Genomic DNA, 55,126 nt, shown 5'->3' on the forward strand with positions numbered 1-55,126 from the left:
CGCGTCCTTCACATGGAGATAGCCGAGGATGCGACGTCCCGCGTCCACGACCGGGAAGCGGGAGTACCCCGACTCCACCGACAGCTGCTCCAGCTGCTCCGGCGTCGTCCCGTCCTTCGCGTACACGACCTGCTCGATCGGCATCACCACATCCCGCACCGGCCGGCGTCCGAGCTCCAGCGCGTCCCGCAGCCGTTCCGCCGAGCGGTCGTCGAGCAGGCCCGCCTCGCCCGAGTCCTGCACGAGGCTCGCCAGCTCGTCGTCCGAGAACGTGGCGGACACCTCGTTCCTCGTCTCGACCCTGAGCAGCTTGAGCAGCCCGTTCGCGAGGGCGTTCACGGTGAAGATCACCGGGCGCAGCGCCCGTGCCAGCGCGACCAGCGGAGGCCCGAACAGCAGCGCGCTGCGCACGGGCTCCGACAGTGCGATGTTCTTCGGCACCATTTCGCCGAGCAGCATGTGCAGATACGTCGCGAGCGCCAGCGCGATCACGAACGAGATCGGGTGGACGGCGCCGTGCGGCACGCCCACCGCGTCGAAGACCGGTTCCAGCAGATGGGCGATGGCCGGCTCGGCGACGATGCCGAGTACCAGGGTGCACAGCGTGATGCCCAGCTGGGCCGCCGCCATCAGCGCCGAGACGTGCTCCAGACCCCACAGCACGCTGCGCGCCCGCCGGTTCCCGGCCTGCGCCTCCGGCTCGATCTGGCTGCGCCGCACCGAGATCAGCGCGAACTCGGCACCGACGAAGAAGGCGTTGAGCACCAGGGTCAGCAGACCGATGAAGAGCTGGATCGCGATCATCGTCCGGCCTCCTCGGCCACATCGCCTTCGGCGGCGTCGAGCGGTGCGTGCATCAGCACGCGCGCGGCGCGGCGCCCGGTGGCGTCGACCACGTCCATCTGCCATCCCCCGAGATCGATCCGGTCGCCCTTGGCGGGGATGCGGCCCAGTTCGGTGGCGATGAGACCGGCGAGGGTCTCGTAGGGGCCGTCGGGGACCCGCAGCCCTATGGTCTCCAGCTGGTCGGTACGGGCGGCGCCGTCCGCGGACCACAGCCTGCGGCCGTCCGCGTCCTCACCGGCCCGCGCCAGGTCGGGCGTCTCGTGCGGGTCGTGCTCGTCGCGCACCTCGCCGACGACCTCCTCGACGATGTCCTCCATCGTCACCACGCCTGCCGTGCCGCCGTACTCGTCGATGACGACGGCCATCGTGGACTTGCCCGTCAACTGGTCCAGCAGCCGGTCCACGGTCAGCGTCTCGGGCACCAGCACCGGCTCACGCAGCAGGTCCGAGATCGAGTGACGGGCCCGGAGCTCCGCCGGGACCGTCAGGATGTCCTTGATGTGCGCGATGCCGACGACGGTGTCCAGGCTGCCCCGGTAGACGGGGAAGCGGGACAGGCCGGTCGCGCGCGTGGCGTTGGCGACGTCCTCGGCGGTGGCGGACGCGTCGAGAGCCATGACCTGCACGCGCGGCGTCATGACGTTCTCCGCGGTCAGCTCCGCCAGGTTCAGCGAGCGCACGAACAGCTCGGCGGTGTCCGCCTCCAGCGCGCCCGCCTTGGCGGAGTGCCGGGCCAGGGCCACGAGTTCCTTGGGGCTGCGTGCGGACGCGAGCTCCTCCGTCGGCTCCATGCCGAGGCGGGTCACGATGCGGTTGGCGGTGTTGTTGAGGTGGGCGATCAGCGGCCGGAACGCGGCGGTGAAGATCCGCTGCGGTGTGGCCACCACCTTCGCGACGGCCAGCGGAGAGGAGATCGCCCAGTTCTTGGGGACCAGCTCGCCGACGACCATCAGCACCACCGTGGACAACGCGGTGCCGATGACCAGCGCCGCGGACGACGCGACGGATTGCGACACGCCGAGCGCCTCGACCGGACCGCGGATGAGCGTGGCGACGGACGGCTCGGCGAGCATGCCGACGACCAGGTTCGTGACGGTGATGCCGAGCTGGGCGCCGGAGAGCTGGAACGTGAGGCTCCGCACGGCCTTGAGGGCGCCTGCGGCGCCCCGTTCGCCGCGCTCGGCCGCCCGTTCGAGCTCGCTGCGCTCGACCGTCGTGAGGGAGAACTCCGCCGCGACGAAGGCGCCACAGGCGAGCGAGAGCAGCACGGCCACGGCGAGCAGAAGCACTTCGGTCATCGGGTCACCTCCGTCCCATGGTCGGACAGGGGAGGTGGAATGCGCGATGTCGGCTACTGGGAGGCTCGCCCATGGGCGGACGCTCACACCTTTCGTACGGGGAGTGGATGGTCCACTCATGGTAAAGGACCGGCAAAGCCGCCGGAGCGGCGGACGGCGCGACCGGCCGGACCGCGCGCCCCGGTGGACCGGGTGCCCACGGGCGCCGCGCTCAGACGAACGGCTTGACCCAGCGGCGCCAGTGGTCCTCGCGGTGGTAGCCGGCGGAGGCCCACGCCCGGTGGGCCCGCTCGTTCGCCTCCAGCACCATCGCGTCCCCGCGCCGCCCGCCCGCCGCGACGAACCGCTTCTCGGCCGCGTCCAGCAGGGCCGCCGCGATGCCGCGGCGCCGGTGCGAGGGAAGAACGGCGAGGCGGTACAGCGAGCAGCGCCAGCCGTCGTACCCGGCGATCACGGAGCCGACCAGCAGCCCGTCGGCCTCGGCCAGGATGAGGGCCTCGGGGTCGCGGGCGATGAGCCGGGTGACGCCGTCCACGTCGTCCGTGATGCTCGTGCCCTCCGCCGCCTCCTCCCAGAAGGCCAGCACGGACGCGGCGTCGTCGACGGAGGCGGTACGTATGCGCAGGTCGGTCATGCAGGGAGCCAAGCACGCCCGCCGCACCCCACGCCAGCGACTTCCGGCACCCGGGACGGGCCGCGGAAGCCGCTCCCGGGGGAGGCCTTGCCGTGCTAGCGCCCGCGCGCTAGCGTGAAGACGTGGCGAAGACTCAATTGAACGTACGCGTGGACGAGGCCACCGCGGAGGCCGCCCGCCAGCGGGCGCTCCAGCGCGGGATGAGCGTGAACCGCTACATCGAGGAGCTCGTCAGGCAGGACGCAGGCGAGGTGGGCCGCGCCTTCGTGGACGCTGCGGCCGATTTCATGAAGCAGTACGAGTCGGTCTTCGCCGAGGAGTTCGGCGAGAAGCGTTGAACCCGACGATCGATCTCGCCTGGCTGCTCATGGTCGCCGAGCACAAGACCCCCGGCGACCCCCAGGTCACCGACTGGGGCGCGCTCGTCGCCGCCGTCAGCCGTCACGACGCGGAGATATTCGGCACGCCCGTCTACGCCGATCCGCACGCCCGCGCCGCGGCCCTGCTCCAACTGCTGCTGCACGTGCCCGCGTTGGAGCACTCCAACGCGATGTTCGCCTCCGCCGTCGCCTACGGCTACCTCGTCGCCAGCGGACTCAAGGTGGTCACCTCGCCCGAGCAGGTGCGGGACCTGGCCCGCCTGGTCAAGGAGGGCGAGGCGGACGTACGCGCTGTCGCGGACGAACTGCGCCAGTGGAGCGAGTGACCGTTTCCCGGGGCCGGCCCGCGAATCTCGGCCCCCACCCCACGACGCTCTCGTCTAGGACGTGAACGGGCGGCGCGCCACCCCCAGAACGCAGGGTGAGGTCGGCAGCCGCAGCCGGCCGTCCGGCACGTTGAACCTGCGGTGCGTCCCGAGCTCGAAGCCCGCCGCCTCGATCGCGGCGAGCGTGTCCCTGGCCGTGTGGCAGCCGCCGAACAGACGGGGCCACACCGTGAGGTCCAGCGCGCGCTGCGTCCGCGCCAGGCCCGGGCTGCGGGCCAGGCCGTGCTCGAAGAACCGCAGCTCCCCGCCCGGCCGCAGCACCCGCCGGATCTCCGAGAGCGCCCGCGGCAGGTCTCGTACGGTGCACAGCACGAGGGAGGCCACCGCCGCGTCGAACGCCTCGCTCTTCACCGGCAGTGCCTCCGCCGCACCCGGCACGACGTCCACCGGGACTCCGGCGCGCAGTCCCGCCTCGACGGCCAACTTCCGCAGGGTGCGCTCCGGTTCGAGAGCGACGACCTCGGAGACGGCCGCCGGATAGTGGGCGAAGTTGAGACCGTTGCCCGCGCCGATCTCGATGACGCGGCCGGACAGGCCCGACAGGAGCTCTGCGCGGTAGGCGGCGATGCCGCCCTTCACATCCGCCGATACGCTCATGCGCGCGTAGAAACGGGCGAAGACCGGATGGTGGATGGCGTCCCGGGGCGCCTTCGTACTGCGCGGGGGCATCGCGGACCTCCTCGGACGGGGCGGACCGGTCAGGGCCATTCTCCCCCGATAAGGCTCCGCTCAGCCGTCGTTGCCCGCCACGAAGCAGAATTCGTTGCCCTCGGGGTCCCGCAGGACCTGGAAGCGGCCGTGGGCGTCGGGGACGACGGCGCCGACGCGCTCCGCGCCCAGCCGCACCGCCTCGTCGGCGGCGGCGTCCACATCGCCCGCGTACAGGTCCAGATGGAGCCGGTTCTTCGCCTTCTTGCCCTCGGGCACCAGCTGGAACGCCACGCGGGCGAACTCCGGCGGATCGACGTACGACCAGTCCTCGCTGCGGTCCACCGGCTCGCCGCCGAGGAGCGCCGCCCAGAACCGGACGAGGCGGGCGGGGTCGTGACAGTCGAAGACGATCTCGTCGATCCGTGCGCGCATGGACCTCAGCCTACGGCCGAGCCGAACGCCTCCGCGTCCCAGCCGCCGCCGAGTCGCGGGGCCAGCCACTGCCCGGCCCGCTCCCGGAACGCCGCGGGCGCGAGCGCCCCGGCGCCCTCCGGGACCGCCCCCAGCAGCGGAGCGCCCGCCGCCTCCGGCAGGTCAGCGAGGTTGCAGCGAGCCGCGAGGTCGGGCCGGCCGGGCCAGCTGCCGACCACCACGCCCAGCTGGTCGAGCCCACGGGCGCGCAGGGCTTCGGCGGTCAGCGCGGTCGTGTTGAGAGTGCCCAGGCCGGCGGGCACGACGACCAGCACGGGAGCGCCCAGCAGACCCGCCACGTCGGCGAGTGTCGCGCCCGCGTCGTCGAACCGTACGAGGAGGCCGCCCGCCCCCTCGATGAGCACGAGGTCGTGCTCCGCGGCGAGCTTCCCGGCCTCCTCGGCCACCGCGTCGGGCGTGACGGGGGCGAGCCCGGCCCGCCGGGCGGCCGTCGCGGGCGCCAAGGGCTCGGGGAACCGGCCCAGTTCGACGCCCGTGACCGGCCCGGCGAGCCGCCGGACCTCGTCGACGTCGCCCGCTTCGTGCGGCCCGACCCCGGTCTGCGCCGGCTTGACCACGGCGACCGACCGGCCCTCGGCCACGGCGAGCGCGGCGACGGCCGCCGTCACGACGGTCTTCCCGATCTCGGTTCCCGTCCCGGTCACGACGATCACTGGCATGGTGCTTCCCTGTCCTGTCTCGCTCGTCTCCTCCTGGCGCCGCATGCCCGCCGCGGCCCTGGCGTCAGCCCGCTGCCGCCGCCGCCCGGACCGCGCGGCACACCCGCGCCAGGTCCTCGTCACCCGTCACGTACGGCGGCATCGTGTACACGAGGTCCCGGAACGGGCGCAGCCACACGCCCTCCCGCACGGCGGCCGCCGTCGCCGAGGCCATGTCCACCGCGTGGTCCAGCTGTACGACACCGATACCGCCGAGCACCCGGACGTCCTTCACGCCCGGCAGGGCGGCGGCCTCGGCCAGACCGGCCCGCAGGCCGGTCTCCAGGCGCTCCACCTCCCGCTGCCAGTCCTGGCCGAGCAGCAGGTCGATCGACGCGCACGCCACCGCCGAGGCGAGCGGGTTGCCCATGAACGTCGGGCCGTGGGCGAGCACGGGGACCTCACCCCGCGAGATCCCGTCCGCCACCCGGGAGGTGCACAGCGTCGCAGCCAGCGACAGGTAGCCGCCGGTCAGCGCCTTGCCCAGGCACATCACGTCCGGGGCCACCCCGGCGTGACCGGCCGCGAACAGCGCGCCCGTGCGGCCGAAGCCGGTCGCGATCTCGTCGAAGACCAGCAGCACGCCGTGCTCGTCACACGCCTCGCGCAGCACCCGCAGGTACGCGGGGGAGTGGAAGCGCATGCCGCCCGCGCCCTGCACCACCGGCTCCACGATCACCGCGGCCAGCTCGTCCGCGTGCCGCCCGATCAGCTCGCGCAGCCCGTCCGCGTACACCTCGTCGTAGTCGGCCGGCGGGGCGGGCGCGAAGAGCTGCCGCGGCAGCACGCCCTGCCACAGGCCGTGCATGCCGCCCTCGGGGTCGCACACCGACATCGGCTGCCACGTGTCGCCGTGGTAGCCGCCGCGCCAGGTCAGCAGCCGCTGCTTGGCCGGGCGGCCCACCGAGCGCCAGTACTGCAGGCACATCTTCACCGCGACCTCGACCGACACCGAGCCCGAGTCGGACAGGAAGACATGCCGCAGGGGCTCCGGCGTGATCTCCACCAGCCGGGCCGCCAGACGTACGGCGGGCTCGTGTGTGAGCCCGCCGAACATCACATGGCTCATGCGGCCCAGCTGCGCCGTCGCCGCCTCGTTGAGGACGGGGTGGTTGTAGCCGTGCACGGCCGACCACCACGACGACATGCCGTCGATCAACTCGCGCTGCCCGTGGATCTCTTCGGCCAGCCTGAGCCGCACCCCGGCCGCGGACTCGACGACCAGCGGCTCCTCCCGGCCGGGCATCGGACCGTACGGGTGCCAGACGTGGGCGCGGTCCAGGGCACGCAGCTCGCCGGGCGTGAACTCACGCATTGGGCGCGAGGTCCGTCCCGGCGCCGCGGCGGCGCACGGCGACCAGGTCCGTACGGGCCGCGGGGGCCTCCGACGGAGCGGCCTCCGCCTCCGCCGCAGCGGACGCGTCGTGACAGCCGCCCGAGCCCTCGCCGTCGCCGCACACCGAACCGCAGCCGCCGACCGCCCCGCGGTGCTCGGGCAGGGTCGTCGTGTCGGTGCCCTCCACCTCGAAGCCGGCGTCGGCGATCATCTCCAGGTCGGCCTTGCCCGCCTGGCCCTCGCTGGTCAGGTAGTCGCCGAGGAAGATGGAGTTGGCCAGGTGCAGCGCGAGCGGCTGCAGCGTGCGCAGATGGACCTCGCGCCCGCCCGCGAGCCGCACCTCGACGTCGGGGCAGACGAAGCGCACCATCGCCAGGATGCGCAGGGCCCGCTGCGGGGTCAGGTTCCACTCCTTGGCGAGCGGGGTGCCCTCGAAGGGGATCAGGAAGTTCACCGGCACCGAGTCCGGGTCCAGCTCGCGCAGGGCGAAGACCACGTCCACCAGGTCCTCGTCGCTCTCGCCCATGCCGGCGATCAGGCCGGAGCACGCGGACAGGCCCGCGGCGTGCGCCTTGTTCACCGTGTCCACGCGGTCCGCGTAGGTGTGCGTGGTCGTGATGTCCCCGTACGTCCCCTCGGACGTGTTCAGGTTGTGGTTGTACGCGTCGGCGCCCGCCTCGCGGAGCCGTTCGGCCTGGCCGTCGGAGAGCAGACCGAGACACGCGCACACCTCGACGCCCTCGTTCTCCTCCTTGATCGCCTCGATCGTCTTCGACACCCGGTCGACGTCCCGGTCCGTCGGGCCGCGCCCGCTCGCCACCAGGCAGACCCGCTTGGCGCCGCCCGCGACGCCGGCGGCCGCGGCCCGGGACGCCTCGTCCGGCTTCAGCCAGGTGTACTTGAGGATCTCCGCCTTCGACCCGAGCCGCTGCGAGCAGTACGAGCAGTCCTCGGGGCACAGGCCGGACTTCAGGTTGACCAGATAGTTGAGCTTCACCCGCCGTCCGAACCACTGGCGGCGCACTTTGCCGGCCGCGGCCACCACATCGAGCAGATCGTCGTCGGAGGTCGCCAGTACGGCGAGCGCTTCTTCACGGGTCGGCAGCTCGCGCCGCAGCCCCTTCTCCACCAGCGTGTTCAGCAGGTCCATGGCGCTGATCCTTACCCACGGCAGCCGCCCGGGCCAAGGAGGAACCCCACAACAGCGGCGGATTGAGGTGTGTGCATGGCCACATCCGCACCCCGCCCGCACGCGGTTAAGGTCTGTGCGCTGCCTACAAAAGGACCGGACCCCTCATGCCGCAGGCCACTCAGGATCCTTTCGACTGGATCGACGACGAGGCGCGCCACCGCGAGCGCGCGGGACTCGTCCGCACGCTCCGGCCGCGCACCGCCGACTCGCCCCTGCTCGACCTGGCGAGCAACGACTACCTGGGACTGACCCGCCGGCCCGAGGTCACCGCCGGGGCCGCCGACGCCGCCCGACGCTGGGGCGCGGGCGCCACCGGCTCCCGCCTGGTCACCGGCACCACCGCGCTCCACGCCGAGCTGGAACGCGAACTCGCCGCGTTCTGCGGTTTCGAGGCTGCCCTCGTCCTGTCCTCCGGCTACGCGGCCAACCTCGCCGCCGTCACCGCCCTCGGCGGACGCGACGCCCTCGTCGTGTCCGACGCGGGCAACCACGCCTCCATCGTCGACGGCTGCCGGCTCGCACGCGCCGAGACCGCGGTCGTCCCGCACGCCGACCCCGACGCCGTACGCAAGACCCTCGGCGCCCACCCGGACCGCCGCGCCCTCGTCGTCAGCGACTCGGTGTTCTCCGTCGACGGCGACGCCGCGCCGCTGCCCGCCCTCGCGGCAGCCTGTCGCGAACACGGCGCGGCCCTGCTCGTCGACGACGCCCACGGCCTCGGCGTCCTCGGCGACGGCGGCCGGGGCGCGCTCGACGCCGCCGGACTGGCCGGCGCGACCGGAGTCGTCGCCACCCTCACCCTCTCCAAGTCCCTCGGCAGCCAGGGCGGCGCGGTCCTGGGCCCGGCGCGGGTGATCGAGCACCTGGTCAACACGGCCAGGACCTTCATCTTCGACACCGGACTCGCACCGGCCGCGGCGGGCGGCGCGCTCGCCGCCCTCGGGGTGCTGCGCCGCGAACCGGAGCTCGCCGGCCGGGCACGGGAGGTAGCGGCCGAGCTGCACCGGCGGCTCACGGACGCGGGACTGACCGCCGCGCGGCCGGACGCGGCCGTCGTGTCCGTGCAGGCGCCCTCCCCGGAGGCGGCGCTGCGCTGGGCGGCGGACTGCCGGACGGCAGGTCTGGTCGTGGGCTGCTTCCGGCCTCCGTCGGTGCCGGACGGCATCTCGCGCATCCGGCTCACCGCCCGCGCCGATCTGACCGCCCGGCAGGTCGACACGGCCGTCGCGACGATCATCGCCTGCGCGCCGCGGGGCTGAGAACAGCCGGTCCGGAGAGTGCGGTCCGTCCCCAAATACGGTCTCTCGTCGCAGACTTCACCGCTTTGAGCGACAGGTATGCACGTATCTTGGTGGATTGCCGCACCGGCCTGACGACAAGTGGCAGTCTGACGCCGAAGCGCAATCCGTGGCCGTCCTCGCGTGTCATCCGCTACGAGTCGGATCCCGGCCCGGTGGGAAAGGGACAGCGTCGCCATGGCAGACCATCAAGAAGCATCCGTCACTCTGCCCAGCGAACCGGCATCGGTCTCCGCCGCCCGGAGATATGTCACCGATGTCGTCTGCGGATGGGGTCTGCCGGACGGCACCGACGCCGTCGACACCCTGCGGCTGATCGTCTCCGAACTGGCGACCAACGCGGTGCAGCACACCTTCGGCCAGTCGCCCACCTTCACCGTCGACGTGCGCCTCGAACGGGACGAGCGACTGTGCATCGGCGTCACCGACAGCCACCCGCGCTGGCCGCGCCGGCTGCCCGCCGCCGTCCGTCAGGACAACGGCCGGGGGATGGTCATCATCCGCAGTCTCACCGCACAGTACGGCGGGCGGCTCTCCGTGACACCCACCGAGGAGGGCGGCAAGACCGTGTGGATCGCCCTGCCGTGGACCGTACCCGTGCAGGGCTGATCCGCGCCCGGGTTCACCACACCCTGGCCGCAGTGCCCTGTTGACCCGCCCGTCCGAACGAGCTCCGCAGGAGAGCCCGCAGCGACTGCGCCGCCGGCCCCGACTCCTCTCCCCGGTGCGCCACAGAGATCGTCCGGCGGAAGGCCGCCGGCTCCAACTGCCGTACCTGCAGCGGCGTGGCGGACATCGCCGCCACCATCTCCGGCACCACCGCCACCCCGATCCCCGCGGTCACCAGGGCGCACACCAGCGCGTAACCGGGCGACTCGCACACCACGGCGGGCGTCGCCCCCGCCTCGGCCAGCGCACCTTCCACTCCCTTGCGCGGCGGATGCGCCGGAGCGCTGCTGATCAGCGGCTGCCCGGCGAGTGCGCTCACCGGCAGCCGCCCCGATCCGCCCGCCAGGGCGTGCCCGGGAGCGGTGATGAGCACCAGCTCCTCGACCAGCAGCGTTTCCACGACCACCCCCGGCGGGGGCGGCGCCGGCTCGGCGGGCTCGTAGGCATGCGTCAGCGCGAGATCCATGGCGCCGCGCGCCACCGCCGTGACCCCGTCCGGAGGTTCGTACTCCGCGACGGTCAGTTCCACATCCGGATGGGCGCGCCGGAAGGCGCTCAGCACCGGGGGCAGCAGGTGGATGCCGACCGTGGTGAAGGTGGCCACCCGCAGCCGGCCGCCCGCGAGCCCCGACAGCCGGGCCAGCTCGTGCCGCGCCCGGTCCATCTCGTCCAGCACCCGGCGCGCCCGCTCCGCGAGCAGCTCACCCCCGGCCGTGAGCCGCGCCCCGCGGTGGTGGCGCACGAGCAGAGGCGCTCCGGCCTCGCGCTCCAGCTTGGCCAGCTGCTGGGAGAGCGCCGGGGCGGTGTAGCCGAGGCGGGCCGCGGCGCGGGTGATGGAACCGGCCTCCGCGACAGCGACCAGGGCGGCCAGCCGGGTCGGGTCGTACATCGCACCCCTTAAGCATTGCTTTTGGCTGACCCAGGATAATCCCCATACACGCTGAAGGTGCTGAGGCGGCAGGCTGAAGGGCATGGACGCCCAGCTGATCGCTTTCACCGGTGTCGCCGCGGGCATGGTCGCCATGCCGGGTGCCGACTTCACCGTGGTGGTGCGCAGTGCGCTCGCCTCGCGCCGCGCGGGCGTCGCCTGCGCGGTCGGTGTGGCGGGCGGGTTGCTGGTGCACACCGCGCTGGCCGTGGCGGGACTCGCCGCGGTGCTGGTGGCGGTGCCCGTGCTCTACCGGACGCTGCAGATCGCCGGCGGGATCTACGTGCTGTGGCTGGGCCTGCGCGCCGTGCGCTCCGCGCTGCGCCCGCTCGAAGGGCCCGCCGCCCCCGACGGCGCCACGCCCTCCCACGGCGTCGGGCGCGGCCTGCGGCAGGGCTTCCTCACCAACGTCCTCAACCCGAAGGCGCCGGTGCTGTTCCTGAGCCTGCTGCCGCAGTTCGTGCCCGACGGCGCGGCGGTGCTGCCGCGCACCCTGCTGCTCGCCGCGATCGTCGTCCTCCTGGCGCTGATCTGGTTCCCGGCGGTGGCCCTCCTGGTGGACCGGCTGGGCCGGTGGCTGCGCAGGCCGCGCACCACGCGTGCCGTGGAAGGAGTCACGGGCGGCGCGCTCACCGCGCTCGGCGCGACCCTGCTGGTCCAGCCGCTGGCACGCTGACCGGCACCGGTTAGTCGCACCGTGGTGGGTGCGGACGATTCTCGGGCGCGGGGCCGCCGCCGGGGAGCCGGAAAGGCGGGCAGCCGGAAGGCGGGCGTCAGCGCACCCGGCCGTACGAGACGCCCCTGGTCCAGATCTTGGCCAGCCGTACGACGTCGCCCGTCTTCGGTGAATGCCAGATCCGCCCTCTGCCGGCGTAGATGCCCACGTGGTAGACGTAGCCGCCGGAATGGAAGAAGACCAGGTCACCGCGTTTTCGCTGGGAGGCGGAGATATGGCGCGTACGGTTGTACTGCTGTTGAGCGGTGCGCGGCAGCTTCTTGCCGGCCTTCCTGTACGAGTACTGCGTCAGCCCGGAACAGTCGAAGCGGTGAGGGCCTACGGCGCCGAATCTGTACGGCGACCCCTTCTTCGATGCCGCGACCTCGAGTGCCTTGCTCGCGTAGCTGGTGATCGCGTGGGCCTCGGGGGCGGTGCCGGGAGCGAGGAGCGTGCCGCCGACGGCGGCGATGGTCAGTACCGATACGGCGCCCGCACGTGTGAGCAGGAACGGGACATGCATCTGCGCAGTCATGCGCAACCCTTCGTCAGCCGCCTGTGAAGGGTGACCTGTCGGGTTCGGACTGGCGAAGACGCCCGGCCGCCGAAGCGGCTTCACCCCAAGGGGCCTACCGGGATCACCGGTCACCCCGTGCTGCTCGGGTCCTCCACTCCTGCCGATGCACTTCTGTCGACCAGTCGTCCGGTGCGGCGGCAGGATTCAGCGTCCGCCCGGACCGCCCCGTCAAGGTGGCGGGGGCTTGTCGTCCCAGTGATCGTCACTCATGGATGTCCGATTTCCGAGTTGAAACGGCTTTTGTGAAGCCAATCACGACTGATCTGTTCGGGTGGACAGGGGTGTTGGCGGTCGCCTCGCCTGACGCGGAATCATGGTCGTACCAGCGCGGAAGCCGTTCGACTCCGCCAAATCGGTGGTGCGCGTGGCGCAACTCCTGCGGCACGGAACAACGTCGCCGAAGCTCCACCGAACGGGGTACGAAAACCGCGGCCCCGTTGGCGGAAAGCAGCGGATCGACCGTCAACTCGTCGAAGCCGGAGGCATGGTCACCCGGTTCGCCCTGCGTTCCCCGTCGAGAATCCGCAGCGCCTCGGCGAGCGTGTCCGCGTAGACCTCGTTCTCACCGCGCAGGTGCATCAGCGTCAGGGCGTCCTTCAGGGCGGTCGCCCGCCCGACCAGCGCCTGCGCGGCGCGCAGCGCGCCGTAGGTGTGGGTGACCCGCGCCGGGTTGATCCGCCCCAGCAGATCGACCACTTCGAGATACCTGTCGATCAACTCCGCCTCCGCGCGGGTCAGCCCGGGGAGCGGTGGCAGCTCCGGGAGCAGCATGCTTCGCTCACCTCGCGCCGGCCGGCGAGGCCTTGCGGCTCCCGATGACGTGGTCCACCAGGCCGTATGCCTTCGCCGCCTCGGCGTCGAAGATCCTGTCCCGCTCCAGATCGGCCGCGATGTGCTCGGCGCCCTGTCCGGTGTGGCGCACGAGCATGGCCGCCAGCTGCTCCCGCAGGCGCAGCAACTCGGCGGCGTGGATCTCAAGATCGGACGGCTGGCCACGCAACGGCTCCTCCACGGCGGGCTGCTGGACCACGACACGTGCGCCGGGCAGCGCCGACCGCTTGCCCGGGGTGCCCGCGGCGAGCAGCACGGCGGCTGTCGAAGCGGCCTGGCCCAGGCAGGTGGTGGCGATGTCGCAGGTGATGATCTGCAGGGTGTCGTAGATCGCGGTCATGGCGCTGATGGAGCCGCCGGGGGAGTTGATGTACAGGCAGATGTCCTGATCGGGGGCCGCGTACTCGAGGTGCAGCAGCTGGGCGACGACGTCGTTCGCGGCGGTGTCGTCGACGGCGGTACCGAGAAAGACGATTCGCTCGTCGAGCAGCTTCGAGTACGGGTCGAGGGTGCGGGTGCCCGAGCTGGTGCGCTCGGTGAACTCGGGCAGGACGTAGCGGGCGGCAGGACGGTTCATGGCATGCCTCTCGTCGGAGTCGGTCGAGCTGCGTTCTGTAAAAAATGTACAGGACGTACAGGCCGTTATGATGGGGAGCATGGCCTACGAGATTCCGGTGACGCAAGCCCGCGCAGAGCTCGCCGAACTGATCAACCGCGTCGTCTATGGCGGGGAGCGCGTCGTCGTGACCCGTCACGGGAAGCCGCTCGTGGCGCTGGTCTCCGCGGCTGACCTGGAGCGACTGGAGAGCGAACGGGAGGCGGCGGAGGAGCAGGTGATCCGCTCCGTCTCGTCGCTCGGCTCGTCGTCGTCCGCTGGCGGCGAACGCGGCCGGTTCGGCCTGGCGGCCGAGCACCACCGCCCGGGCGACGACCGCCGCGCCTGAGCACCCGGCGGCGGCTCCCCGTCGCGCTCGGTGGCACTCTGCGCCGCACCCTCCTTGCCGCCTGCATCCCGTCCGGGCTCAGCGGCGCCCGCTCCCGGTGGAGCCCGACCGGTGCCAGGCGACCCGCGCCGCACTGCGCAGGAAAGAGGCCGCGTGCCTCCCCGTCCGCTACAGCGGGGGGCACGCGGCCGGTTCCGAGGGCGGGGCGTCAGGCCGTCGGGGCCGGGGTGCGGCGGAGGCGGGGGGCGGCGACGACCGCGATCAGACCCAGGGCCGCCCACAGCGACAGTGTGAGCAGGGCCGATCCGATCCCCTGCCCGTCGAAGTACGCCACCGAGCGCAGCAGCCACGCCCCCGCGCCCGGTGGCAGCCACTGTCCGATCACGCCGGCCGGGTCCGGGAGCAGTTCGGGCGCGCTCGACGCACCCGAGAACGGGTTGCCGATCAGGATCATCAGCAGCGCGCCTCCACCGATGCCCGGCATCCCCAGCAGCGCCCCGAGCCCGGCGACGGACGCGCCGACGGCGAGGACCGTCAGGCCCAGCGCCCCCGCCTCGGCCCACCAGTTGCCGTCCAGTACGCCCAGCCGGCTGTGCGCGATCCCGGCCGCTGTCACGCCGACCAGCAGCGCCGCACCTGTCAGCGCGGCGGCGCCGCGCAGCCCGCGCACACCGAGCACGGTGACCAGCGCCCCGGCCGCGACCCCGGCCGGCGCGAGGGGCAGTGCGCTCGCCGCGAGGGCGCTGCCGCGCGGGTCGCCGGAGGGGAGCGGGACCACGTCCGCCACCTGGACCCGCGCGCCGTCCGGCGCGGCCGCGGTCACGGCCTCCTCGAGCATCTGCGCCACGACGGGGCTCCCCGCGGGCGCGATCAGCAGGATCAGGCCCTCGGGGGACGCGACGACCGCTCCGTATACGACCCGGTCCTCGACAGCGGCCCGGGCGGCCGTCTCGTCCTCGTACCGGTGCATCTCGAACGCGCCCGCGCGCTGCTCGAAGCCCCGCTCGATCCCGGTCGCCGCGGCGGCGGGGCCGGCGACACCGACGGGGACGTCGCGGGGTGCGGTACGGGCCGCGGGCCATGCGAAGGCCCACAGGGCCACGGCGACCATGACCGGGATCAGGGTCGTCACAGCGACCATGCGGCGTGTGGGTGTGGCACGCATGAGAGGCTCCCGTAAAGAGAAGGATCGTTCGTTTTGCTTTCACGCCACTGTCGCCCCGGGGTCGTTCCTTGGCAAGAAGGAACGTTCGTTTTAAGCTGGCCGCCATGGCACGCGTATCCCAGGAACACCTCGATGCCCGTCGGCGGCAGATCCTCGACGGCGCCGCCCGCTGCTTCGCCCGCAACGGCTTCCACGCGACGTCGATGCAGGACATCCTCCGCGAGGCGGGCCTCTCGGCAGGCGCGGTCTACCGCTACTTCCGCAGCAAGGAGGAGCTGATCGAGGCCATCGCCGACGAGGCGTTCGGCGGTATCCGAGCCGCCTTCGACGACGCCGCCCGCACGACCCCGCCGCCCACGCCCGATGTGCTCCTCGGGCGGGTTCTGCGCAGGCTGGTGATCGACGAGGCGCCCGGCGGCGACGCGACGGCTTTCGCCCGGCTCGTCGTCCAGGTGTGGACGGAGACCCTGCGCAACGAGACGCTGGCCGCCACGCTCACCGAGGGATACGGCGCCATGCGCCTGGCGTGGGCCGAGCTCGTGGTCGCCTACCGCGCGGCCGGCCTGATGGAGAAGGACGTGGACGCCGACCACGTCGCGCGCACGCTCATCGCGACCGCCCAGGGCTTCATCGCCCAGCAGGCGCTCTTCGGCGATGTGCGCGTCGAGGTGCTGGAGGAGGGGCTGCGCGCCCTGATGTCCATGCAGGATCCCCAGATCGGTCGACGGCCGGATCCCCGGATCAGTTAACGCGCCGGAAAAACTTGCGTCCTAACGTTCACCCCCTGGTCGTGAGATGCCCGTGCCCAGGTCGACACCGCGGTGGCCTGGGCACGGGTCCACACGCCCCCGGGCCGGACGACAGTGAGGTGGACGCGTGCAACTCTCCCCGCACGAGCAGGAACGACTTCTCATCCACGTGGCCGCCGACGTGGCCGAGAAGCGCAGGGCGCGCGGGGTGAAGCTGAACCATCCCGAATCCGTCGCCCTCATCACCTCACACATCCTCGAAGGAGCGCGTGACGGACGCACCGTCGGCGAACTCATGGCCTCGGGGCGCAAGGTGCTCACCCGTGCCGACGTCATGGAAGGCGTCCCCGAGATGATCCACGACGTCCAGGTCGAGGCCACCTTCCCGGACGGCGCCAAGCTCGTCACCGTCCACGACCCGATCGTCTGAGGGGCGGAGCCGATGATTCCCGGAGAGATCCTCTTCGCCGACGAGCCCGTCGTGCTCAACGAAGGCCGTGAGACCACCCGCCTCACCGTCGTCAACGCCGCCGACCGGCCCGTCCAGGTCGGCTCCCACTACCACTTCGCCGAGGCCAACCCGGGCCTGGTGTTCGACCGGGCGGCCGCCCGCGGCAAGCGGCTCGCGATCGCGGCCGGCACCGCCGTACGGTTCGAGCCGGGCATCCCCGTCGACGTCGAACTCGTCCCGCTGGCCGGTCGCCGCATCGTCGCCGGACTGCGCGGGGAGACCGGAGGTCACCTCGATGGCTGAGCTGGACCGCGCCGTGTACGCGGATCTCTTCGGGCCCACCACGGGCGACCGCATCCGCCTCGCCGACACCGATCTGCTGGTCGAGATCGAGGACGACCGCTCCGGCGGCCCCGGCCGGGCCGGCGACGAGGCCGTGTTCGGCGGCGGCAAGGTGATTCGGGAGTCGATGGGCCAGTCCCGTGCGACACGGGCCGACGGAGCCCCCGACACCGTCGTCACCGGCGCCGTCGTCATCGACCACTGGGGCGTCGTCAAGGCCGACATCGGCATCCGGGACGGGCGTATCACGGGCATCGGCAAGGCCGGCAACCCCGACACCATGGACGGCGTTCACCCCGACCTCGTCATCGGGCCCGAGACCGAGATCATCTCGGGCAACGGGAAGATCCTGACGGCCGGGGCGGTCGACGCCCACGTCCACTTCATCTCGCCGACCCTCGTCGACCAGGCGCTCGCCACCGGCGTGACGACCCTCGTCGGGGGCGGTACCGGACCGGCCGAGGGCACCAAGGCCACCACCATCACGCCCGGCTCCTGGCACCTTGCCCGGATGTTCGAGGCCCTGGACACGTACCCGGTCAACATCGGCCTGCTCGGCAAGGGCAACACGATGTCGCGCGAGGCCATGCACGCGCAGCTGCGCGGCGGAGCGCTCGGGTTCAAGATCCACGAGGACTGGGGCGCCACCCCTGCCGTCATCGACGCCTGCCTGACCGTGTGCGACGAGACCGGCGCCCAACTCGCCGTCCACACCGACACGTTGAACGAGGCCGGATTCGTCGGCGACACGCTCGCCGCCATCGCCGGCCGCACGATCCACGCGTACCACACCGAGGGCGCGGGCGGCGGCCACGCGCCCGACATCATCACCGTGGTGTCCGAGCCGCACGTGCTGCCGAGCTCCACCAACCCGACCAGGCCGCACACCGTCAACACCATCGAGGAACACCTCGACATGCTGATGGTCTGCCACCACCTCAACCCCGCCGTGCCCGAGGATCTCGCCTTCGCCGAGTCCCGCATCCGGCCCTCCACCATCGCGGCCGAGGACGTCCTGCACGACCTCGGCGCCATCTCGATCGTCTCCTCCGACTCGCAGGCCATGGGCCGCATCGGCGAGGTGGTCATGCGCACCTGGCAGACCGCGCACGTGATGAAGAAGCGGCGCGGCGCACTGCCCGGCGACGGACGCGCCGACAACCACCGTGTCCGTCGCTATGTCGCCAAATACACGATCAACCCGGCGGTCGCGCAGGGACTCGCCCACGAGATCGGCTCGGTCGAGACCGGGAAGCTGGCGGACCTGGTGCTGTGGGAGCCGGCGTTCTTCGGAGTGAAGCCCCAACTCGTCATCAAGGGCGGGCAGATCGCGTACGCGCAGATGGGCGACGCCAACGCCTCCATCCCCACACCGCAGCCGGTCATGCCGCGGCCGATGTTCGGCGCGCTGGGGCGCGCGGCGGCGCACGGGTCGTTCAACTTCGTGGCCCGGGCGGCGATCGAGGACGACCTTCCGGAACGGCTGGGGCTGGCGAAGACGTTCGTACCCATCACGAGTACGCGGCGGATCACGAAGGCGGACATGCGGGAGAACGACGCACTGCCGCGGGTCGAGGTCGACGCGGACACGTTCACGGTGACGATCGACGGCGAGCCGGTCGAGCCCGCCCCCGCCACGGAACTGCCCATGGCGCAGCGGTACTTCCTGTTCTGATGCGCCCACCGAAGACACCACAGGTGCCCACCGCTGCGCCCGCGCCGCTCCCGGCTCCGACGGCCGCGTTCCCGTGCGCCGGCGCCCGCCCCGCGGCGTGCCCGCGTCCCGGGGACGGCGGGCAGGACCGGCCCCCGACCGCTTCCGCGCCCCGGCCCGGCACCGGTGCCCCGTCGTGCGCCGGGTTCGACGGAAGCCCGGTGCGGGGCTCGCGCCCCGGGCGCGGGATGGCCCGTTACGCAGCCATGGCGGGTGGCGCATGAGCCGCGCCGCGCTGCTCGTGCTGGCCGACGGGCGGTTCCCCGCAGGAGGGCATGCGCACTCCGGCGGCGCCGAGCCGGCCGTTCGGGAAGGGCGGATCCGGGACGCCGCAGGACTCGCGGACTTCTGCCGCGGGCGTCTGCACACCACCGGCCTCACCTCCGCCGCGCTCGCCGCCGCTGCCGCCCTCGGGCACGACCCCGCCGAGCTCGACCGCGCCGCCGACGCGCGTACGCCCTCACCCGCCCTGCGGGGCGCCGCACGCAAGCTCGGGCGCCAGATGATGCGCGCCGCCCGCGCCGCCTGGCCGGGGCCCGAACTCGACGCGCTGGCCGCCGCGTTCCCCCGCGGGACGCACCAGCCCATCGTGCTCGGCACCGCCGCCCGCGCAGCCGGTCTCGGACCGTACGACGCCGCCCACTGCATCGTCTACGAGACCGTCAGCGGCCCGGCGACCGCCGCCGTACGGCTCCTCAGCCTCGACCCCTTCCAGGCCACGGCGGTCCTCGCCCGCCTCGCACCCGAGATGGACGAGGTCGCCGCCCGGGCCGCCGAGGCCGCCCACGAAGGAGTGGACGCCCTTCCCGCCGCGTCCGCCCCGCTGCTCGACATCACCGCCGAGCAGCACGCGACCTGGCCCGTACGCCTCTTCGCGTCCTAGACGCCCGCACCAAGGAGCCGCACCCCATGCATCTCGATCACAGCCATGACGAGGCCGGCGCATCCGCCGTCGGCGCCGACGCCGTGCGTCCCGACGGCACACGGCGGGCCCTGCGGATCGGGCTCGGCGGGCCGGTCGGCTCCGGCAAGACCGCCACCGTCGCCGCACTGTGCACCGCCCTGCGCGACCAGTTCTCCATCGCGGTCGTCACCAACGACATCTACACGCGCGAGGACGCCGAGTTCCTGCTGCGCAACGCCGTGCTGCCGCCCGAACGCATCCAGGCCGTCGAGACAGGAGCCTGCCCGCACACCGCGATCCGCGACGACATCTCCGCCAACCTCGAAGCGGTCGAGGACCTGGAGGACAGTGTCGGCCCGCTCGACCTGGTTCTCGTCGAGTCCGGCGGCGACAATCTCACCGCCACCTTCTCCAAAGGGCTCGTCGACGCCCAGATCTTCGTGATCGACGTCGCCGGGGGCGACGACATCCCGCGCAAGGGCGGCCCCGGCGTCACCACCGCCGACCTGCTCGTCGTCAACAAGACCGACCTCGCGCCGTACGTCGGCTCCGACCTCGCGCGCATGGCCCGCGACGCCGAGGAGCAGCGCGGCGAACTGCCCGTCGCGTTCACCTCGTTGCGCGAAGGCGACGGCGTCCGCCCGGTCGCCGACTGGGTGCGGGCGCGGCTGGCCGCCTGGACCGCCTGAGCGCGCCGGATGAGCATCGAGGCCAGAGCCCGCGTCGTCGCCGACCGTACCGGTCTGCCCGTCCTCGTCAGCGACGGGCCGCTCGCCCTGCGCCGTACCCGCGCCACCGGTCCCGGCAGCAAGGTCACCCTCGTCGGCGCGATGAGCGCGCCGCTCGGCGGGGACCGGCTCGCCATCGAGGCCGAGGTGCGCGAGGGAGCCCGCCTCACCGTGGACTCCGCCGCCGCGACCATCGCGCTGCCCGGACCCACCGGCGAGCACGCCCGCTACGACGTGACCCTGAAGGCGGGGGAGGACTCCGTACTGCACTGGCTGCCCGAGCAGCTCGTCGCGGCCAGGGGGAGCATCCTGCACCAGCGCACCCGCGTCGAACTCGCCCCCGGCGCACGGCTGGTGCTGCGCGAGGAGCAGATCCTCGGCCGCCACGGCGAGGAGCCGGGCACGCTCGTGACGCGCCTCACCGTCCACCGCTCCGGCCGCCTCCTGCTCGACACGGAGCTCGCCTGCGGTCCCGGCGCGCCCGGCGGCTGGGACGGCCCGGCCGTTCTCGCCGGCCACCGGGCCGTCGGCCAACTCCTCGTCGTGGACCCGGCATACGCCGACAAACCACGTGAACCGCTTTTGCTCGGACCGACCGCCGCACTCGCACAGCTGGCCGGACCCGCCGTCCTCGTCACGGCCGTTGCCGCCGACGCGCGTGCCCTGAGACGGCTGCTCGACGACGGTCTGGCCGAGGCCGCCCCGGATCTGCACCGCTGAGCGGAAACCGTTCACCGGTTATTGGTTCGGTAAAGAACACCTGTACGGACTGTCCCCGCTGCCCAGTTGGCGAAAGGATCCCCCGGAGCCTTACGACAACAGCAGCAGGGGGAGGTTTCCACGTGAGACGCACAGCAGTGCTCGGCTCGGCCGGCACTCTGATAGCGGGCACGCTCATGGCCGGTGCCATCGCGGCACCGGCGGCGAACGCCGACAACCGTGACCACGGTTGGTCCGAGGCCCGCGGCGCGCGGATCGCCGCGGAGCGGGCAGCGGAGCGAGGAATCGACTGGGCGGACTGTCCCGAGGACTGGGGGCTCGCCAAGCCCATCCAGTGCGGATGGGTGACCGTACCCCTCGACTACAGCCGGCCCGACGGCAGGCAGATCAGGCTGGCCGTCGACCGTATCGGCAACACCGGCGCCAAGGACGAGCGCCAGGGCGCACTCGTCTACAACCCGGGCGGCCCCGGCGGCTCGGGCATGCGCTTCCCGGTCCGCGTCACCGGCAAGAACCCGCTGTGGGCCAAGACCGCGAAGGCGTACGACTTCGTCGGCTTCGACCCGCGCGGCGTCGGCCACTCCACGCCCATCTCGTGCGTCGACCCACAGGAGTTCGTCAAGGCGCCCAAGCCCGACCCGGTGCCCGACAGCGAGGCCGACAAGCTCGCCCAGCGCAAGCTCGCCGCCGAGTACGCGGACGGCTGCGCCGAGCGCAGCGGCTGGATGCTGCCGCACATGACCACGCCGAACACCGCGCGCGACCTGGACGTCATCCGGGCCGCACTCGGTGAGAAGAAGCTCAACTACCTGGGCGTCTCCTACGGCACCTACCTCGGCGCGGTGTACGCGACCCTGTTCCCCGGCCACGTCCGCCGGATGGTCGTCGACAGCGTCGTCAACCCGTCCCGGGAGAAGATCTGGTACCAGGCCAACCTGGACCAGGACGTCGCCTTCCAGACGCGCTGGGACGACTGGAAGGCCTGGGTCGCGAAGAACGACGCCGCCTTCCACATCGGCGACACCCCCGAGAAGGTCGAGGCCCAGTGGGTGAAGCTGCGGGCCGCCGCGAAGGAGAACCCGATCGGCGGGGTCGTGGGCCCGGCCGAACTCATCGGCTTCTTCCAGAGCGCCCCGTACTACGACTCCGCCTGGGTGCCCGTCGCCCGCACGTGGAGCAAGTACCTCGCCGGTGACACCCAGGCCCTGGTCGACGCCGCCGCGCCCGACCTGTCGGACACCGCGGGCAACATCAGATCGGAGAACGGCAACGCGGTCTACACCGCCGTGGAGTGCGCGGACGCCAAGTGGCCCACCAGCTGGAAGAAGTGGGACCGCGACAACACCCGCCTCCACCGGGACCACCCCTTCATGACGTGGGCCAACGCCTGGATGAACCTGCCGTGCGCGACCTGGTCCGTCAAGCAGCAGAACCCGGTCGAGGTGCGCACCCGCAAGGGCCTGCCGCCCGTGCTCATCGTGCAGGCCACCCGTGACGCCGCGACCCCCTTCGAAGGCGCCGTCGAGCTGCACGAGCGGCTCAAGGGCTCGCGCCTGATCGTCGAGAAGGACGCCGGGTCCCACGGTGTGACCAGCCTGGTCAACCCGTGCGTCAACAACCGGGTCGACGCGTACCTGCTCAGCGGCGAGCTGGACAGCAGCGACGTGACGTGCGAGCCGCACGCCACGCCGAAGCCGTAAGGACACGGACGAACGGGAGGGGCGGCCGGACACCGGCCGCCCCTCCTGCCGTGCACGGCCCGGCCTAACACTTGCGCCGCGCCGGGAACCGTTTCAGCCGCGGCTGCTCCTGCTCCTGCTGCTCCGCCTTGACCTCGGCCGCGTACCGGTCCACGTACTCCTGGCCGGACAGTTCGAGGATGGCGTACATGATCTCGTCGGTGACCGCCCGGATCACCGCCTTCTCGTTCTCCATGCCCGCGTACCGCGAGAAGTCCAGCGGCTCGCCGAACCGGACCGTGACCCGCTTGATCTTCGGGAGCACCTGACCCGGAGGCTGGATCTCGAACGTGCCCACCATCGCGCACGGCACCACCGGCACACCGGCCTTGAGCGCCATGACCGCGACACCCACCTTGCCCTTGTAGAGCCTGCCGTCGTGCGAACGGGTGCCCTCCGGGTAGATGCCCAGCAACTCATCCTTGCTCAACACCCCGAGGCCCTCACGGATGGCCGCCTGCCCGGCCTCCTTGCCGGAGCGGTCCACCGGGATCTGGCCGGCGCTGCGGAAGAACGCGGCGGTCAGCCGGCCCTTGAGGCCCGGCCCGGTGAAGTACTCGGCCTTCGCCAGGAAGGTGATGCGCCGCTTGAGGATCGCCGGCATCAGGAAGTGGTCGGAGAACGACAGATGGTTCCCGGCGACGATCGCCGCACCTTCGGCGGGGATGTGCTCCAGTCCCTCGATCCTGGGGCGGAACAGCAGCCGCAGCAGCGGGCCCAGAAGGACGTACTTGAGCACGTAGTAGAACACGGTGGCTCTCTCCCATCTCGGCGCGTCCGCGGCGATCGATCGTAGCCCGACCAGGTCGGGAGGCTCACCGGCTCTGCGTCAGGGCTCATGGTGAACCTGACGCACAGGCATGTCGCGTACGGCCCCTTCCTGTCCGGTGTCTGCCGGCATGTCTGACGAAGGGTCGGGAACCTCTTCAGGGGAATGCTCTTCCACTTCCCCCGAATTGGCCAGGGACGTGGAGCAATGGCCCTCAGTCCTTTCTACGGGCGGGGAAACGAGGACGCCAGGGCGCCGAGCGTGGAGCCTCGGCGGTTCACACACGTCGAGCCGCGACGCCGAGGCGCCCGCTGCCTCACCGGCCGGGGTACAGGTTCCGGTGGACGGCCTTCGCCACGCCCTCGATCGTGTCCATGCCGTAGGCCCACCCCGCATCCGGGTGCTCGTCCCCGGGGACCCGGTTGTTCTCGGTGAGGACCACCAGGCCGTAGTCGTAGGCCCGCCCGGTGAGCGCGCTCATGCTGTTGACCTTCCAGTCCCCGCGGTCCCAGGGGTCCTTGAGGTTCTTGTCGGAACGCCGAAGCCATCCGTTCTTGACCTGGACGGCAGCGTCCGCGGGCGCCCCGGCGGGCGCTCCCCAGCGCTGATCCTCCTGCACATCGCGCATGAGTCCGAGGATGTAGGCGCGCTCTTCCTCGCCGAGGACCGCATCGTCCTCGCCGGTGAGCAGTTCGAGCAGGGTGGCCTGGTCCCGGGCGGTGACCTGCGTCAGGCCCATGAAACCGGCTTCGTCGATGATGGTGTTCGTCATTCCGGCGGCGTCCAGAAAATCCTGGATGTTGTCGGGGCCCACGAGGTCCCACAGCACATACGTCGATGCGTTGTCCGAGTGCACAATCATTTTCCTGGCGAGAACCTGCTCCTCTTCGGAAAGTTCCCCGCCCGTGGCGTGAAGCAGCGCTCCCAGGACGATCGGTTTGACAATGCTCGCCGAGTCGTAGTGTTCGTCGGCGCGGTACGTGCAGGAAGTGTGCGTGGTCCGGTCGTACAGCGCTATCGAGACCCGGCTCTCGCGACTGGCCAGGGATCGGGTTATATCCCGGGTCAGGGCCTGGGCGAGCCGGGGTTTCGCGGAAGCGCATCGGATGGGCTCGCCCTCGAGCCGTTGCACGGCGGTTCCCGCATTCCACGTGCCGCGCGAGGCTGCGGGAGCGTGGGCCGGTGGCGAGGCCGGAACGGAAGGAACAGCCGAAGCCGGACGGGGGGCGGGATTCTGGGAAGGGGCCGAAGCGGCTATGGCGAAGGCAAGGGCGGCTGCGAGGGAAATCGTTCCCGAAGTCACCTTCGACGTCGTCTCACTGAGCATCAGCCCGTTGCCCTTTCGGTTGTCGGTCCGCCTCCGCGAATGTGGCAAGCGTCGATACGGGGCCGTCCGGCGCCCGCGAATGCGACGCTACAAGCGGGTAATCCGCCTGGCCCGTTCTGTCGGCCGATAGGCCTAAGCGGGCAGGTGCCGGTCGGACGGCGGCGCGAGGCGCCTCGAGATCGACAACGTGCGGTCCGGGCTGCGCCGTGATGGCGGGAGCCGGAATGTCCCGGACGGGGGAGCACGGGAAGCGCGGCGCGTGAGGAGAGACTGAGGGCGTCCACGCCCCGCGAGCCGAGGAGAGCCGTGTCCGTCCCCCTCATCATCGACTGCGACCCCGGGCACGACGACGCCATCGCCCTCATGCTCGCCGCGGCCGACCCGGCGGTCGACCTGCTCGCCGTCACCACCGTCGCCGGCAACCAGACCGTCGAGAAGACCACGCTGAACGCCCGCAGGGTCTTCACCGTCGCCGGCATCACCGGCGTCCCCCTCGCGGCCGGCTGCGCCAGACCCCTGGTGCAGCCCCTGACGGTCGCGGACGACGTGCACGGCGCCTCCGGACTGGACGGCCCGCGGTTCCCCGCCCCGGCCGTGGACGTCGTTCCGGAGCACGCCGTGGAGCTGATGCACCGCGTCCTGACCGGGCATCCGGAACCGGTCACCCTCGTCCCCACCGGGCCCCTGACCAATGTGGCGCTGCTGCTCACCCGGTACCCGGACGTCGCCGCGCACATCCGCGAGATCGTGTTCATGGGCGGCTCCACCGAGCGCGGCAACCGGACACCCGCCGCCGAGTTCAACGTCCACGTGGACCCGGAGGCCGCCGACATCGTCCTCACCAGCGGCGTGCCGGTCACCATGTGCGGGCTGAACGTGACCCACCAGGCCCTGGCCACCCCCGCCGTACTGGCCCGCCTGGAGGCCCTGGACACCGAACTCGCGCGAACCTGCGTCGAGTTGCTGACCTATTTCGCGTCCACGTACCGGCGGCTGTGGGGCTTCCCCGCGCCGCCGGTGCACGACCCCGTGGCCGTGGCCCGCGTCATCGACCCCGCGACGGTGCGCTGTGTGGACGCGCATGTGGCCGTCGAGCTGTGCGGGCGGTACACGCGGGGAGCGACCGTGGTGGACCTGCACCGCTACACCGGCCGGCCCGTGAACGCGCAGGTGGCGGTCGGTCTGGACGCCGACAGGTTCTGGGACCGGGTGATCGCCGCGGTGGACGCTCTGGGGCGGCGCGCGACGTGAGGGAAGCCGCGGGGGAAGCGGCCGGGACGCCGGCATTTCAGCCGTGACGCCAGGCCAAACCTGGCCTCGGCGTGGCGTGCAGTCCCCCGGGTGAATATCGCACCGAGGGTCACTCTTCGGGCCCATGATGTCGCCCGGATGCCAGGCTCTCCAGTGGTGGCCGACCGCGAATGGGCTGACGGTGAATCACGTCGCCACTGCGATGAGACGAGCCGACGACGTGTCGGCCCTCGCAGTCGCGGCGAAAGGAAAGGCTCACCATGCGCTCTGCCCGCATCCTGCTCGCCTCGGCCGTTGCCACGGCGGCCCTTGCGATCTCCGGTCCGGCCTACGCCGTGATCACCGCCGACGACTGGGATGACTCCTCCTCCTCGAGCAGTGAGAAGAAGGACGACTACTCGTCGGACAGCGACAAGAAGGACGAGTACTCCGACAAGAAGGACGACTACTCGTCCGACAAGAAGGACGATTACTCGGACAAGAAGGACGACCACTCCGACAAGAAGTGGGACAAGAAGGACTACGACAAGAAGGACTACGACAAGAAGGACCACGACAAGCCGCACGGCGGTGTGCACACCGGTGGCGGTGCGCTGGCGCGTGTGGCTGCCGACGAGGACAAGGACGACTACTCGTCGGACAGCGACAAGAAGGACGAGTACTCCGACAAGAAGGACGACCACTCCGACAAGAAGTGGGACAAGAAGGACTACGACAAGAAGGACTACGACAAGAAGGACTACGACAAGAAGGACCACGACAAGCCGCACGGCGGTGTGCACACCGGTGGCGGTGCGCTGGCGCGTGTGGCTGCCGACGAGGACAAGGACGACTACTCGTCGGACAGCGACAAGAAGGACGAGTACTCCGACAAGAAGGACGATTACTCGGACAAGAAGGACGACCACTCCGAGAAGGACTACGACAAGAAGGACTACGACAAGAAGGACTACGACAAGAAGGACTACGACAAGAAGGACTACGACAAGAAGGACTACGACAAGAAGGACTACGACAAGCCGCACGGCGGTGTGCACACCGGTGGCGGTGCGCTGAACCGTATGAACGCGGACGACTGGAACAAGGACGACTCGGACAGCGACAAGAAGGACGAGTACTCCGACAAGAAGGACGACCACTCGGACAAGAAGGACGACTACTCGTCCGAGAAGAAGTGGGACAAGAAGGACTACGACAAGAAGGACTACGACAAGAAGGACTACGACAAGAAGGACCACGACAAGCCGCACGGCGGTGTGCACACCGGTGGCGGTGGCGCGGCCGTCTCCGGTAGCGGCCTTGCCGCCGGTTCGGTCCTGCTGCTCGGCGGCCTCGGTGCCGGTGCGTACATGCTGCGCCGCCGTGGCGCGAATGGCTCCGCCGCGGCCTGACGCCCCCGGGCCGTACCCGGCCCACGCCCGTCGCGGCCGCCGCCCCCAGGGACGGCGGCCGCGACGTCGCCGCTTCCGAGCCCGGTCGGCGGCCCGCGCCCCCATCGGCGCCCCGCCCGGCCCTCACCACGTCGTCAGGCAGTGAAAGGTAACGAACCCGCATGTCCGCGCAGCCTCCCCTCGTGCAGTCGCAGACCGCATCCGCCCCCCGCTCCCTCGGACGCGCCTTGCTCTGGCCTGCCGCGGCCGTCGCTCTGGGTTTCCTGCTGGTCTTCAACTCCTTCGGCACCTCCACGGACGCCAAGCCCCCTGCTCAGCCCGTGGTCTCGGCACCCGCCGTTGTCCAGTCACCGTCCGCCAAGGCCGAGGAAAAGGGCCTTGAGCTGCCACCCGCCGAACCGAAACGGCTGAAGATCGCGGAGATCGCCGTCGACGCCCCCTTCACGGGCCTGTCCCTCGAGGAGTCGGGCCAGTTGGAGGCGCCGCCGGCGAACAACAGCAATCTGGTCGGCTGGTACGAGGAGGGCGTGATGCCCGGCGAACGCGGCACGGCGATCGTCGCCGGCCATTTCGACACCAAGACGGGCCCCGCCGTCTTCATGCAGCTCAGCAAGCTCAAGCGGGGGAGCAAGATCGACATCAGCCGCGAGGACGGCTCGGTCGCCACCTTCGTCGTCGACTCCGTCGAGGCCTTCAGCAAGGAGGACTTCCCCAACAAGCGCGTGTACGCCGACACCCCTGACGCACAGGTGCGGCTGATCACCTGCGCGGGCGAGTACGACAAGAAGGCGCAGGACTACACCGAGAACCTGGTGGTCTTCGCGCACCTTGAGGCGGTGAAACGGCCGTGACGCCGTCCGGGCCGGGGGTGCCCGTACGCCGAGTGAGTGCGCACACGGCGCATTGTCCTAGCGGTTCCGGGCACCTTCGATACGGCGGAAGCGGTGAAACCGCCGAGCGGACGGAGGCTCGTGATGCTGCACCACACGATCGAGCGCGGAGTTCTGGTCATCACGCTTCACGACGACGTGTGCCTCGGTAATCGCGTCGCCGTGGCGCACGGCATCGCGTCCCTCGTCAAGGCCCACATGCCGGCCCCTGTGGTGATCGTGCCGGCGGCCTCCGCGGTGAGCGCCGCCGCGCTCGGCACGGTGTTGCGTGCCCACCTCCTGTGCAGTCGGCTGCAGGTGCTGATGGCGGTCGTGACGCCGAGCGCGCCCGCCCGCCGTGTGCTCGAGGCGAACGCCGACGTCGGCGGCACCCGCCTTGTCGTGTTCGCGCGCAGCAGCCAGGCGATCGAGGCTCTGGCCGGGTTCGGTCCCGTCTGGGCGGCCTGAGCTCCGCGCCGCGCCGCGGCCCCCATGCCTGCGGGCGTGGGGGCCGCGGCGCATACCGGGCACCCGTATCCGCGAGCTCCGAACCGGGTTGACTTTATACCCCCCAGGGGTATACTGAGGGTGTGTGGTCGCGGAGGGCGGCCCCGATCGAGGAGTGGGTCATGAACACGGGCGTCAGGATCACCGCCTTCGCGGCGGCACTCGCCGCGGCCTTCGGCACCGCCTACGCCGTCGGCCAGGGCATGGACCCCGTGGTGGCCGAGGCGGAGCCGGCGCGGCATGGCGATCACACGGACGAGGGTCAGGACGAGGCGCGCGGGGGCCACGACGGTCACGCGGACGAGAGCGGAGGGGCACCGTCCGCTCCGGGGGGCCTCCAGGTGTCCGAGGCGGGCCTCAGGCTGGACCTCGAGACGCAGCGCGTGGAGGCGGGCAGGAACACCGAACTGCGCTTCGCCGTGGTGGACGAAAAGAAGGACCGCCGCGTGACCGCGTTCCGCCGTGAGCACGGCAAGGAGCTGCATCTGATCGTCGCGTCGCGCGATCTGACGACGTATCGGCACCTGCACCCGGTGCGAGCGGCCGACGGCACCTGGTCCGTACCGGTCCGGCTCCCCGAGGCCGGCGGCTACCGCGTCTTCGCCGACTTCACCCCGGACATCAAGGGCGCCCGCGCCCTCACGCTCGGCGCCGACCTCGCCGTGTCCGGCCCCGCCGACCCCGATCCGCTGCCCGCGCCGAGCGCCACTGCCGCCGTCGACGGCTACGAGGTGACCCTCACCGGCGGCCTCCGCCCCGGCACGGGCAGCGAACTGCTCTTCGGCGTCGCCAAGGACGGCGAGCCGGTCACCGACCTGCAGCCCTACCTCGGCGCCTACGGGCACCTCGTGGCCCTGCGCTCGGGAGACCTCGCCTACCTGCACGTCCATCCGAACGGCGAGCCCGGCGACGGCGCCACGCAGCCCGGGCCGGAGATCTCCTTCACCGCCACCGCGCCGAGCAACGGCGCCTACCGCCTCTTCCTCGACTTCCGGCGCGAGGGCAAGGTCCGCACCGCGGCCTTCACGGTCCACGCCGGGGCCCCCGCCACCGAGCGGACACCCGCAGGCGGTGACGAGGAGTCCGGCCACCGGCACTGACCCGGTCGGCGGACGGGGCCGTGTGAGCGTGCCATACCCGGGTACCCGCGCCGGTGGGACGGGGACTGTCGGGCCAGGTGAGGAGGCCGAGATGGGTGCTGACATCTGGGGCTACCCGGAGACCGCCGCGTACGTGCCGGGAGCGGAGCTCGTGGGATTCTCGGTCGAGGCGACCGACGGCTCGATCGGCAAGGTCGACAAGCACACCGAGGAGGTGGGCAGGTCGTATCTCGTCGTGGACACCGGGCCGTGGATCCTCGGTCGCCGTGTGCTGGTCCCCGCCGGCGTCGTCTCGCGCATCGACACCTCCGACGAGGTCGTCCACCTGTCCTGCACCAAGGCCGAGGTGAAGGACTCGCCGCCGTTCGAGAGCGGCCGGCACGAGGAGGACCTGAGCTACCTCCAGCTCGTCGAGCACTACTACGCCAACCGGCACATGTGACGGGCGACCGGTCCGCTGTGCGCGACTCCGGCCGTGCTCGGCACGACCGTCGTCGCGCACAGCGCGGTCGGACACACTCTGCGCTGCATGAACCATTCCTTCCCAGGTGAGCCGGGGGTGGAGTGCGGCGTGCTCACGCCGGGACGCGCGCGCCGTGTCAGGGGGTGAACAGGCCGTCGGGCCAAGGCAGTCGGGGCGTCGGTGAGGGCGGCCGCCCTCGTGGCGGTCGTCGTGGACCCGCACGTTCCTGAGTCCCGCGTACCGGTGAGGCGGCGGAGCAGGGGGCGGCGGCGGACGCCGTACATCATCGCGATCCGGGGCGGCGCGACAGCGGTGGCGCGCGCGAGCGGCAGGGCGGCGTCGGAGTACGACAATGCGCCCAAGACGGTTCCCGAGTCCGCCGGAGGCATACAGGTGGCTCCGGCGAGGGGAAGGGGAACGGCCGAAGGGGCGGCCCGGCGGAGCCGTCCGGGCCAATCCGGTGCACCCGTCCGCGCTGCGGCACGGCGTGGCGCGTTGCGGCGGGCCCGGCGGAAGGGTGCTCTATGGCTCGCCCGAACCCCGTACCGGCCGCGTGCCGGCTTCCCCGTCAGGAGGCACCGGATGCACCGCACCGCAGCCCTCGCCGCAGCGGCCCTTCTCGCCGTCGTGGCAGCCGTCCCCTCGGCCCTCCCCGCCGCGGCGTCCCAGGCGCCGGAGCGGGTGGACAAGCCGGTCCCGCGCCATGGACTGTTCCTCACCGTCTCGGGCGCGGAGAACACCTGGATCCGCGGTGTGCTGCTGCACTGCAGCCCCGTGCCGAGCGGCCCGCACCCGGACGCCGTCGGCGCCTGCGCCGCCCTCGACGCGGCCGGCGGCGACCTGGACAGCCTGCCGGGCGAGCCGCACCCGTGCACGAAGCAGTACGACCCGGTCACGGTGAGCGCCACCGGCGCCTGGCGCGGCCGGCCGACCGCCTGGCACAAGACCTTCTCGAACGCGTGTGAACTGGCCGCCGCGACCGGGGCCGTCTTCCGCTTCTGACGCCCTCGGCCGGCGCCGGCCTCAGGTGCTCCGCGAGGCGACCACGCCGAGGGTCACCAGGCCGAGCACCACCCACCCGAACCACAGCCAGCCGTTGCTGCCGAGTGCCGCCGTGTAGGCCGTCACGGCCACGAGGGACCCGACGGTCAGCACTCCCATGACCTTCGTCGAACCGGACATGCGCGCGCCCTCCTTCGACGGCGGGAACCGTCGGGACCATGGTCGCGCGTAAGGAGGGCCCCGCGCCAGCGGCCTGCGGAAACCGGCTGGGGGCTACCGGCGGCGCGTCACCGGCCGCGGGCCTGGAGCGAGGCGAGATACGCGTTGTACGCCTCCAGCTCCTTGTCACCGTCCCGGTCCGCCGCCCGGTCGCGGCGCTTGGCCTGCCGCTGGTCGGAGCGGTACCACTGGAAGACCAGCGCGATGAGCACCAGCACGGAGGGGATCTCGCTGAACGCCCAGGCGATGCCGCCCGCCGCGTTCTGGTCCGACAGCGCGTCGATGCCCAGGGACGCGGGCGGATTCTCGTACGCCTCGACCATCGGCGCGGTCGCCATCATCAGCGCGATCCCGAAGAACGCGTGGAACGGCATGCCCGCGAACAGCTCCAGCATCCGCATCACGTAGCCCGGCCGGTGGGGGCCCGGGTCCACGCCCATGATCGGCCAGAAGAACACCAGGCCCACCGCGAGGAAGTGCAGCATCATCGCGATGTGGCCGGGCTTCGACTCCATCAGGAAGTCGAACAGCGGCGTGAAGTACAGCCCGTACAGGCTCGCGATGAACAGCGGGATCGTGAAGGCCGGGTGGGTGACGACCCGCATGTACCGGCTGTGCAGCAGCATAAGGAGCAGCTCGCGGGGACCCTTGCGGCCCCGGCCCGCGACGGGCAGCGCCCGCAGCGCGAGCGTGATCGGTGCGCCGAGAAGGATCACGATCGGCGACAGCATGCTGATGACCATGTGCTGCACCATGTGCACGCTGAACATGACCATGCCGTAGTCGTTCAGCTTGGTGCACATCACCAGTGCGACACTGAGCACGCCGACGGTGAACCAGATCGTACGGCTCACCGGCCAGGCGTCTCCGCGTGCGCGCAGCCGGGCGACGCCCCACCCGTACAGGCCGAGCGCCAGCAGGCAGCCGACCAGGAAGAAGGGGTCCGGTGAGAACTCCAGGCCCCGCCCCAGCGTGAACGGCGGCAGATCCGTGGTCATGCCGTGCCCGCTGTGATCCATCTGTGTGCTCCCGGGCTCCCGATTCGTGCCTGTTGTCCGGACCAGACTAGATGTGCCCCCCGCCGCGACCGCGACCGGGGGCACAACCCATAGCAGGGGGCCGGATCAGAGCACGCACTCCGCCTCGTCGTACCGGTCCGCGGGAACCGTCTTCAGCGTCCGGGTCGCCTCGGCGAGCGGCACCATCGTGATGTCCGTGCCGCGCAGCGCCGTCAGCATCCCGAACTCGCCGCGGTGCGCCGCCTCCACCGCGTGCCAGCCGAACCGCGTGGCCAGCACACGGTCGTACGCGGTCGGGGTGCCACCGCGCTGCACGTGGCCGAGGATCACCGGACGGGCCTCCTTGCCGAGCCGCTGCTCCAGCTCGACGGAGAGCTGGCGGGCGACGCCCGCGAACCGCTCGTGCCCGTAGATGTCCTTGCCGCCCTCGTCCCAGCGCATCGTGCCCTCGCGGGGCTTCGCGCCCTCGGCGACGACCACGATCGCGAACTTCTTGCCGGCCGAGAACCGCTCGCCGACCCGGGCGGTCAGCTCGTCGATGTCGAAGGGGCGCTCCGGGACGACGATCGCGTGGGCGCCGGCCGCCATGCCCGAGTGGAGCGCGATCCATCCCGTGTGCCGGCCCATGACCTCCACGATCAGCACTCGCTGGTGCGACTCGGCCGTGGTCTTCAGCCGGTCCAGCGCCTCCGTCGCGACACCGACGGCGGTGTCGAAACCGAAGGTCACGTCGGTGGACGCGATGTCGTTGTCGATCGTCTTCGGCACGCCCACGATGGGCAGGCCGGCCTCCGACAGCAGGTGGGCCGCCTTGAGCGTGCCCTCACCGCCGATCGGGATGATCGCGTCGAGACCGAGATCGGCGACATGGCCCTTGGCCCGCTCCACACCGTCGCGCAGATGCGCGGGCTGGACGCGGGAGGAACCGAGGATCGTGCCGCCACGGGCCAGGATGCCGCCCACCGCGTCCAGGTCGAGCTTGCGGTAGTCGCCCTCCAGGAGGCCCTTCCAGCCGTCGTGGAATCCGATGACCTCGTCGTCGTGGTCGACGACGGCACGGTGTACGACGGAACGGATGACGGCGTTCAGACCGGGGCAGTCGCCGCCGGAGGTGAGCACACCAATGCGCATAGCCCGAAAACCTTTACAACGTGGGCCGACTCCCGGACCACGTCGTCCGGTTGGATCCCCGCCACCCTACCGGCGTCGGGCGGCCGGTCAGAAACGGGCGTCCGACTGGTGGGACCGGGCCGACGACCCCTTCGCTCAGCCGAGCGAAGGGGTCTTCAGGATGTGCGCTCTACTGAGCGGAGGCGGCGTCAGGCGGGCTGGGTGGCGGACGCGATCCGCTCGGCGCGCAGGGCCTCGTACCAGCGGTCGTCGGTCGGCGGCAGCGCGTTCACGTCGAGCGCCAGCTTCAGCAGCAGGTCCGCGATCTGCGGGTTGCGGGCCATCACGGGACCGTGCATGTAGGTGCCGAAGACGGTGTCGTTGTACGCCCCTTCGGTGCCGTCCCCGGTGCCGTTGCCGCGGCCGAGGACCGTGCGCGCGAACGGCCGGGCGGTCGGGCCGAGGTGGGTGATGCCCTGGTGGTTCTCGAAGCCCGTCAGCTGGGGCAGCCCCAACTGCGGGTCGATGTCGGCCAGGACATCGCCGACGCAACGGGCGCCCTCGCCGCGCGTGGAGATCACGTCGATCAGGCCGAGACCCGGCTCGCGCTCGCCGAGGTCGTTGATGAACTCGTGGCCGAGGATCTGGTAGCCGGCGCAGACCGAGAAGATGATCGCGCCGTTGGAGGCGGCGCGGCTCAGGCCGCCGTCGCGGCGCAGCCGCTCGGCCGCGAGCCGCTGGGGGCGGTCCTCGCCGCCGCCGATCAGGTAGATGTCGCCGGATGTCGGCACGGGCTGGTCGCTGCGCACGTCGATGCGCATCACGTCGAGACCGCGCTGGCGGGCGCGGCGCTCGACGACGAGCGCGTTGCCCTGGTCGCCGTAGGTGCTGAGCAGATCCGGGTAGACCCACACCAGACGCAGACTGCTGTCACTCATTCCCATAAGTCCTTTTCGTCCGTCCGCTCGTCAGTCGCTCAGTTGCCGACGCGGCGGCGCACGTCCTGGAAGGCGGTGTAGTTGGCGATCAGCTCGATCCGGCCCGGCGGGGCTGTCTGCACGGCCTCGTCGACCGTCTCGCACACCCGGAAGTCCAGGCCCGCGACCTCCAGCCGGACCGCGAGGTCGAGCTTGCGGTCGCCGATCACGAAGATCGGGTGCCCGGCGAGCCGCGTGTAGTCGACGTCCCACAACCACGAGGTGTCGGTGCCGTCCGCGCCGCGGGCGTTGACGGACAGGATGACCGGCGTCGGCGGCGGGTCGATCAGCGAGAACGTCTCCAGCCAGCCGGCCGGGTTCTTCGCGAGCAGCAGCCGCACGTCACGGCCGAGGAAGGAGACGACGTCGTACCGGCCGGCGACGGCCTGGACCTGGTACATGCGCTCCAGCGCGACTTGCGGCGGAACGCCGAAGCAGGCGGCGACGGCGGCCGAGGTGGCGGCGTTCGCCTTGTTGGCGCGGCCGGGCAGCTGGAGGTGGATCGGCCAGGCCGAGCCGTGCGGGTCGAGGACGTGGTCACCGCTGAGCACCCAGCTCGGGGCGGGACGGCGGAAGCCGCACTCGCCGCAGAACCAGTCGTCGCCCGGGCGCTGCATCACACCGCCGCAGGACGGGCAGGACCAGGCGTCGTCCTTCCACTCCTGCCCGGCGGCCACCCACACCACATTGGGGGAGGAGGACGCGGCCCACACGACCAGCGGGTCGTCGGCGTTCGCGATCACGGTGGCCTTCGCGCCCGTGAGGCCCTCACGCCACTTCTCGGCCAGCATCCGGGTCTCGGCCGCGCGGTCCAACTGGTCGCGGGAGAGGTTGAGCAGCGCGATGGCCTTGGGCGTCACGTCCCTGGCCACACCGGCGAGGTACTTCTCGTCCACCTCGATCACACCGAACTTCGCGTCCGAGCCGCCGGCCAGCGCGGAGGTGATGCCCGCGGGCATGTTGGCGCCGAGCGCGTTCGAGACGACGGGGCCGCTGGCGCGCAGGGCCTCGGCGATCAGCCGCGTGGTCGTGGTCTTTCCGTTGGTCGCCGACACGAGGACGACGTCCAGGTGCTGCGCGAGCCGTCCCAGCAGGTCGGGGTCCAGCTTGAGCGCCACCCGGCCGCCGATCACCGATCCGCTGCCGCGCCCGGCGGCGCGCGACACCGCCGCTGCGGCCTTGCCCGCCGTAACGGCCAGCTTGGCTCGTGGCGTCAGCTCCGAGTTGCCTGACATCGTCCTTGATCCTCCTAGCATCGGTCGGGACTCAGCCTATCGACCTCTTCTCGGCAGCCCGTACCGCGGCACCGTCGGAATACGTGGAGGTCACGGGGGGACCTGCGCGGAACGTAGGCTGGTCGCCATGCGAAACCGGCCCATCCCCGGCAGTTCCGGACTGGTCAGGCCCATGAGCCTGCTCGGTGATCCGGTGCTGCACGCCCCCTGCGAGCCCGTCACCGACTTCGGCGCGGAGCTGGGGCGGCTCGTCGAGGACATGTTCGCGACGATGTACGCGGCACAGGGGGTCGGTCTCGCGGCCAACCAGGTCGGCGTCGCCCTGCGGGTGTTCGTCTACGACTGCCCCGACGACGAGGACGTGCGCCACCTCGGGCACGTCGTCAACCCGCGTCTGGTCGAGGCCGACGGCCTCACGGTCCGCGGGCCGGAGGGCTGCCTGTCCCTCCCGGGCCTGGAGGCGGGGACGGAGCGCTTCGACCGGGCGGTCGTGGAAGGCGTGACGCTGGACGGCGAGCCGGTCCGCGTGGAGGGCACGGGGTTCTTCGCGCGCTGTCTGCAGCACGAGTGCGATCATGTGGACGGCCTGGTGTACGCGGACCGGCTGACGCCGTGGCGCCGTGGCCGCCTGGCGCGGGCGGCCCGCAAGGCGGCGTGGTCGACGCCGGAGGGCGTGTCGCGCCTGCGGCGCGCTTAGCCGGGGGGCCGTTTCCCCCACCCCGCCCCTTCCCGTAACTGGGGCTCCGCCCCAGGCCCCGAGCCCCTGCGCCCTGACGGGCGCCGCATTGGGCTCCGTGCCCGGACCGCCGCGTGCCTTGCGGCCTGGTGCGCGCGGGCATTTGGGGGCTTCGCCTCAGACCCGTGCCCCGTTCGGTGGCGGCCCTGGGCCCTGTGCCGGGCTCTGCGCGGTGGGCTCCGCCCTGGCGGGCCGGGCGTTGGGCTCCGTGCCCGGACCGCCGTGCTCTGCGCCCTGGTGGGCGCGGGTTATTTGGGGCTTCGCCGCAGACCTTGTACTTGGTTCGGTGCTCCCCCCGGCCGTGTACCGGGCTCTGCGGCCTGGTGGGCGGGGTGTTGGGCTCGGCCCTGGACCGCCGTGCTCTGCGCCCGGCGCGGCGCGGGCTTTCGGGGCTTCGCCCCGTGCTCGTGCCGTCTTCGGGTGGTGACTTGCGCCCTGGCGCGCAGGGGAATTTTGGGGCTTCGCCCCAGAACTCCGTGCCCGGTTCGGTGCCGGCCCTGGGCCATGTGCCGGGCTCTGCGGGCGGCTTCGCCCGGGGGCGGGGCGTTGGGCTCCGTGCCCGGGCCGCCGTGTGTTCTGCGCCTTGGTGGGCGCGGGCTACGGGACTTCGCCCCGGAACTCCGTGCCCGGTTCGGTGCCGCCCCCGGTCGTGTACCGGGCTCCGTGCCCGGTTGGCTCCGCCCGGGTGGGGGGTGTTGGGCTCCACCCCAGGACCGCGCTTCGCGCGGTGTCCTCGGGCGTCGGAGGGGCAGGAAACCCCAGCTTCGCCGGCGATTGAGGCGCGGGGTTCGGGGCGGAGCCCCGACGGGTGTGGCGGGCAGGGGGATTCAGCCCCGCCGGCGACTGAGGCGCAGCGGCCCCGGATGCGCAGCGCGGTGCATCCGTCAGAAGCCCGGGCCGCCCACGCGGTCAGGGGCGTCGAAGAGGCGGCCGCACAGGAGGTCCGTCAGGCTTTTCACCAACTGCGCGCGCGAGCACGGGCGTTCGCCCAGCCACCAGTCGCCCGCCGCGTGCATCATGCCGACGATGCCGTGGCCCCACACCCGCGCCAGCAGGTCGCCGCCCGGGCCCAGGTCGACGCGGTCGGCGATCACCTTGCCCAGCTCCTCGCCGAGGCGGCGCAGCAGCGGGGCCGAGTGGCGGCCGACGTCGAAGCCCTGTTCGGAGGGCTGGTTGTCCTCGGCCGGGTGCATCAGGAAGCGGTAGACCTGGGGCCGCGCCTCGATGGCCGCGAGGTAGGTGTCCAGTGTTCCCGCCACCCGCTCGCGGCGGTCGACGTCCGCGTCCACCGCCACCTGCAGAGCCCGCAGCAGGGCGTCGGTGTGGCGCTTCGCCAGGGCCCGGTACAGCCCGCCCTTGTCGCCGAAGTGACGGTAGAGGATCGGCTTGGTGATGCCCGCCTCGGCCGCGATCGCGTTCATGGAGGCGTGCGGCCCCTCGCGGAGCACCACCCGGTCCGCTGCTTCGAGCAGCTCCCGTCGCCGCTGGTCCGCCGACCGCTGCTGGTGTGCGCTGTCCATGCCCTGTCTCTCCCCGCCCTTGCGAATGCGTGACGCGCAAGGTAACACCCGCTGCGGGGGACCAGTGATCCGGTGGCCTCGGTTGACAGGTTCTACTGCCCGGTAACAGACTTCGAGTTACCGCAAGTAACGCCCTGGCGGGCGCCGTAGTGCTGGAGGGGACATGGCCGAGTTCACGCTCGATCTCAACGAGGACCAGAAGCAGGTCCGGGACTGGCTCAACGGCTTCGCCAAGGACGTGATGCGCCCGGCCGCGGCCGAGTGGGACGAGCGTGAGGAGACCCCCTGGCCCGTCATCCAGGAGGCGGCCAAGCTCGGCATCTACTCTCTGGACTTCTACGCCCAGCAGTTCTTCGACCCCACCGGCCTCGGCATCCCGATGACGATGGAGGAGCTGTTCTGGGGCGACGCGGGCATCGCCCTGTCGATCGTCGGCACCGGCCTGGCCGCCGTGGGCGTCATCGCCAACGGCACCGAGGAGCAGATCGGCACGTGGATCCCGCAGATGTACGGCGACGCCGACGACGTCAAGGTCGCCGCCTTCTGCTCCTCCGAGCCCGATGCCGGCAGCGACGTCGCCTCCATGCGCACCCGCGCCGTATACGACGAGGCCAAGGACGAGTGGGTCCTCAACGGCACCAAGACCTGGGCGACCAACGGCGGCATCGCCAACGTCCACGTCGTCGTCGCCGTCGTCGACCCCGCACTCGGCTCCAAGGGACACGCGTCCTTCATCGTGCCGCCGAACACCCCCGGCCTCTCCCAGGGCCAGAAGTTCAAGAAGCACGGCATCCGCGCTTCGCACACCGCCGAGGTCGTCCTGGAGAACGTCCGCGTCCCCGGCCACTGCCTCCTCGGCGGCAAGGAGAAGCTGGACGAGCGCCTGGCCAAGGCGCGCGAGAGGGCCAGGTCCGGCGGCGAGCGAAGCGAGATGGGGGTCCCCCCGGCCGGAGGCTGGGGGAGGGTCAAGAACGCGGCGATGGCCACCTTCGAGGCGTCCCGCCCCGCCGTCGGCGCCATGGCGGTCGGCACTGCCCGTGCCGCGTACGAGGAAGCGCTCGAATACGCAAGGACGCGCGAGCAGTTCGGGCGTCCGATCATCGACAACCAGGGCGTCGCCTTCCAGCTCGCCGACATGCGCACGCAGATCGACGCCGCCCGCCTGCTGGTGTGGCGGGCCTCCTGGATGGCGACCACGGGCAAGCCGTTCACCTCGGCCGAGGGGTCCATGTCCAAGCTGTTCGCCAGCGAGACCGCCAAGAAGGTCACCGCCCAGGCCATCCAGATCCTCGGCGGAAACGGGTTCACCCGCGAGTACCCGGTGGAGCGCATGCACCGCGACGCCGCGATCTACACCATCTTCGAGGGCACCAGCGAGATCCAGCGCCTGGTCATCGCCCGCACGCTGTCGGGCATGCCGATCCGCTGACGGGCCGACGCGGCGAAGGCTCCCGTCCCGGCCGGGACCGGAGCCTTCGTGGTGCGCCCGGCGGCCCGTCAGGCAGCCAGCAGCCCCTCGATCGCCGCCACGACCTCGGCGGACTCCGGCTCGGTGCGCGGGCGGAAGCGGGTGACCTCGCCCTGCGGGGAGATCAGGAACTTCTCGAAGTTCCACTGGACGTCACCCGCTTCACCGGCCGCGTCCGCGGTCTTCGTCAGCTCCGCGTACAGCGGGTGCCGGCCCTCGCCGTTCACCTCGGTCTTCTCCAGCAGCGGGAACGTCACACCGTACGTCGCCGAGCAGAACGCACCGATCTCCTCCGCGTTGCCCGGCTCCTGGCCCGCGAACTGGTTGCACGGCACGCCGAGCACCGTGAGCCCCCGGTCGCCGTACGTCTTCTGCAGCCGCTCCAGGCCCTCGTACTGCGGCGTCAGGCCGCAGCGGGACGCCACGTTCACCACGAGCACGGCCTTGCCGCGGTGATCGGCGAGCGACGTCGGCTCGCCCGTCAGGGTGCGCAACGGGATGTCGAAAAGGGACATCGAGGACTCCTTCGTACCTGTGTTTATGTGATTCTTATTCTTCGTGTAGCGTGCGCGCGTTCGATAAGCATGCAACCACGAGGAAGTCCGCCATGAGCGCCCCGACGTCCCCCTCCGCCCCGCAGGACCCCCAGCAGATCCCGCAGGGTCAGCCCGATGCTGCTCCCGCTCCCCAGCCGGCCAAGAAGGGCATCGTCCGGAAGCTCCTCGGGGTCGTCGTCCTCATCGTCGTCGCCGTGGCCGTGAAGCTCGGCGCCGGCTACATCCTCGGTGACGCCCCGGTCCGCGCCGAGGCCGGCGACTGCGTCCAGGTCACCGGTCCGGACGACGCCCCCGAGGTCGAGACCAAGAAGTGCGGTGAAAAGGGCGCCAACTACAAGGTCGTCAAGGTCATCGAGAACAGCTTCGACGTCAACGCCTGCACCGTGGGCGAGGCCGCCCTGGCGCAGCAGTGGGACGCCGACAAGTTCGTGCTCTGCCTCGACCCGGCCAAGTAAGCGCCTCCGAGGGGCCCTCAGGGCGCACCCACCGCCGGCAGCTCACGCGGCCACTCGCCGACGGAGCGCAGCAGCTCGATGAACGCGCGCTCCGCCGGCGACAGCAGACGGTCTCTGCGGCGGACGAGATTGACGGGCCGTGACCGCGGCACCGGACTGACCGGCAGCACCGCCAGCGTCCCGGCCCGTACGTCGTCCACCACGGCGTGCTCGGAGATGAGGGCGAGCCCGAGACCCGCCACCACGCACTGCTTGACCGCCTCGGGCCCCCAGACGTCACCCCGCGACACATGGGTCAACTCCCAGTCCGCCAGCGCCTGTTCCTGGAGCTCCCGCGTCTGGGACCCCGGCTCGCGCAACAGGAAGCGGCAGCCCGCCAGATCGCGCGGGCACACCTCGTCCCGCGCCGCCAGCGGATGCTCCGGCGCCGCGATGAGCACCAGACGCTCACCGAGCACCGTCTCCGGCACCAGCTGGGACGCCGTCGGCGCACCCGCGACCACCGCGACTCCGATGTCCCCGGCCAGCAGCCGCTCCAGCACGGCCTCGTTGTTGCCCACGAAGATGTCGCACTCGATGCCCGGATGCCGCTCCTGGAAGCGCGCCAGCAGCGGCGGCAGCAGATACGTGCCGACCGTCGTCGAACCGCCGACCAGCAGCCGCCCCGACGTCAGCCCGCTCACCTGCTGCACCGCCGCCACGGCCTCCTCGGCCAGCAGGAACACCCGCTTGCCGTACTCCGCCAGCACCTCGCCCTCGGCCGTCGGCCGCGCCCGCGAGCCCGAACGGTCGATCAGGGTGACCTTCAGGGACTGCTCCAGCCGGCGCACCTGGTTGGAGACCGACGGCTGACTCATGTAGAGCCGGTGAGCCGCCGCCGAGAAGCCCTGGTGCTCCACGACCTGCATGAAGATCCACAAACGGTGGAGGTTGAGTTCCACTGGCCTCCCCACGCCGCTCGCCGATCATCCGGGCCGCCGACTCTAGCCCCGGGACGCCCTGGTGGGGAGGGTGCGGGACGCGGTGACCGCGCCTGCCGGGGCCCGCCCCGAGGAAACCCACCACCGGCGGCAGCCGCCAACGGCCTCTGCCCTGGTCAGCCACGACCGCGTCAAGGGGCTATGGCGGCCATAGCGAATCCGGTGGTTCTGCCCCAGCTCGGCTCGGTGCTACCCATGAAAAGGCGGGACGGCGAACGAGGCGGCCGTCCCGGCTCCTTCGACCTCAGGGGTGGATCCGCACATGACCGAACCGCTGACAGTGAACGGGCGCCGCTACCACCGGCCCCGCCGGCCCGTTGCCGTCGTCTGCATCGACGGCAGCGAGAACGCCTACCACGAGCGGGCCGTCGCGGACGGCCGCATGCCCTTCCTGGAGCGCATGCTGCGCACGGGCAGCGACCTGCGCGCCGACTGCACGATGCCGTCCTTCACCAACCCCAACAACCTGTCCATCGCCACCGGGGTGGCGCCCTCCGTCCACGGCATCTGCGGCAACTACTTCTACGACACCGTCAGCGGCACCGAGGTCATGATGAACGACCCCGAACTGCTGCGCGTCCCCACGCTGTTCGCCGCCTTCTCACGGCAGGGCGCCAAGGTCGCCGTCGTCACCGCCAAGGACAAGCTGCGCCGCCTCCTCGGCAGTGGTCTCGTCGACGGGATCTGCTTCTCCGCGGAGAAGGCAGACCAGGCCACCGAGGAGGAGAACGGCATCGGCAAGGTCCTCGCGCGGACCGGCATGGACCTGTCGTCCGTCTACAGCGCCGAGCTCAGCGAACTGGTCATGGCCGCCGGGGCCGACATCCTCGACAAGGACCGCCCCGACGTCATGTACCTCTCGCTCACCGACTACATCCAGCACAAGCACGCACCCGGATCGCCCGTCGCCAACGACTTCTACGCCATGCTCGACCAGTATTTCGAGCGCATCGACGAGCTCGGCGCCGTCCTCGTCGTGACCGCCGACCACGGCATGAACGCCAAGGCCGACGGCGACGGAATCGCCCGGGTGGTCCACCTCCAGGACGTCCTCGACGCACGTCTGGAGCCGGGATCCGCCCGCGTCGTCCTGCCCATCACCGACCCGTACACCGTCCACCACGGCGCACTCGGCTCGTACGCCACCGTCCATCTGCCCGAGGGCGCCGACACCGGCGCCCTCACCGCCCACCTCGCGGCACTGGCGGGCGTGGACGTGGTCCTGACCCGCGAGGAGGCGTGCGCCCGTTTCGAACTGCCAGGCGACCGCATCGGGGACCTGGTGGTCATCGCGGAACGCAACACCGTGCTCGGCACCACGCCGGCGCGGCACGACATCTCCGGCTTCACCGAGCCGCTGCGCTCACACGGCGGACTCACCGAGCAGAAGGTGCCGTTCCTCGTGAACGCCCCCGTCACCGAGCTGCCCGACGGGCACCGGCTGCGCAACTTCGACGCGTACTGGGTCGGCACCGCGATCGCGGCGGGAGAGCCGCTGACCACCTGAACCGCACCGATCCGCACACGACCCGGCCCCGGCGCACCGCCGAGGCGCGCGCCGGGGCCGTGCCATGCCCGTTGCCGCCCCCCACGCCAGCCAATCCGCCCCATGACGAGGGACAGGACACAGCTATGGCCGACCTCGCACCACCGCAACCGCACCGCAGACCCCTGCCCGGCACCACGGAGGCGGACGCCGTCCGCTGGCGCCGCCGGATCTTCGCCGTCACCTGGCTCGCCTACGCCGGGTTCTACTTCGTACGCCAGGCCTTCTCCGTCGCCAAACTCGGCATCCTCGACGACCCGGCCGTCGACACGGTCCTCACCGAACGCGTCCTCGGCGTCATCGACGCCGTCTACCTCGCCGCCTACGCGGCCGGGCAGTTCCTGTGGGGCGTGTGGGCCGACCGCTTCGGCCCCCGGGTCGTGGTCATCGGAGGCATGATCGGCGCCGTCGCCGCGGCCTGCGTGATGGGCCTCAGCAGCGCCCTGCTCGTCTTCGGCGGCGCAATGGTCGTCCAGGGCCTCGCCCAGTCGGCCGGCTGGGCGCCGCTGTGCAAGAACATGGGCAGCTTCTTCCCGGTACGGCAGCGCGGCCGGGTCCTCGGGCTCTGGAGCACCAACTACGCGTTCGGGGGCCTCGCCGCGCCCCCGTTCCTGGGCTGGATCGCCTACTCGCTCTTCGACAGCTGGCAGGTGGCGTTCCTCGCGGGCGCCGCGACCCCGCCGGCGTACTGCTGCTGTTCGTCGCGCTCCAGAAGGACTCTCCGCGGGACGCGGGCATCGCCGAGGACGACGCACCCGGCGAGGAGGCGGCGCCGGAGCCGGGTGAGCGGCGCGGCGGGCTCGCGCTCTACCGCGAGACGCTGCGCGACCGCATGGTGCTCACCCTCGGCGCCGCCTACTTCCTGCTCAAGCCTGCCCGTTACGCGATCCTCCTGTGGGGGCCCGTGCTCGTCAGCCGACGGCTGCCCGTCATCGACAAGGTCGGCGCCGTCCTCATCCCGATCGCCTTCGGGGTGGCCGGCGTCCTCGCCCCGATCGTCGTCGGCTGGGTCTCCGACCGGCTGTTCGCCTCGCGCCGCGTACCGCCGTGCGTCCTCGCGCTGGCGCTGCTGACCGTGACCCTCGCGCTGTTCATGCCGCTCACCGCGACCGGCAGCGTCCCGGTCATGATCGGTGTCCTCGCCGTGATCGGGCTGACCGTGTACGCCGCGGACTCGATGATCTCGTGCGTCGCCGCCGTGGACTTCGGCACCGACAAGGGCGCGGGCACCGCGGCCGGGCTGGTCAACGGCTGTGGCTCCGTCGGCGCCGTCCTCGGAGGACTGCTGCCCGGGTTCCTCTCCGGCGGTGCGCTGTTCACCGGTTTCGCCGGCGCCGCGCTGCTGGCCGGGCTGCTGATGCTGCCGCACTGGAACCGGCTGCCGCGCACGGCAGGCGCGTGAACCGCCGTCGCACGAACCCGCGTCACCCCTCGCCGCGTACCAGCCGTACCAGCCGTACCAGCCGTACCAGCCGTACCAGCCGTACCAGCCGTACCAGCCGTACCGAGAGAGGAACCGAGACCCCATGACCGTCAACCAGGCCGACACCGTCGTCGTCGGCGCAGGAATCGTCGGACTCGCGCACGCCCTGGCCGCCGCCCGCCGCGGCGAGCGCGTCGTCGTCTTCGAGCGCGACGACTTCGCCGTCGGCGCGTCCATCCGCAACTTCGGGATGATCTGGGCTATCGGCCAGGAACGGGGCGCCGTCTACGAGCGCGCGCTGCGCAGCCGCGAGATCTGGCTGGAGGTCGCCGCCAAGACCGGTCTGTGGGCCGAGCAGACCGGCTCGCTCCACCTCGCCCACCACCCCGACGAGGTCGCCGTCCTCGAGGAGTTCCTCGCCACGACGCCGGCCGCCCGCGAACGCGGCGCCACCCTGCTCACCGCCGGGGAGGCCACGCGGCGCAGCGCGGTCGCCCGGCCCGACGGCCTGCTGGCCGCGATGTGGAGCCCGACCGAGGTCAACGTCGACCCCCGGCGGGCGATCCCCGCCGTCGCCGAACACCTCGTCGCCGAGTACGGGGTCGACATCCGCTTCGGCACCACCGTGCGCTCGGTCGACCTGCCCACCGTCTCCACGACGGCGGGGGAGTGGCGTGCCGGGCGCGTCTTCGTGTGCAGCGGAAACGACTTCGCGACGCTCTACCCCGACGTCTTCGCCGAGAGCGGCCTCGTCCGCTGCAAGCTCCAGATGATGCGCACCGGCGTCCAGCCGGGCGGCCGGCAGCTCGGTCCGATGCTCTGCGGCGGGCTCACGCTGCTCCACTACGCGGCTTTCGACGGCCTCGCGGCCCGCGTGCCGCTCGCCGAACGGATGGCCTCCGAGCTGCCGTTCCACCGCGAGCACGGCATCCACGTGCTGCTCTCCCAGACCGCGGACGGACGGCTGACGATCGGCGACAGCCACGCCTACGGCATGACGCACGACCCCTTCGAGAACGAGGAGATCAACGAAGCCGTCCTCGCCTACCTGGCCACCTTCGCCGCGATCCCCGACGCCCGCATCACCGAACGCTGGACGGGCTACTACCCCTCCCTGCGGGACGGGCGCACCGAACTCGTCGTCTCCCCCGCGCCGTCCGTCATCGTCGTCAACGGCGTCGGCGGGGCCGGCATGACGCTCTCCTTCGGCCTCGCCGAGGAGGTCGTCGGCGCCTGGACGGGTGGAAGGGCCCCGGCGGGAACGTCCTGACGCCGTTGGCGCATAACGGGCCCGGCGTGACGTCGGCCTTCACGACCTGGTGGTGGTGAAGGCCGACGTCGTGCTGTGGGAAGGGCGTCGGTGTCATTGCGTGTCGAGGAGCAAGGGGAGGTCCCGGCCGGGACGCTTCGCGTGGCTGTCCAGGCTGCCGCGGCTGGTTACGTGCCTCCAGGCGATCGGGGATGAGCCGGTGGAGGCGGACAATTGAGCCCGGGCGGCGTGTAGGGCGAAACGTCGGCGCGCGAGTACAGGCACGGGCGCCTGACCGGCTCCCGTGCGCCCGGCGGCATCCTCGCGGCCATGCACTGCCCTTCACGTCTCCTCGCGTCGACACGTCCCTCTGCGCCCGGTGCTGAAGCAATGGCGATCTACGCCACTGACCTGCGGGTTCTCCGGCGGGCTGCCGCGCACCCCGCGTGGGTGCGGGCGATTTGCCGGACTCCCTGAACGCCACAATTATGGCATTCGCATATGACTTCCCGAATAACCGCCTGGCATTGCCCAAAGGGTCCCGGGATTTCGTGGCCGGATTACATTGACAGTCTGCTCGGTTCCGCGCGTTAATTGACCGCCCGAGGTGTTGGATCTTCTCGCACGGATGCGCAAATCGACCAATTTTGTGACCAGGGTGATCGTCGAAACATGTTGGGTCATACCGTAGTTGAGGCGTGATCGCCTGGGCATCAGCGCGGACGTGCCGAATCCGGATTCCCTGTGGAGGGATTTATGGCCCTTCTCGACTCCTTCTCCATTCCAGACTTCCATCTGCCCTTCGAATCCTCCAAACATCCGCAGTCGGGCCAGGCCAACGACGAGGCGACCTCGTGGGCACTTCGCCTTGGGCTGATCACCGACGCGGCGGAGCAGTTCGCCGGCATCGGTTTCGGGCACCTGTCCGGGCGGGTGTGTCATGAGGCGCCCTACCGGCACGTCGTGCTGCTTGCCGAGTGGATGGCCTGGTCATTCGTCCTCGACGACCAGCACGACCACCTCATCAGGGCGGGTCGCCTGGAGGCGTGGCGTCCCCTCACCGATGCGATCACCGGGTACCTCGCCACGGGGAAGATCGAGGGTGCGCCGCAGCTGCGCCACAATCCACTGGTGGTCGGATTCGTCGACCTGTGCGACCGCATCCTGGCCGAGATGCCGCCGAGCACAGGGGAGCGCTACCGGGCGCACATCCCCCTCATGCTGCGCTCCCTCGACCAGGAGGCGGTCAACCGGAACGCCGCACAGCAGCCGACGATCGACGACTACGTCCACATGCGCCGGCACAGTTCCCAACTGCTGCCGATGATGGACATGGTGGAGGCCGGCCTGGGCGTGGAAGTGCCCCCGGAGGTGTACAACAGCTCCGCGTTCCAGGACCTCATGAGCAGTGCCCTGGACGTCATCTCATGGGGCAACGACGTCTTCTCCCTGCGCAAGGAGTTCTCCTGCGGGGACAACAACAACCTCGTCTCCCTCCTTGCCTGGTGGAACGAGTGGTCACTGCCACAGGCCGTGCTCGCCGTCCAGGAGCGCACCCGCGTCCGCGTCGAGGACTTCCTGGCCGCTGCGCAGAGGCTGCCCGATGTGCTGGACACGCTCGGGGTGACGGACCCCTCGGTACGTGCCGGAGTCGCGCGCTGTGTGAAGAGCTATCAGGACTGGATGATCGGCGCGGACCTCTGGCAGCGGTACGAGTGCACCCGCTACAACGATGAACGGTGGGTCGCGGGGCTCGAGTCCGCGTACACCCGCCCGGATCTCATCTCAGTGAAATGAGCGGTACGACGGAGAGGTGGCCCATGACGCATGTGAACCAGTCACGCGAGGCGTCGGTGGCTCCGGGGAGTCTGCCCGTCCTCGGCCACGCGCTGCAGTTGTGGCGCAGGCCGATCGCGTTCCTGGAGTCGCTGCGCACGTACGGCGACGTCGTGAGGGTCGACGTGGCCACCTGGCCCGTCCACGTGCTCACCAGCCCGGAGCTGATCCAGACCGTACTGGTCGGCGACGCCAAGAACTTCGGGCGCGGCAGGGTCTTCGAGAAGCTGCGCCCGCTGTTCGGCAATGGCATCGTGACGACCGACGGGGAGTTCCATCGCAAGCAGCGCCGAATAATGCAACCGGCATTCCACCGCAGCCAGATCACCGCCTACGCGGACATGATAGGCCGACAGGCGGACGCGATGTCCGCTTCATGGACGGCCGGTGAAGAGATCTCGGTGGTCGCGGAGATGCGCCGGTTCGCGATGTCCTCGGTCGCTGAAATGATCTTCTCCGGCGCTCTCGGGCAGCCGGCTGTCGCGGAAGTACAGCGTTCGCTGCCGACGGTCCTGGAGGGCATGATCGCGCGAACCGTCATGCCAAGGGCGTTGGACCGGCTGCCGATCCCGCTGAACCGGCGGTTCGACGCGGCCTCTGCGCGACTGCGCCGGGTCATCGACGAGGTGATCGCGCAGTACGGCAGCGAAAAGCAGGACCGCGACGATCTTCTGTCGCTGTTGATGTCCAGCGTGGACCCGGAGACGGGCGAGACGATGAGCGGCGAGCAGGCGCGCGACGAAGCCATCTCCATCATGTTCGCCGGCACGGAGACCTCCGCCACGGTGCTGTCCTGGATCTTCCACGAACTCGGCGGTCATCCGGAGGTGGAGAAACGCCTGCACGCCGAAGTCGACGACGTGGTCGGCACTCGGCCCGTGACCCACGCCGACATCGCCGGACTCACGTACACGCACAGTGTTTTCCAGGAGGCGCTTCGCCTGCATTCGCCGCTGCTGTTCACCAGGCGCGCTCTGGTTCCGGTGAACCTCGGGGGCGTCTCGATCCCAGCCGGATCAGAATTGGGGTACAGCCCCTATGCACTTCACCGGGACCCCGCGCTGTTCCACGAGCCCACGACATTTGATCCCGGTCGGTGGAACAGCGGCTCGGCGGATCGGCCGCGCCCGCACAGGTTCATTCCCTTCGGGGCCGGTCAGCACAAATGCATCGGGGACAACTTCGCGGCAGCGGAGATCGTGATCGCTTTGGCGAGCGTGGCGTCCCGATGGCGGTTGGTTCACGCTCCGGGTACCGCCGTGCGCGAAGTCGCCGCGGGTATCCCGCAGCCGGATGCGTTGGTCATGACTCCCGTAGCACGACGCTGACGGAAACTGATCGAATTCGGCACTTTTGAGGCGACGTTCGGACGATCTCGCGACTGTGGATCTGCGTCAGCGAAGAGTACAGGACCACCCTCGTACGAGTGGCCGTGTTCCCTGGAAATGGTCGCAAGGAGCATCATCACGCCCCTTTGGCCCTACACTCGGCCGCACGCGCTGGTAGGGGGTCAGAGGGTGACACAGGCCGTGGGGCACGAAGAGTGGGCTGACCAGCCCATCCTCGAACGAGAGACCGAGGTTCGCGCAATCCAGCACGCGTTGGACGCATTGTGCGGAGACCCGGTCAACGGCTCCGGCAGGCGGCGGGGCGGTGTACTCGTCTTCGCTGCAGGAGCCGGACTCGGCAAGACCACCCTGCTCGCCGAAGCCCGCCGACGTGCCGGCGAACGGGGCTGTGCGGTGTTGTCCGCACGTGGCGGCGAGCAGGAGAAGCAGGTGCCTTTCCACGTGGTGCGCCAGCTGATCCAGCCCACCTTCGCCGCCATGAGCGAGGACGAGCACCGTGAGATCCTGGGCCACTGGTACGGCATCGTCGCACCGGCGATCGGCCTGACCGCCCCGCAGCCTGGCGCCGCACCCGACCCCCAGGGCGTGCGCGACGGTCTCGACTGGGTCGCCACCCGACTGTCGGTGCGTTCCACTGCCGTTGTGCTGGTCCTCGACGACGCGCACTGGGCCGATGCGGAATCCCTCGCGTGGCTCACCGCCTTCGCCGCACGCGCCGAGGAACTGGGGATGCTGATCGTCGTGGCCTGCAGGCCGGACGAGCTCCCCTCCGAGGCCGCCGTGCTGCACACTCTGGCCTCGCGCCACGGGGCACGCCCGCACCAGTTGGAGCCCCTCACACCGAGCGCGGTGGCGCGCATAGTGCGCGACGCCCTCGGCGACGGTGCCGACGACCCGTTCTGCCGGGAATGCTGGGCGATCACCGGTGGTAACCCCTTCGAGGTCGTCGAGCTCACCGCGAAAGGCCGCGACCGTGGCCTGACGCCGCAACAGGAGAACATTCCCCAACTCAGGGATCTCGCCTCGGCCGTCAAGGGCAGCGGGCTCATAGAACGGCTCGAACAGCTCGGTCCCTCCACCGTCCGGCTTGCCTGGGCCGCCGCGGTGCTGGGCACCGGCATCTCCACCAGGATCGCGGCGAGCGTCGCCGCGATCGGCGACGCGCAGATCAGCGAGGCCATCGGCCAACTGCACGCCGCGCGCATCCTGACGGTCCTGACCACGGTGAAGCGCGACGAGGTCGTGGAGTTCTTCCACCCGCTGATCGCCACCGCCGTGTACCGTTCGATGCCCGCGGGCGTACGCGTCGCCATGCACGGCATGGCAGCGAGGACCGTGATCGACGCCGGCCTCGGCGCCGCGGCCGCCGCCCGCCACATGCTGGAGATGCATCCGGAAGGCGACCCCTGGGTCGTGCAGCAGCTGCGCCAGGCCGCCCGCGAGAACTTCTCCGCAGGAGCCCCCGACGCCGCCCGCCGCTATCTGGCCCGCGCTCTGCGTGAACCGCCGGATCCGCAGGACCGAGCCCAGGTGTTGTTCGAACTCGGCTCGGCCAGCCTCCTCCACGAGCCCGCCACCACCGTCAACCACCTGCGGGCCGCACTGGAGGAGCCCGAGACCGAACAGGGCCTGCGGGAGGCCGTCACCTACCGGCTTGCCCAAGCTCTGGCCCATACGGGCGAGTTGGCGCAGGCCGCCGAGCTCCTTGCGGACGAGACCCGCCGTACCACCAGCGCCCGGACAAAACTGCGCATGCAGGCGGAGCAGTTCAAGTGGAACGCCGTCCGCGTCGACGAGCAGGACTCACCGGCCCGTTCCCGGCTGCTGGCCCAGTTCGCCAAGCGCCTCACCGGCCGGGACCTCGCCGAACGCCACATCCTGGGAATGCGGGCCTGGGACGGCGCGATGCGCGGCGAACCCTGCGCCACTGCCCTGTACTTTGCCGAGCAAGCCCTTGAAGGCGGCCTGAGTTGGACCGACCAGGACTTCGGTTTCGAGGTGCCAGTCGTCGTCGCCATCACACTCATGTACTGCGACCAGCCAGGCCGAGCCGAAGAGCTCTTCAACGACGGCATTGCCGAGTTCGAGGAACGAGGCTGGCGCGGCGCACACCTGTCCTTCGCCTACACCCTGCTCGGCTACATCCGCTACCGGCGCGGGCGGCTCGCCGAAGCGGAGGACTTCGTACGCCAGGGACTCGAGATCGCCAACCGGGTCGGGCACGACATCCCGGCACAGTGGTACGCGATCGGTACCCTCATCGAGACCCTGCTCGCGCGCGGCCAGATCGCCGAAGCCCAAGCCTTCGCTGATTCCTACGACGTGGGGAAGGTTTTCCCCAACGCGGTCGTCTACCCCGACCCCCAAGCCGTCTGGGGAAAGCTCCTCCTGGCCCGCGGCATGCATGAGGAGGCCGAGCGGCAGCTCGCCGAAGCCGGCCAACGCCTCGACAGCCGGGGCACACGCAACCCCTCGTGGAGCCCCTGGCAACTCGACCTCGCCCTGGCACAGGCCAAGCATCAACCCGAGAAGGCCCGTGCCACCGCGCAAGAGGCCGCTGCGCGCGCCCGCACGTTCGGCACCGCCAGCGTCATCGGTCACGCACTGCGCGTCCAGGCGGCGACCACCGACCCGGCCGAGTCGGTCGCCCTTCTCCAGGAAGCCGTCGAGCACCTCGAGCAGTCCCCCGCCGCGTACGAACTCGCGCACGCGCTCATCGACCACGGCACCGCCCTGCACGCCGTCGGCGACCTGGAGCGCGCCGCCCGCCAGCTCTACTCCGGCATGGAAGCCGCGACCGCCTGCGGCGCCGAAGCCCTCGCAACCCGCGCCCGATCCGAGCTCGCCGCCGCCGGACTGCGCCCGCGTCGCCGCCAGGTCCCGGAGCAGGACACCCTCTCCACAGCGGAGAGCGCCGCAGCCCGCCGCGCCGCGGTCGGGCTCGACAACGCGGCGATCGCCGCCGAGCTCGGCACGAGTGAGCATGCCGTATCGAAACTGCTGTCCGCGGTCTTCACCAAACTGGGAACCGACCGAGTGGGCCTGCGCCGCGCGCTCGGCATGTGATCCGGCCGGGCCCGGGACGGACGCCCGCACCCACGCCGAAGCCGGGAGCGGCAGCCCGCAGCCGTGGCTGTGTCTGCTGCCCGGGCCCGTGCTGTGCCGCTCGCGCGGTGCGCTGCGGGCCCTTTGGCGTCCCCGGCCCCTTCCCCGTCCCGGCCCCCACGGGTGCCGGGACCTTTCGCTGTGGTGCGCTTTCAGTAGCCGATACAGGCCGAATGCCACGCGGTGTAGAACTCCCACACCTGAGGCGAGCACTCCGGAGGACCGTACTGGGATGCCTTCGCGCCGGTGTGCGGCAGATGCGCGTACGCGCCGACGCCCGGACGGTTCACGTGCAGCATCCCCGCCTCGAGGTGTTCCACCGCCTCGAACGCCCGCGACTGGGACGCCGTGAACACCGTCCCGCTCATCCCGTACCTCACCGAGTTCGCGATGCGCATCGCGTCGTCGAACCCGTCCGCGTCGACGACGGCCAGCACGGGCCCGAACACCTCCTCCTGGGCGAGTTCGCTGTCCCACGGCACGTCCCGGATCACCGTCGGCTGCACGTAACACCCCTCCGGCAGCCCCTCCCGCTCCTCGGGGCCGCCGCCGCACAGCACCTTGCCGCCGTCGCGCTGCGCCCCGGCGACCGCGGCCAGCGCGGCGTCCCTGCGCACCGTGTTGACCACCGGGCACACCTGCGAGGCGGGATCGTCACCCGGCCCCACCCGCAGGGCGGCCACTCGCGGCACCAGCCGCTCCAGGAACTCCTCCCGCACCCGTACGTCCACCACCGCCCGGCTCGTCGCACTGCACCGCTGCCCGGCCTGCCCGAACGCGCCGTGCACCACCGCGTCCACGGCCCGGTCCAGGTCGGCGTCGTCGCACACCACGACCGCGTTCTTGCCGCCCAGCTCCAGCTGCGTCCGCAGCAGCCGGTGCGCGCCGCCGGTGTGGATCGCGGTGCCCACCGCGAGGGAACCGGTGAAACTGATGCCCGCGACGCCCGGGTTGGCGACCAGCGCCTCACCGGCCGCCACATCGCCCTGCACCAGGTTGAGCACCCCGTCGGGCACCCCGGCCTCCTGGAACACCTCCACCAGCAAAGCCGCCGTGAGCGGAGTGAGCGGCGAGGGCTTCAGCACCGCCGTGCACCCCGACAGCAGCGCCGGTGCCACCTTCCACATCGGGATGGCGAGGGGGAAGTTCCACGGCGAGACCAGACCCACCACACCGATCGGGCGGCGGAAGGTGTACGCGAAGGTCCGCTCGTCCTCCGCGGGCGCCGTCACCCCGCCGAGCAGCCGCGCCTGGCCGGCCGTGAAGTCGAGCACGGCACGCGCCCTGGCCACCTCGCCGTGCGCCTCGGCGAGCAGCTTGCCCTGCTCCCGCGTGATGACGGCGGCGAACTCCTTTGCACGTTCGGCGAGCAGCGCGCCCGCCCGCGCCAGATACGCCGCCCGCCTGATCGGACCGAGCCCGCGCCAGCCGGGCAGCGCGGCCCGCGCCGCGTCGACCGCCCGGTCCACGTCGACGCCGCCCGATTCGGCGAACTCGCCGACGGTGTCGGTGAAGTCGGCCGGATTGATGTTCTCCCTGGTCAGTCCCGACTCGGCCGGGACCCACTGTCCGTCGATGAAGTTGAGCCGAAGGTGCTGTGACTGAGCCATGCCCTCCCCTTCGCTGGACCACGCCGGCACTGCTGCCGGACCCGGCCAGACTCTCCGACGGAGAGCGCCGTCACAATGCGCGATTGCCGAATGCCACCGATAGCCCCGGCCTATCGGTCGCGCGTTCCCGTCGGCGGAGAGCGGGCGGCCGACGCCGCCAGGGCACGGCGACCTTCCCTCGCGGCCGGCGGCGCACCTTCACCGAACGGCTGGACAGCCTGTACGCCGACGACGCGCGCGTCCTGCACGCGTGACGCCCCTGTTGACGGAGGGCGGCCGGCCCGGACACCGGGACATGCTGCTGACCGGTTACACCGGCCGGAACAGGCCCTCCTGCACCACCGACACCAGCAGCTGACCCTCCCGGTTGTAGATCCGGCCGCGCGCCAGGCCGCGGCCGCCGGTCGAGATCGGGGACTCCTGGTCGTACAGGAACCACTCGTCCGCCCGGAACGGGCGGTGGAACCACATCGCGTGGTCCAACGACGCCATGTCGAAGCCGCGCGGTCCCCAGAGCGGCTCGACGGGGATGCGCACCGCGTCCAGGAGCGTCATGTCGCTCGCGTACGTCAGCGCGCAGGTGTGCACCAGCGGGTCGTCGCCCAGCGGGCCCACGGCGCGCATCCACACCGCGCTGCGCGGGTCCGCGTCCTTCAGCTCCTCGCGGGTCCAGCGCAGCCGGTCGACGTAGCGGATGTCGAACGGCTGCCGCCGGGCCATCCGCTCCAGCGACTCGGGCAGATGGCCCAGGTGGTCGCGGATCTCGTCCACGAGCATCGGCAGGGTCTCCGGGGCGGGCACGTGCCGCGGCGGCAACTGGTGCTCGATGCCGCCCGACTCCGGGCGGTGGAAGGACGCCGTCAGGTTGAAGATCGTCTTCCCCTGCTGGACGGCGGTCGTGCGGCGCGTGGTGAACGACCGGCCGTCCCGGACCCGTTCTACCTGGTAGACGATCGGCACACCCGGAATCCCCGGCCGCAGGAAGTACGCGTGCAGCGAGTGCACGGGGCGCTCCCCGTCCGTCGTCCGGCCGGCCGCGACCAGCGCCTGGCCCGCGACCTGCCCGCCGAAGACGCGTTGCAGCGACTCCTCGGGGCTGCGTCCACGGAAGATGTTGACCTCGATCTGCTCCAGGTCGAGCAGATCGACCAGCCGCTCGGCCGGATTCGTCATGACGGGTCGTCCTCTCGATGCGGTTCAGAGCTGGCCGACGGAGGTGACGCGCACGACCGCCCGGCCCTCCTCGTCGGAGGCCGCCAGATCGACCTCCGCGCTGATGCCCCAGTCATGGTCGCCGTTCGGGTCGGCGAACGTCTGGCGCACACGCCACAGACCGTGCGCCGGGTCCTCCTCGATGGCGAGGAGCTTCGGACCGCGGGCGTCCGGGCCGGTGCCCAGATCGTCGTACTCGTCCCAGTAGGCGTCCATCGCCTCGCCCCACGCCTCCTCGTCCCAGCCGGACTCGGCGTCCATCTCGCCGAGTTCGCCGACCTGGTCGAGGGCGGCGAGCTCCACCCGGCGGAACATGGCGTTGCGGACCAGGACGCGGAAGGCGCGGGCGTTCGCCGTGACCGGCCTGACCTGGTCGGCCTTCTCCTGCGCCTCCTCGGCCGTCTCCACCTCGGGGTTCGCCAGCTGTTCCCACTCGTCCAGCAGGCTGGAGTCC

55 protein-coding genes, 2 pseudogenes and 1 riboswitch (2 of these 58 cut by a window edge) are annotated in these 55,126 nt (G+C 71.3%); of the genes and pseudogenes, 31 read left to right on the forward strand and 26 right to left on the reverse strand.

All coding sequences use genetic code 11. From position 1 onward, the window contains the following. The 3 genes from ACWD0A_RS11695 to ACWD0A_RS11705 all read right to left on the reverse strand — a co-directional run. Positions 1–804 carry the 5' portion of a hemolysin family protein gene (locus ACWD0A_RS11695; RefSeq protein WP_451296998.1) on the reverse strand. It extends 210 nt beyond the left edge of the window, so the window shows 804 of its 1,014 coding nt (coding positions 1–804); its start codon is at positions 802–804; the stop codon falls past the left edge of the window. Continuing rightward, positions 801–2,144, reverse strand: a complete 1,344-nt coding sequence (locus tag ACWD0A_RS11700) for a hemolysin family protein (protein ID WP_451297000.1) — start codon at positions 2,142–2,144, stop codon at positions 801–803. Before ACWD0A_RS11700 ends, ACWD0A_RS11695 begins: the two co-directional genes overlap by 4 nt. 211 nt (positions 2,145–2,355) lie before the next feature. Beyond that, the gene (locus ACWD0A_RS11705; RefSeq protein WP_451297002.1) at positions 2,356–2,778 is read right to left on the reverse strand and encodes a GNAT family N-acetyltransferase; all 423 of its coding nucleotides are present in this window, start codon (positions 2,776–2,778) and stop codon (positions 2,356–2,358) included. A gap of 122 nt (positions 2,779–2,900) precedes the next feature. On the opposite strand from ACWD0A_RS11705, the gene ACWD0A_RS11710 reads away from it, so the two are divergent. Both ACWD0A_RS11710 and ACWD0A_RS11715 read left to right on the forward strand, forming a co-directional pair. Beyond that, complete coding sequence (locus ACWD0A_RS11710) at positions 2,901–3,116, forward strand: antitoxin (protein ID WP_451297004.1); 216 nt, start codon at positions 2,901–2,903, stop codon at positions 3,114–3,116. After that, positions 3,113–3,484 carry a fic family toxin-antitoxin system, toxin component gene (locus tag ACWD0A_RS11715; RefSeq protein ID WP_451297006.1) on the forward strand — a complete coding sequence of 124 codons (372 nt, stop codon included), beginning with the start codon at positions 3,113–3,115 and terminating at the stop codon, positions 3,482–3,484. Before ACWD0A_RS11710 ends, ACWD0A_RS11715 begins: the two co-directional genes overlap by 4 nt. A 54-nt stretch (positions 3,485–3,538) precedes the next feature. Here ACWD0A_RS11715 and ACWD0A_RS11720 read toward each other — a convergent pair whose 3' ends face one another. The 5 genes from ACWD0A_RS11720 to bioB form a co-directional block, all read right to left on the reverse strand. Then, positions 3,539–4,213 (reverse strand): class I SAM-dependent methyltransferase, encoded by a 675-nt coding sequence (locus ACWD0A_RS11720; protein ID WP_451297008.1) that lies wholly within the window; start codon positions 4,211–4,213, stop codon positions 3,539–3,541. Between the two features lie 60 nt (positions 4,214–4,273). Next, positions 4,274–4,627: a VOC family protein gene (locus ACWD0A_RS11725; RefSeq protein WP_451297010.1), complete on the reverse strand. Its 354-nt coding sequence runs from the start codon at positions 4,625–4,627 to the stop codon at positions 4,274–4,276. 5 nt (positions 4,628–4,632) lie between these two features. Continuing rightward, entirely contained in the window at positions 4,633–5,346 is a 714-nt protein-coding gene (gene bioD, locus ACWD0A_RS11730; protein ID WP_177152988.1) for a dethiobiotin synthase, read from the reverse strand. A gap of 64 nt (positions 5,347–5,410) precedes the next feature. Next, on the reverse strand, positions 5,411–6,700 hold the full coding sequence (locus ACWD0A_RS11735) for an adenosylmethionine--8-amino-7-oxononanoate transaminase (RefSeq protein WP_451297012.1): 1,290 nt from the start codon (positions 6,698–6,700) through the stop codon (positions 5,411–5,413). After that, the gene (bioB, locus tag ACWD0A_RS11740; RefSeq protein WP_451297014.1) at positions 6,693–7,871 is read right to left on the reverse strand and encodes a biotin synthase BioB; all 1,179 of its coding nucleotides are present in this window, start codon (positions 7,869–7,871) and stop codon (positions 6,693–6,695) included. Before bioB ends, ACWD0A_RS11735 begins: the two co-directional genes overlap by 8 nt. Positions 7,872–8,017: 146 nt before the next feature. On the opposite strand from bioB, the gene ACWD0A_RS11745 reads away from it, so the two are divergent. Both ACWD0A_RS11745 and ACWD0A_RS11750 read left to right on the forward strand, forming a co-directional pair. Continuing rightward, entirely contained in the window at positions 8,018–9,172 is a 1,155-nt protein-coding gene (locus ACWD0A_RS11745; RefSeq protein WP_451297016.1) for an 8-amino-7-oxononanoate synthase, read from the forward strand. A gap of 216 nt (positions 9,173–9,388) precedes the next feature. Next, the gene (locus tag ACWD0A_RS11750) at positions 9,389–9,820 is read left to right on the forward strand and encodes an ATP-binding protein (protein WP_451297018.1); all 432 of its coding nucleotides are present in this window, start codon (positions 9,389–9,391) and stop codon (positions 9,818–9,820) included. Between the two features lie 13 nt (positions 9,821–9,833). Here ACWD0A_RS11750 and ACWD0A_RS11755 read toward each other — a convergent pair whose 3' ends face one another. Continuing rightward, positions 9,834–10,769, reverse strand: coding sequence for a LysR family transcriptional regulator (locus ACWD0A_RS11755; protein WP_451297020.1), 936 nt, complete (start codon positions 10,767–10,769; stop codon positions 9,834–9,836). A gap of 82 nt (positions 10,770–10,851) precedes the next feature. Here ACWD0A_RS11755 and ACWD0A_RS11760 point away from each other — a divergent pair, with 82 nt between their 5' ends. After that, on the forward strand, positions 10,852–11,484 hold the full coding sequence (locus tag ACWD0A_RS11760; RefSeq protein ID WP_451297022.1) for a LysE family translocator: 633 nt from the start codon (positions 10,852–10,854) through the stop codon (positions 11,482–11,484). Between the two features lie 97 nt (positions 11,485–11,581). Here the strand turns inward: ACWD0A_RS11760 and ACWD0A_RS11765 are convergent, their stop codons facing one another. The 3 genes from ACWD0A_RS11765 to ACWD0A_RS11775 form a co-directional block, all read right to left on the reverse strand. Further along, positions 11,582–12,058 (reverse strand): C40 family peptidase, encoded by a 477-nt coding sequence (locus ACWD0A_RS11765; protein ID WP_451297024.1) that lies wholly within the window; start codon positions 12,056–12,058, stop codon positions 11,582–11,584. A gap of 3 nt (positions 12,059–12,061) precedes the next feature. Continuing rightward, positions 12,062–12,218, reverse strand: a riboswitch (cyclic di-AMP (ydaO/yuaA leader). A gap of 344 nt (positions 12,219–12,562) precedes the next feature. Next, positions 12,563–12,871, reverse strand: a complete 309-nt coding sequence (locus ACWD0A_RS11770) for a hypothetical protein (protein ID WP_451297026.1) — start codon at positions 12,869–12,871, stop codon at positions 12,563–12,565. Between the two features lie 7 nt (positions 12,872–12,878). Beyond that, positions 12,879–13,508: an ATP-dependent Clp protease proteolytic subunit gene (locus ACWD0A_RS11775; protein WP_451297028.1), complete on the reverse strand. Its 630-nt coding sequence runs from the start codon at positions 13,506–13,508 to the stop codon at positions 12,879–12,881. Positions 13,509–13,587: 79 nt separating this feature from the next. Between ACWD0A_RS11775 and ACWD0A_RS11780 the strand changes: the two genes are divergently transcribed. After that, complete coding sequence (locus tag ACWD0A_RS11780) at positions 13,588–13,875, forward strand: type II toxin-antitoxin system Phd/YefM family antitoxin (RefSeq protein WP_451297030.1); 288 nt, start codon at positions 13,588–13,590, stop codon at positions 13,873–13,875. A gap of 208 nt (positions 13,876–14,083) precedes the next feature. Here ACWD0A_RS11780 and ACWD0A_RS11785 read toward each other — a convergent pair whose 3' ends face one another. Beyond that, positions 14,084–15,040 (reverse strand): ABC transporter permease, encoded by a 957-nt coding sequence (locus ACWD0A_RS11785; RefSeq protein WP_451297032.1) that lies wholly within the window; start codon positions 15,038–15,040, stop codon positions 14,084–14,086. A gap of 104 nt (positions 15,041–15,144) precedes the next feature. Between ACWD0A_RS11785 and ACWD0A_RS11790 the strand changes: the two genes are divergently transcribed. The 8 genes from ACWD0A_RS11790 to ACWD0A_RS11825 all read left to right on the forward strand — a co-directional run bounded on the left by ACWD0A_RS11790 (position 15,145) and on the right by ACWD0A_RS11825 (position 22,348). Further along, a complete protein-coding gene (locus ACWD0A_RS11790) occupies positions 15,145–15,789 on the forward strand; it encodes a TetR/AcrR family transcriptional regulator (RefSeq protein ID WP_451297034.1) in 645 nt (214 codons plus the stop codon). Positions 15,790–15,916: 127 nt separating this feature from the next. After that, positions 15,917–16,219, forward strand: a complete 303-nt coding sequence (locus tag ACWD0A_RS11795; RefSeq protein ID WP_451297036.1) for an urease subunit gamma — start codon at positions 15,917–15,919, stop codon at positions 16,217–16,219. A 12-nt stretch (positions 16,220–16,231) separates the two neighbouring features. Further along, positions 16,232–16,543: an urease subunit beta gene (locus ACWD0A_RS11800; protein WP_451297038.1), complete on the forward strand. Its 312-nt coding sequence runs from the start codon at positions 16,232–16,234 to the stop codon at positions 16,541–16,543. Continuing rightward, the gene (locus ACWD0A_RS11805) at positions 16,536–18,257 is read left to right on the forward strand and encodes an urease subunit alpha (protein WP_451297040.1); all 1,722 of its coding nucleotides are present in this window, start codon (positions 16,536–16,538) and stop codon (positions 18,255–18,257) included. The genes ACWD0A_RS11800 and ACWD0A_RS11805 overlap by 8 nt, the downstream gene beginning before the upstream one ends. Before the next feature lie 259 nt (positions 18,258–18,516). Next, a complete protein-coding gene (locus tag ACWD0A_RS11810; protein ID WP_451297042.1) occupies positions 18,517–19,179 on the forward strand; it encodes an urease accessory protein UreF in 663 nt (220 codons plus the stop codon). Positions 19,180–19,205: 26 nt separating this feature from the next. Beyond that, entirely contained in the window at positions 19,206–19,889 is a 684-nt protein-coding gene (gene ureG / locus ACWD0A_RS11815) for an urease accessory protein UreG (RefSeq protein ID WP_451297044.1), read from the forward strand. Positions 19,890–19,898: 9 nt separating this feature from the next. Further along, entirely contained in the window at positions 19,899–20,648 is a 750-nt protein-coding gene (locus ACWD0A_RS11820) for an urease accessory protein UreD (RefSeq protein ID WP_451297046.1), read from the forward strand. 122 nt (positions 20,649–20,770) lie between these two features. After that, complete coding sequence (locus tag ACWD0A_RS11825) at positions 20,771–22,348, forward strand: alpha/beta hydrolase (protein WP_451297048.1); 1,578 nt, start codon at positions 20,771–20,773, stop codon at positions 22,346–22,348. Positions 22,349–22,412: 64 nt separating this feature from the next. On the opposite strand, the gene ACWD0A_RS11830 is transcribed toward ACWD0A_RS11825, so the two are convergent. Continuing rightward, positions 22,413–23,138: a lysophospholipid acyltransferase family protein gene (locus ACWD0A_RS11830; RefSeq protein WP_307716715.1), complete on the reverse strand. Its 726-nt coding sequence runs from the start codon at positions 23,136–23,138 to the stop codon at positions 22,413–22,415. A 334-nt stretch (positions 23,139–23,472) separates the two neighbouring features. Beyond that, on the reverse strand, positions 23,473–24,483 hold the full coding sequence (locus tag ACWD0A_RS11835) for a serine hydrolase (protein WP_451297050.1): 1,011 nt from the start codon (positions 24,481–24,483) through the stop codon (positions 23,473–23,475). Between the two features lie 306 nt (positions 24,484–24,789). Between ACWD0A_RS11835 and ACWD0A_RS11840 the strand changes: the two genes are divergently transcribed. From ACWD0A_RS11840 to ACWD0A_RS11870, 7 genes are all read left to right on the forward strand, one after another. Next, positions 24,790–25,734, forward strand: coding sequence for a nucleoside hydrolase (locus ACWD0A_RS11840; protein ID WP_451297052.1), 945 nt, complete (start codon positions 24,790–24,792; stop codon positions 25,732–25,734). Between the two features lie 260 nt (positions 25,735–25,994). After that, positions 25,995–27,125, forward strand: a complete 1,131-nt coding sequence (locus ACWD0A_RS11845; protein ID WP_451297054.1) for a hypothetical protein — start codon at positions 25,995–25,997, stop codon at positions 27,123–27,125. Positions 27,126–27,286: 161 nt separating this feature from the next. Continuing rightward, positions 27,287–27,976 (forward strand): class F sortase, encoded by a 690-nt coding sequence (locus tag ACWD0A_RS11850; RefSeq protein WP_451297056.1) that lies wholly within the window; start codon positions 27,287–27,289, stop codon positions 27,974–27,976. 36 nt (positions 27,977–28,012) lie between these two features. Beyond that, positions 28,013–28,462 carry a hypothetical protein gene (locus tag ACWD0A_RS11855; protein ID WP_451297058.1) on the forward strand — a complete coding sequence of 150 codons (450 nt, stop codon included), beginning with the start codon at positions 28,013–28,015 and terminating at the stop codon, positions 28,460–28,462. A 161-nt stretch (positions 28,463–28,623) separates the two neighbouring features. Then, entirely contained in the window at positions 28,624–29,601 is a 978-nt protein-coding gene (locus ACWD0A_RS11860; RefSeq protein WP_451297060.1) for a hypothetical protein, read from the forward strand. Positions 29,602–29,692: 91 nt separating this feature from the next. Continuing rightward, positions 29,693–30,043: a PRC-barrel domain containing protein gene (locus ACWD0A_RS11865; RefSeq protein ID WP_451297062.1), complete on the forward strand. Its 351-nt coding sequence runs from the start codon at positions 29,693–29,695 to the stop codon at positions 30,041–30,043. A gap of 603 nt (positions 30,044–30,646) precedes the next feature. Next, positions 30,647–31,066 carry an SSI family serine proteinase inhibitor gene (locus tag ACWD0A_RS11870; protein WP_451297064.1) on the forward strand — a complete coding sequence of 140 codons (420 nt, stop codon included), beginning with the start codon at positions 30,647–30,649 and terminating at the stop codon, positions 31,064–31,066. 21 nt (positions 31,067–31,087) lie between these two features. Here the strand turns inward: ACWD0A_RS11870 and ACWD0A_RS11875 are convergent, their stop codons facing one another. The 5 genes from ACWD0A_RS11875 to ACWD0A_RS11895 form a co-directional block, all read right to left on the reverse strand. Next, positions 31,088–31,246, reverse strand: coding sequence for a hypothetical protein (locus ACWD0A_RS11875; RefSeq protein ID WP_307716723.1), 159 nt, complete (start codon positions 31,244–31,246; stop codon positions 31,088–31,090). Positions 31,247–31,353: 107 nt separating this feature from the next. Beyond that, positions 31,354–32,304, reverse strand: a complete 951-nt coding sequence (locus ACWD0A_RS11880; RefSeq protein ID WP_451297066.1) for a cytochrome c oxidase assembly protein — start codon at positions 32,302–32,304, stop codon at positions 31,354–31,356. Between the two features lie 105 nt (positions 32,305–32,409). Continuing rightward, a complete protein-coding gene (locus ACWD0A_RS11885) occupies positions 32,410–33,435 on the reverse strand; it encodes a 6-phosphofructokinase (protein ID WP_307716725.1) in 1,026 nt (341 codons plus the stop codon). 188 nt (positions 33,436–33,623) lie between these two features. Then, entirely contained in the window at positions 33,624–34,352 is a 729-nt protein-coding gene (locus ACWD0A_RS11890) for a type 1 glutamine amidotransferase (protein ID WP_307716726.1), read from the reverse strand. A gap of 38 nt (positions 34,353–34,390) precedes the next feature. After that, entirely contained in the window at positions 34,391–35,626 is a 1,236-nt protein-coding gene (locus tag ACWD0A_RS11895; protein WP_177148168.1) for a MurT ligase domain-containing protein, read from the reverse strand. A 127-nt stretch (positions 35,627–35,753) separates the two neighbouring features. Between ACWD0A_RS11895 and def the strand changes: the two genes are divergently transcribed. Beyond that, on the forward strand, positions 35,754–36,323 hold the full coding sequence (gene def / locus ACWD0A_RS11900; RefSeq protein WP_451297068.1) for a peptide deformylase: 570 nt from the start codon (positions 35,754–35,756) through the stop codon (positions 36,321–36,323). Between the two features lie 923 nt (positions 36,324–37,246). Here the strand turns inward: def and ACWD0A_RS11905 are convergent. Continuing rightward, positions 37,247–37,882: a TetR family transcriptional regulator gene (locus tag ACWD0A_RS11905; RefSeq protein WP_177148170.1), complete on the reverse strand. Its 636-nt coding sequence runs from the start codon at positions 37,880–37,882 to the stop codon at positions 37,247–37,249. A 163-nt stretch (positions 37,883–38,045) separates the two neighbouring features. Here ACWD0A_RS11905 and ACWD0A_RS11910 point away from each other — a divergent pair, with 163 nt between their 5' ends. Beyond that, complete coding sequence (locus ACWD0A_RS11910) at positions 38,046–39,311, forward strand: acyl-CoA dehydrogenase family protein (RefSeq protein WP_451297070.1); 1,266 nt, start codon at positions 38,046–38,048, stop codon at positions 39,309–39,311. A gap of 68 nt (positions 39,312–39,379) precedes the next feature. Here the strand turns inward: ACWD0A_RS11910 and ACWD0A_RS11915 are convergent, their stop codons facing one another. Next, positions 39,380–39,865 carry a glutathione peroxidase gene (locus ACWD0A_RS11915; protein WP_451297072.1) on the reverse strand — a complete coding sequence of 162 codons (486 nt, stop codon included), beginning with the start codon at positions 39,863–39,865 and terminating at the stop codon, positions 39,380–39,382. A gap of 92 nt (positions 39,866–39,957) precedes the next feature. Between ACWD0A_RS11915 and ACWD0A_RS11920 the strand changes: the two genes are divergently transcribed. Beyond that, on the forward strand, positions 39,958–40,362 hold the full coding sequence (locus ACWD0A_RS11920) for an LppU/SCO3897 family protein (protein ID WP_451297074.1): 405 nt from the start codon (positions 39,958–39,960) through the stop codon (positions 40,360–40,362). 17 nt (positions 40,363–40,379) lie between these two features. Here ACWD0A_RS11920 and ACWD0A_RS11925 read toward each other — a convergent pair whose 3' ends face one another. Next, positions 40,380–41,303, reverse strand: a complete 924-nt coding sequence (locus ACWD0A_RS11925) for a LysR family transcriptional regulator (protein WP_451297076.1) — start codon at positions 41,301–41,303, stop codon at positions 40,380–40,382. A 301-nt stretch (positions 41,304–41,604) separates the two neighbouring features. Between ACWD0A_RS11925 and phnA the strand changes: the two genes are divergently transcribed. The 7 genes and pseudogenes from phnA to ACWD0A_RS11960 all read left to right on the forward strand — a co-directional run. Next, positions 41,605–42,849, forward strand: coding sequence for a phosphonoacetate hydrolase (gene phnA, locus ACWD0A_RS11930; RefSeq protein WP_451297078.1), 1,245 nt, complete (start codon positions 41,605–41,607; stop codon positions 42,847–42,849). 125 nt (positions 42,850–42,974) lie between these two features. Further along, a pseudogene (locus ACWD0A_RS11935) lies at positions 42,975–43,502 on the forward strand (MFS transporter); the annotation flags it as partial. Next, on the forward strand, positions 43,397–44,290 hold the full coding sequence (locus ACWD0A_RS11940; protein WP_451297080.1) for an MFS transporter: 894 nt from the start codon (positions 43,397–43,399) through the stop codon (positions 44,288–44,290). The pseudogene ACWD0A_RS11935 and the gene ACWD0A_RS11940, both read left to right, overlap by 106 nt. A gap of 124 nt (positions 44,291–44,414) precedes the next feature. Then, a complete protein-coding gene (locus ACWD0A_RS11945) occupies positions 44,415–45,581 on the forward strand; it encodes a TIGR03364 family FAD-dependent oxidoreductase (RefSeq protein ID WP_451297082.1) in 1,167 nt (388 codons plus the stop codon). A 735-nt stretch (positions 45,582–46,316) separates the two neighbouring features. Then, on the forward strand, positions 46,317–47,357 hold the full coding sequence (locus ACWD0A_RS11950; RefSeq protein WP_451297084.1) for a terpene synthase family protein: 1,041 nt from the start codon (positions 46,317–46,319) through the stop codon (positions 47,355–47,357). A 23-nt stretch (positions 47,358–47,380) separates the two neighbouring features. After that, positions 47,381–48,724: a cytochrome P450 gene (locus ACWD0A_RS11955; RefSeq protein ID WP_451297086.1), complete on the forward strand. Its 1,344-nt coding sequence runs from the start codon at positions 47,381–47,383 to the stop codon at positions 48,722–48,724. Positions 48,725–48,841: 117 nt separating this feature from the next. Then, positions 48,842–51,805 (forward strand): annotated as a pseudogene (locus ACWD0A_RS11960) (helix-turn-helix transcriptional regulator); the annotation flags it as partial. A gap of 197 nt (positions 51,806–52,002) precedes the next feature. Here ACWD0A_RS11960 and ACWD0A_RS11965 read toward each other — a convergent pair. From ACWD0A_RS11965 to ACWD0A_RS11975, 3 genes are all read right to left on the reverse strand, one after another. After that, on the reverse strand, positions 52,003–53,460 hold the full coding sequence (locus tag ACWD0A_RS11965; RefSeq protein ID WP_451297088.1) for an aldehyde dehydrogenase family protein: 1,458 nt from the start codon (positions 53,458–53,460) through the stop codon (positions 52,003–52,005). Between the two features lie 309 nt (positions 53,461–53,769). Then, entirely contained in the window at positions 53,770–54,633 is an 864-nt protein-coding gene (locus tag ACWD0A_RS11970; RefSeq protein WP_451297090.1) for an acyl-CoA thioesterase, read from the reverse strand. Positions 54,634–54,657: 24 nt separating this feature from the next. Next, a protein-coding gene (locus ACWD0A_RS11975) for a DEAD/DEAH box helicase (protein ID WP_451297092.1) crosses the window boundary here: on the reverse strand, positions 54,658–55,126 show its 3' portion. 2,054 nt of this gene lie beyond the right edge of the window; 469 of the gene's 2,523 nt are visible here — the last part of the coding sequence; its start codon lies off the right edge, out of view — the gene reads right to left on this strand; the stop codon is at positions 54,658–54,660.

The sequence above is a fragment of the Streptomyces sp. NPDC002867 genome (genome assembly GCF_053591895.1).

What these genes read in the sequence shown, in the direction of transcription:
- ACWD0A_RS11705 (WP_451297002.1), bottom strand. Translation starts at nt 2,778, where the DNA reads ATGACCGACCTGCGCATACGTACCGCCTCCGTCGACGACGCCGCGTCC.
- ACWD0A_RS11915 (WP_451297072.1), bottom strand. Translation starts at nt 39,865, where the DNA reads ATGTCCCTTTTCGACATCCCGTTGCGCACCCTGACGGGCGAGCCGACG.
- ACWD0A_RS11890 (WP_307716726.1), bottom strand. Translation starts at nt 34,352, where the DNA reads ATGAGTGACAGCAGTCTGCGTCTGGTGTGGGTCTACCCGGATCTGCTC.
- ureG (WP_451297044.1), top strand. Translation starts at nt 19,206, where the DNA reads ATGCATCTCGATCACAGCCATGACGAGGCCGGCGCATCCGCCGTCGGC.
- ACWD0A_RS11755 (WP_451297020.1), bottom strand. Translation starts at nt 10,769, where the DNA reads ATGTACGACCCGACCCGGCTGGCCGCCCTGGTCGCTGTCGCGGAGGCC.
- ACWD0A_RS11905 (WP_177148170.1), bottom strand. Translation starts at nt 37,882, where the DNA reads ATGGACAGCGCACACCAGCAGCGGTCGGCGGACCAGCGGCGACGGGAG.
- ACWD0A_RS11860 (WP_451297060.1), top strand. Translation starts at nt 28,624, where the DNA reads ATGAACACGGGCGTCAGGATCACCGCCTTCGCGGCGGCACTCGCCGCG.
- ACWD0A_RS11880 (WP_451297066.1), bottom strand. Translation starts at nt 32,304, where the DNA reads ATGGATCACAGCGGGCACGGCATGACCACGGATCTGCCGCCGTTCACG.
- ACWD0A_RS11775 (WP_451297028.1), bottom strand. Translation starts at nt 13,508, where the DNA reads ATGAACCGTCCTGCCGCCCGCTACGTCCTGCCCGAGTTCACCGAGCGC.
- ACWD0A_RS11810 (WP_451297042.1), top strand. Translation starts at nt 18,517, where the DNA reads ATGAGCCGCGCCGCGCTGCTCGTGCTGGCCGACGGGCGGTTCCCCGCA.
- ACWD0A_RS11955 (WP_451297086.1), top strand. Translation starts at nt 47,381, where the DNA reads ATGACGCATGTGAACCAGTCACGCGAGGCGTCGGTGGCTCCGGGGAGT.
- phnA (WP_451297078.1), top strand. Translation starts at nt 41,605, where the DNA reads ATGACCGAACCGCTGACAGTGAACGGGCGCCGCTACCACCGGCCCCGC.
- ACWD0A_RS11870 (WP_451297064.1), top strand. Translation starts at nt 30,647, where the DNA reads ATGCACCGCACCGCAGCCCTCGCCGCAGCGGCCCTTCTCGCCGTCGTG.
- ACWD0A_RS11720 (WP_451297008.1), bottom strand. Translation starts at nt 4,213, where the DNA reads ATGCCCCCGCGCAGTACGAAGGCGCCCCGGGACGCCATCCACCATCCG.
- ACWD0A_RS11865 (WP_451297062.1), top strand. Translation starts at nt 29,693, where the DNA reads ATGGGTGCTGACATCTGGGGCTACCCGGAGACCGCCGCGTACGTGCCG.
- ACWD0A_RS11735 (WP_451297012.1), bottom strand. Translation starts at nt 6,700, where the DNA reads ATGCGTGAGTTCACGCCCGGCGAGCTGCGTGCCCTGGACCGCGCCCAC.
- ACWD0A_RS11965 (WP_451297088.1), bottom strand. Translation starts at nt 53,460, where the DNA reads ATGGCTCAGTCACAGCACCTTCGGCTCAACTTCATCGACGGACAGTGG.
- ACWD0A_RS11970 (WP_451297090.1), bottom strand. Translation starts at nt 54,633, where the DNA reads ATGACGAATCCGGCCGAGCGGCTGGTCGATCTGCTCGACCTGGAGCAG.
- ACWD0A_RS11845 (WP_451297054.1), top strand. Translation starts at nt 25,995, where the DNA reads ATGCGCTCTGCCCGCATCCTGCTCGCCTCGGCCGTTGCCACGGCGGCC.
- ACWD0A_RS11750 (WP_451297018.1), top strand. Translation starts at nt 9,389, where the DNA reads ATGGCAGACCATCAAGAAGCATCCGTCACTCTGCCCAGCGAACCGGCA.
- ACWD0A_RS11765 (WP_451297024.1), bottom strand. Translation starts at nt 12,058, where the DNA reads ATGACTGCGCAGATGCATGTCCCGTTCCTGCTCACACGTGCGGGCGCC.
- ACWD0A_RS11945 (WP_451297082.1), top strand. Translation starts at nt 44,415, where the DNA reads ATGACCGTCAACCAGGCCGACACCGTCGTCGTCGGCGCAGGAATCGTC.
- ACWD0A_RS11910 (WP_451297070.1), top strand. Translation starts at nt 38,046, where the DNA reads ATGGCCGAGTTCACGCTCGATCTCAACGAGGACCAGAAGCAGGTCCGG.
- ACWD0A_RS11770 (WP_451297026.1), bottom strand. Translation starts at nt 12,871, where the DNA reads ATGCTGCTCCCGGAGCTGCCACCGCTCCCCGGGCTGACCCGCGCGGAG.
- bioB (WP_451297014.1), bottom strand. Translation starts at nt 7,871, where the DNA reads ATGGACCTGCTGAACACGCTGGTGGAGAAGGGGCTGCGGCGCGAGCTG.
- ACWD0A_RS11850 (WP_451297056.1), top strand. Translation starts at nt 27,287, where the DNA reads ATGTCCGCGCAGCCTCCCCTCGTGCAGTCGCAGACCGCATCCGCCCCC.
- ACWD0A_RS11760 (WP_451297022.1), top strand. Translation starts at nt 10,852, where the DNA reads ATGGACGCCCAGCTGATCGCTTTCACCGGTGTCGCCGCGGGCATGGTC.
- ACWD0A_RS11895 (WP_177148168.1), bottom strand. Translation starts at nt 35,626, where the DNA reads ATGTCAGGCAACTCGGAGCTGACGCCACGAGCCAAGCTGGCCGTTACG.
- ACWD0A_RS11800 (WP_451297038.1), top strand. Translation starts at nt 16,232, where the DNA reads ATGATTCCCGGAGAGATCCTCTTCGCCGACGAGCCCGTCGTGCTCAAC.
- ACWD0A_RS11885 (WP_307716725.1), bottom strand. Translation starts at nt 33,435, where the DNA reads ATGCGCATTGGTGTGCTCACCTCCGGCGGCGACTGCCCCGGTCTGAAC.
- ACWD0A_RS11745 (WP_451297016.1), top strand. Translation starts at nt 8,018, where the DNA reads ATGCCGCAGGCCACTCAGGATCCTTTCGACTGGATCGACGACGAGGCG.
- ACWD0A_RS11875 (WP_307716723.1), bottom strand. Translation starts at nt 31,246, where the DNA reads ATGTCCGGTTCGACGAAGGTCATGGGAGTGCTGACCGTCGGGTCCCTC.
- bioD (WP_177152988.1), bottom strand. Translation starts at nt 5,346, where the DNA reads ATGCCAGTGATCGTCGTGACCGGGACGGGAACCGAGATCGGGAAGACC.
- ACWD0A_RS11920 (WP_451297074.1), top strand. Translation starts at nt 39,958, where the DNA reads ATGAGCGCCCCGACGTCCCCCTCCGCCCCGCAGGACCCCCAGCAGATC.
- def (WP_451297068.1), top strand. Translation starts at nt 35,754, where the DNA reads ATGCGAAACCGGCCCATCCCCGGCAGTTCCGGACTGGTCAGGCCCATG.
- ACWD0A_RS11805 (WP_451297040.1), top strand. Translation starts at nt 16,536, where the DNA reads ATGGCTGAGCTGGACCGCGCCGTGTACGCGGATCTCTTCGGGCCCACC.
- ACWD0A_RS11780 (WP_451297030.1), top strand. Translation starts at nt 13,588, where the DNA reads ATGGCCTACGAGATTCCGGTGACGCAAGCCCGCGCAGAGCTCGCCGAA.
- ACWD0A_RS11950 (WP_451297084.1), top strand. Translation starts at nt 46,317, where the DNA reads ATGGCCCTTCTCGACTCCTTCTCCATTCCAGACTTCCATCTGCCCTTC.
- ACWD0A_RS11835 (WP_451297050.1), bottom strand. Translation starts at nt 24,483, where the DNA reads ATGCTCAGTGAGACGACGTCGAAGGTGACTTCGGGAACGATTTCCCTC.
- ACWD0A_RS11820 (WP_451297046.1), top strand. Translation starts at nt 19,899, where the DNA reads ATGAGCATCGAGGCCAGAGCCCGCGTCGTCGCCGACCGTACCGGTCTG.
- ACWD0A_RS11790 (WP_451297034.1), top strand. Translation starts at nt 15,145, where the DNA reads ATGGCACGCGTATCCCAGGAACACCTCGATGCCCGTCGGCGGCAGATC.
- ACWD0A_RS11785 (WP_451297032.1), bottom strand. Translation starts at nt 15,040, where the DNA reads ATGCGTGCCACACCCACACGCCGCATGGTCGCTGTGACGACCCTGATC.
- ACWD0A_RS11725 (WP_451297010.1), bottom strand. Translation starts at nt 4,627, where the DNA reads ATGCGCGCACGGATCGACGAGATCGTCTTCGACTGTCACGACCCCGCC.
- ACWD0A_RS11700 (WP_451297000.1), bottom strand. Translation starts at nt 2,144, where the DNA reads ATGACCGAAGTGCTTCTGCTCGCCGTGGCCGTGCTGCTCTCGCTCGCC.